This is a genomic window from Clostridia bacterium, assembly GCA_034926675.1.
Classification (GTDB): domain Bacteria; phylum Bacillota; class DTU025; order DTU025; family DTU025; genus JAYFQW01.
On sequence record JAYFQW010000070.1, the window covers coordinates 1 to 57,671 of the forward strand.

The following is a 57,671-nucleotide window of genomic DNA, read 5'->3' on the forward strand; positions in this document are numbered from 1 at the left end:
ACATGATCGACGTTTCAATGTCGATTTCATCGACATTGACCTCCACACTCCGGGGTTCAAGGGGTTGAAGCGATCTCGTGTCAATGCCGGAATCGCCGGCATAGCTTCCGTATACGATTTTGGGTCGCTCGAACAGATGAACAGACCCTCGCTTGCATCCCAGAGGGCACGTCTGTCCGAGCTTACGCCGATGTCCCACATGCGTCTGTGTCCCATATTCAGCACCCTGACGGCACAGGGTTGAAGGTTTTTGCAGCCGATCCGGCTAGCGAGCAAATAAGCCTTTAGCTGGTCATTTCCCAAATGCCTGCTTGCCATATGTTACATGCGGAACGTGAGCTGAATCCGTAGGCATTGTCGGTTCGGGATTCGGTCGCGTCTCATCAGGCGGCGTCAGTTGCAGCCGGGAGTTACATGTGAGGCGCCACGGTTGCGGCAGCCACGCCTCAGACAGACTCATATCCCTAGCCAGTCAGCGGCTTTCCTGCGATGCTCATCGGTGATGTAAGGAGCCAACGACCTTATCGCTGCCCAGACGGCAGATGCGTCATCGGCGAAACCGGCGCCGGGAATTGCGTCCGGAATGAGGTCCACCGGAAGGACGAAGTACGCGAGGGCGCTAAACGCCACAGCTCGAGCGTGTAGGGGTGTCGCTGGATCCATCGCGCAGTAGTGCATGGCCACGGCATCAGGAACGAACGGAACCTTTCCAGCGGTTTTCTTAACTTTGGACAGGAAGCCCTTCCTGACGAGCTGTTCCGGTTCTTCGGGCGGCATGTGATCAAGAGACACTCGACCTTCAGCTCCTCCGTCATATCAACTGCGTGAACGCCATGCTCCACGCGATTCTCCGTTCCACGGCGGGCATACTCAAGATGGAACTCTTGGTCAAAGCGGGCCAATGGGCTGGCCATGGCCTCGTAGGGAAAGGAGGCAGAGGAGTGCCCATTGACGATCAGCGAGACGAGCGGTTCCAAGGCAGCGAAATCAGTCGTGCAAGACGTGAGTTCAACCTGATAGCTCCAGTCTACGACATGATCCTGGGCAGGTCCATGACCCGCCTCTATCGGCTGGCAGTAGATGCCTTGCTGGAGACCCATCCGTTCTCCCCGATGGCCGCAGCCCTAGATGTCGGCACAGGCACTGGCCTTCTTGCAGGGGTTCTGGCGGAACGCGGATTTGAGGTCACTGGAATCGACGTGTCGGAGGGTATGCTCAGAGCGGCGCGGAGGCGACGGGGAGGGCTGGCCGCATTTCGCGTCGCTCCTGCCCATTCAGCCTCCGCTCAACCCGGAGCGCCGTACGACCTGGTCTGCTCGGCAATGCTACTACATGGTTTCCCCCGCGACTATCGCCAACTCGTTCTGAAGGACATGTGCCGCGCTTCTCGTCGCTTGGTGATGATAGTCGACTACGTGCCCCATCGGAGCCCATTCACATCAGTGGTAGAACGCCTTGAGGGGAGTCACTATCCGGGTTTTCTTCGTGAGTTCGCCGATGACCTGGCGGCATCCTTCGAGAGTATGTCCGTCCGACCCCTGAGCCCCACATGTGGGGTGTACATCTGTGATGGAACCCGAAACCGACAAGGTGGCATCTGATCCGCAACCGACCTCAAGCCCCCATCTGTCCATATCGTTCAACACCCGCGAATCTGCTCTTGCAGCAGTGAAACGGGCAAGCTCGAGAAGCTTGGACAGGCCCGAACAGCCGATAATCTGCCCGTGCGGAGAAGTCGCGCCGGCCTGAGGTCGCGCCGAGATCCCATGTAACCGAGAAGCCGGAATGGAAGCATGGCGCACAGCATGAGACGGGCAATGGCCCGAAGTTCCCGCCGAAGCCCGGGAAAGGAGAGCGTGACGATGACGACCAGGACTGACATGCAGATGAGCTCGCATTAGGATGAACAACGGATCGTCCACGTTTTGAGTGGTTATCCACTCTTTGAGGGCGTCGATGCGGATACCATGCACCAGCTTGGGCATGGGTCACGCCTGAAAGGTGTGACCCATGGGGATATCCTGTTCATTCAGGGGGACGTCAGCGCAGAGTTGTATGTTGTAGCCTCGGGCAGGGTGAGGCTCTACCGTGTGTCCCCCGAGGGTGGCGAGAAGACCCTCGCTGTTCTGGGGGAGGGGGATGTGTTCGGTGATCTTTCCGCCCTGTCCTGCGCCCTGGCCATTGCCCTGCCCGTTGTCGGGCCCGTCGGACTCTACGTGGTCCTTGCCTGAAGCGTTGCTGGTGTCGGGCTGTCCTCCCTGGCGCTGTGGATCGTGTCCGTAAGCATGCCTAAGGCCGGGCTCTGCCTTGAGAGCGTCATCGATATCCTTGTTCTTACCATTCCAGAGGAGCCCCTGCCTGCTCATGACCTCAGATATGGCCCGCCCAAGGTTTCCTGATTCGATTCCGATCGCTTGCGCCACTTCACCCCAGCCCATGCCGTCTGCGGCCATGGCTAGCACTTCTTCGAAGGGCACGCCGGAATCGGCGGATATCACTGTGCAGATGACTAGGTCTCCAATACCCCATCCCTGGTCAAAGGCGGCATTCAACTGATCAACCGTGAGAGCCAGGTCGGGGAAGGCAGATACAAGTCGCTCGAAGAACGCCGTCTTGTCCGATCCTATCTCGAGTTCCTCCCGAAGCTCTTCATCCAGCTCTTCATCCAGTTCCTCATCCGGCTCCTCATCCGGCTCCTCGTCCAGCTCTTCATCTAGTTCCTCCTCTGGATCCACTACGGTTCCAGGGTCGGTCTCGCCATCGACTGGATTTTCATCACCTGGCGCTATGGTCATTGCCCGTACTGGTGCAGTAGCTGATAGACTCAGCACAAGCAACAGAACTAGTGCAAGAGCGACAAACATCCTCCTGAACACCGTTGCTATCCCCCCTGATGTGGTATTGACATCGGGGTCACTGTTGAACGTACGTGACTCTAGTCCGATATCTCTCCCTCACATCGTAGCATGCGCTCATGTGGGAGGCAGTGACCTAGGTCACCGGGTGGTCTCGGCGCCAAGAAGAGCGGGTTCTTCCAGTGCCTCTTCGAGGATCCTTCCTGTTGCATTCGCTGGCGGACGAATGCCTAGCAGTCGCGACATGGTCGGAGCTGCATCGATGATCTCCACTGGCGCGTCGATTACGAGGCCGGGTTTGACGCCGCTTCCGCTCACCAGCATGAACACGTTATGCGATGATGCATCACGGGTATCGTGGTTGGCTGCCAGTCCAATTGAGATATCTTTGCGGCTGAAGTGATGTGGGGGCGCGGGCCACACAACGAGCTGCCCTGATACTGGATGGGCGCCTGCGGCCGCGAGCCCCTTCCGGTCGAGCAGGCCGCCCACGTAGGGTTGGGCCGATACTGCAGCGATGATCTCGTTCAGCTGCTCTTCGGTGATCGTCCGTCTGAAGTACACCTGCACGCTCTGTCCGGAGCCCACCATTACCACATCTGTATCATCTGCAGCCCGTCCGCTGTTGGGCAGGAATTCGCACTTGTAACCGAGCCCGTTGAACACCTGAATCAGTCCCGGGAGGCTGCTCTTTCCCCAGTAGGGAGTCATACCATGGTCGGCAGTAAGGAGTATCGCCGTCTTCTCGAACACGCCGAGTTCCCGAAGGGCTTCGATGAAAGTGCCCAGCGCCCGGTCCATCCTTATGAGCTCGGCGGTCATCTTCTTGGCCCACTGATCGTAGGTCAGTGATGGCACACTCCCGTATCCTGTGCCGTTGTGGCCTGCAGCGTCCAGATCGTCACCGTAGATCGCCAGGAACCTGGGTATCTCAGTCATCGACACGAGCTGGCCCTTGGTGTTGCGCACAGGCTCCCCGCGGAGCATCTTGATGGCCTCCAACACTCTCAGTTCAAACCTGCCTCCGGGCTGGATGTACAGGTGACGAGGATCGTCATCCGAAGTGCCTCTGTCTTGCAGCATGAACTGCTGTACTGAGGCTGTTGACAGTCCAGATGCGGAGGCGGCCTCTGCGATGGTTTCAGCCAGGTTGGTCCGTCCTGAACTGTCTACAGTGTTGCTGTCTTGATTGTAGTACTTGTACGCATTGCTGTGGGTAGCGGGCCATGATCCAGTTACAATGCTGGTCTGCATTGGATTTGTTATGCTGGGGAAGCCGTTTGTGGCATTGGGATAGTACACTCCCCTCGACATCAGGTAGTTGAGGTTTGGAGTGCCAGGCTGGCCCGGCTCGTTTGCCCAGTCGTAGTAGTCACGCCTGAAGGCATCCCAGTTTATGTAGACCACATATTCCGCCAGCGCCGTGTCTGATGTGATGATCTCCGGCTGCACATCCTGGGCAGGCACGGGTTCACTGCTGCCTGCTGCAGGTGTAATGGGCTCGCTGCTCATGCTGATCTCGCTCCCTCTTGCAGTTGCCGTGCGTCCATCTTGAAACATGCCAATAACTACTATACTCGCGATCAGTGCAATTAGTGTGAAAATGGCCAGTGGCCTTGTCATGCAGCTAACCTCCCCACAAGCTGTGCATAGTCTCTGCCTCAACTGCCAACCATCTCTCTCCTATGCCATGTCTGATCAGTGTTGCACTCCATACACATGACGAGCCAAATACCAGCTAGAATGCCATTACGATCATAATACTCTATATTCCGGCGGATGTCGCCCATTATTGACTGGCAAAGAGGTAACTGATATATTCATTATGAACATATCCTCTGCAAAGTGGAAGAGGTGGGGCGCAAAAAGTGATGCTACAAGTTTCTCCCAAATCAGGCGCCAAGTGCGCTATACGAGCGCTTCTGCAGTAAACCCCGGGGTATTACGCAAAGGGAGGCTGCCTCAATGCCAAGAAAGAACCTGCTCCAGTTGGTCCTCACTCTGATAGTCCTGGCCATCTCAGTATCTGTGGTTCCTGCCATGGCGGCTGAGCCGGCGAAGGTCAGCCCATGGGAGTACTCCACCCCAGGCGTTGACAGAATGCCATTCGTGTATGGGAACACCCTCTACTATGTTAGGGACTACGACATCTACTACTCAATCTGGGATGATGCGGCGAGAGCCTGGTCGGAGCCGAAGGCCATCCCCGGTGCGGTAAACACCGGCGCCAACGAGATCTGGCCGTGCCTGACCAGCGGAGGAAAGGTTCTGTATTTCGCCCGTTACGACCCAATCAGCGACTACGACTTCTACCGCAGCGAGTGGGATGAGGCCAATGCCAAGTGGGGCGAGCCCGTGCTCATCGAAGAGCTCTCTACCGACACCCAGGAGTGGGCGATATGGGTTAACGAGGATGAGACCATAGCCTACGTCACTACCAAGGGTGTCTACGGCGATGGCAAGTCGCTTGGAGGCCGCGACATCTGGAAATCGGCGCGTGGCGCCGATGGCGTGTGGGGCGTTCCGATGAACGTCGGCGAGCCAATCAACACCACTGGCAATGAATGGAGCGTGTTCGTTGGCGCAGACGGCAGGATGTACATCGACGGAACGCGTGAGGAGACCCTAGGCCTTTCCGACATCTACGTGGCGGAGAATGACAAGGCTCAGCCCGCAAACATCGGCGCTCCGATCAACAGCGCTGTTGACGAGCGCGAGGTGTGTGTAACCGACAAGTTCATCGTCTTTAGCGCAAACAAGCGTCAGGGTGGCGCAGGCGGGTATGACCTGTGGTATATCGTACTGGAGCCTGGCAAGTAACCAGGCTCCGTCGGCTCACGCTGCTTGGGCAGCGTGAGCCATCTGCTCTGAAGCTCTGAAGCTTTGAAACTCTGGGGCTCTGAAACCCCGAGACTCTGGGGCTCTGGAGTGTGAAAACGTGGAAACGTGGAAGCGGAGGCCTAGATAGCATGAAACCGCGGAACCGAATTGTCGGGGTCTTCACCATGCTACTGGTGCTGTTTGCACTGCTGATCGCAGGCGGGCTCGCGGTCACAGCCGCGTCAGGGCTGTCTTCGGCCGGGTCTGACCCCGCCATTACGAGCCTGTATCAAGTGAGGCAGGTGGATGCGCAGGGGGTCCCTTTACTGGTCGACACGGTTGTGACAGTAGAGGGCGTTGCTCTCCAATCCACTGGCAAGTGGCACAATGCCGCCAACTACTTCGCTGTCATCAGCCCGGCGGATGCTGCTGCTCCTCGTGCCGGCGCACTTGTGTACTTGCCTGGAACGGTAATCCCAGACGTGCAGGCTGGCGAGTACGTGCGCATCACAGGCCGTGTGTCAATCCGTGGCTACAGCACTGATTACGGCACAACGGTTATCATCCCGTCCCGATCTGAGGATATCGTCATCACCACGCACGGCTATGAATGCGTGGAGGGTTTGGCCGGGACTCCGCTTCCCACAGACCCCACATTCGCAGAGGCGGAACCGCTCGAAGGCCAGCTGGTGACCATCGAGGGCAGGCTATCGCGCTACGACAACGAGGGGATATCCAGAGGGTTCTGGGTCGATGGCAGCCGCGATGGCGATATCGAAGACGGCAAAGGCCGGATGCAGGTGAAGTTCTACGACTACTCCGGCATCGACATATCCCACCTAAGAGAAGGCTCCTACGCTATCGTTACGGGCGTTCTCGTGCAGGGCGATGACACTGCTCCGCATCACGACTCCTACTATGTCCGCCCAACTATGCAGAACTACATACTGAGTGATGAGGCAAGGGCGAGGGAACTGAGTCCAGAGGAACTCGCAGCTCAAGGTATGAGCCTTCAGACCGGGGAAACGCAGCATCTATCAGACCGGGGCGTGTATCAGCTCACGGCGGTGCGATCGGGGTCGGCCCGTGCATTCACTCCGAGGCTATATCCTGACTGGCGGCCGGACGGCAGCGGGCTTCTGTTTGTACTCGGCAAGGAGAAGAGCGCGCGCACGTCTGAGGAGAACGCTGAACCCAACCTGTTCTCAGTGGGTTTCACAGGGCTTTCCGAGTACAAGCAGCTCACGTTCGACCGCGGCATGAAAGCATATCCTCGTTGGTCGCCCGACGGCGCTGCTGTTGCATACGCGTGGATCGCTGAGCCCGACGCCGAGCAGGGCAACTGGAGCATATACACGTGGAATCCTGATCAGGGTTCATCTCCTGTCGCCATTACGCATGGCCTGTTCAACGAGACCTCGCCCAGCTGGTCACCTGATGGCGCGCGGCTCATCTACCAGTCGGATGCGGCCGGCAACTGGGATCTGTTCGCAGCAGCGTCGGACGGTTCCGGCATGGCGGTTCAACTGACCTCCTCACCGGCTCATGATGCATGCCCTGACTGGTCACCGAAGGGGCCGTTCATCGCCTACCAATCAGATGCAGGCGGCAGTAGCTTCGACATATGGGTGGCGCGAATCGATGAGGCAGGAGGCCGTCTTCTTGACGCCAGAGCCCTTACGGCTGCACTTGCAGGGGATTGCATCGCCCCACGTTGGTCCCCCGATGGCAAGAAGGTCGCATTCATGTCGAACCAGGCGGGCACGTGGGACATATGGACTGCTGACGTGGCGTCAGGCGCTCTGCTCCGTGTGACCGACTTGGAAACTGACGAGTTCAACCCTGCATGGTCTCGAGATGGGCGCCGGATCGCCTTCAGCGCAGATCTCGGCAACGGCGCCAATGTATACGCAGCCGACGTGAAACGGGCCACCCGCGCAGGGGTGTCCTTCATCGACAGGCCAGAGCCGGAACAGAGTCACGCATCAGCCGTGTACGCATCTGATGCTGCGCTTGCAGAGCCGGCTCAGGCTCGAATACTACAGCCGCGGATGATGCGGCCGTCTCTAGTGGCGCCAGGTTCTGAGTTGGATGTAGTTGTGGCTCTTCCGAATGATCTGCATGGGTCGTCCTTCGAGGAATTGGGAATTGAGGCATCGCTCATCTTCGTCACAGGGGTAAGGGACGCATCTGTTCCGCTATCGATCGTGAGCGCAGTTCGGGGTGATGATGGCCTTTACTACCTTCGATTCGCAGTGCCGAGCAGCGCAGAGCTGGGCCTGTACGACCTGCAAGTGGTCGTGGCATCTGGGGTCGCTCAAGCGTGGGAGACTCACTCAGTCGCAGTCAGCAGGGCTGGCGACGATTTCGTGTTCGCGGTTCTTGCGGACATTCATCTCAACAATGAACGTTCACGGGGCAGTGCAAGTGGGGAGCTCAATACGAACTTGATCAGGGCGATAGATGAGCTGAATGCCGTGGCCCCGGATTTCGTGATCCTCCCTGGCGACCTCGTTGAGAGCCGTGCCGACACATACGAGCGGGATTTCCGCATGATACGGGAGATCCTCGCGGAACGGGCCAAATTCCCAGTGTTCGGCGTGATGGGCAACCACGATGGTCAGCGAGTGGGCATGCTTGATGGGTTCGAGTTCTGGCAGAGTAACTTTGGTCCGCTGTATTACTCCTTCGATGTAGGACAGTGGCACTTTGCCATGGTTAACACGTATGATAAGCCCACGAACCCGTCTGACAACGGCACGATTCGCCCAGAGCAACTCAGATGGCTTGAGAACGACCTGCTCAGTGCATCTGCTGCAGGCAGGCAGATCGCGGTGGCGCTCCACCATAACCCGCTCGACGACAGGTGGGTGTTCGTTGACGATGGCCGGCGCGAACTTGCGCAGGTGCTCTCGCGTAGTGGAGCGAAGTACGTATTCGCAGGGCACCGCCACTCTGATCAGTTGGAGATTAGTGAGTGCGCTCTCATACTCACAACACGAACCGCACAGGCCGAGGATGAGGGCAAGGTAGGGTACAGACTTATCGAGGTGGTCGATGGAAGGGTAGTGTCGTTCCGATACGCGCCGCCCAAGTCGTCGCAACCACTGGGAATGGGTGTTCTCGACGCCGAGGCGCCGATCAGCAGATGAGCAACCAGGATCTAAATGGGAGGGGATTGCCAATGAAACGCACCGCAAGGAGGATGTTCTGCATCGTTGCAGCAGCACTCCTGCTGATATCGCTCGCAAGCGGCATCAGCATTGCCAAGAGGAAGACTGTGATCATCCACTGGCAGCATCACACCCCTGCGCGCCAGGAAATGGTCGAGGCGTTCGCGATCGAGTTCATGAAGCAGAATCCGGACATCGAGATCAAGATCGAGTCCATCCCTGAGGCCGACTACTTCCAGAAGCTCCTGCCTGCACTAGCTGCAGGATCCGGCCCAGACACTTTCCAGATTCCCGCGGGCCAAGTCCTGGCGTATGCTCGCACCGGGGTGCTCCAGCCTCTCGACACCTCTATTCCTGAAGCCAAGAGCATCGAGGCGGATTTCATGGCTTCGGCAGCGTCGAGGCTGAAGATCGATGGCAAGTACTACGGATTTCCCGTTGACACCGCGACGGTGGTGTTGTTCTATAATCCCAAGCTCTTCAAGGAAGCTGGCCTGGATCCCAACAAGCCCCCGCAGACATGGGATGAGCTGGTCAAGTATGCTAAGGCCATGACCAAGCGGGACGCCGCCGGAGTCACGACTCAGATGGGCGTCGCGACTGGCGGATACGGTCCAGTCATCATCTCGCTCATGCTGCAGAACGGCGCCACCCTCTGGGATGCCAAGAGTGATCTGCCTGATTTCAACTCGAAACAGGCGGCCGAAGCGCTGCAGTGGTCGACTGCTTTGGTGGCCGACTACAAGGTGGAAGATAGGGCGATGGGTTCCAGGTGGAACGCATTCCGCCAGGAGAAGCTCGCCATGGTGTTCGCTGGACCGGCAATGATCGGCAGCTTCAAGGCGACCGCTCCGAACCTGGATTTCCGCATTGCTGAGGTGCCTGCGCCCAAGGCAGGCGGTTCGAAGAGCACTCTTCTGACATCGTGGGCGTATGTGACGGCGAAGAAGGCGCAGAGCGATGCTGCCACCAAGTGGGTCGCCTACCTTACATCGGAGAGCGCGCAGAAGCAGTGGATCCTCAAGACAGGCGATCTGCCGACGCGAAAGGCTCTGCTGGATCTTGCCGATTACAAGAAGGATCCTCTTCTCGCTCCGTGCATGGAGTCGATGAAGAAAGCGACTAGCGCACCGTGGAGCGCTCGCTCACTTGATGACGCGCTCATCAGGAAAGCGTACGAACTCGTGCTTCTCAAGGGCAACAGCCCTGAGTCGGCGTTGAGCTATCTCACCACTGAGGCCGTCAAGGCGGAGAAGGAGCAGAAGGAACTGGCCATGCCGTAAGCAATCCTGCCTTCTCCAGATTGTCCGCTTGGATTTGAGTGCGGAGGGTGCGGGCCCCGGATGCCGGGGCCCGCTCTCAGAGCGCTTCAGGCGTGCATAGCATCTTAGTGGTTTCCGCAAGGAGGAGTTGCTGCTGTGAGCCGCCGTGAAGCCGGCAAATACCGGCTATACAAGTTTCAGAGAACGATCGCCCCATACGGGTTCATCCTTCCCGGCACCGTCTTTTATCTCATGGTCACGATTATTCCTATGTTCACTGGATTCTGGATGAGCTTTCGCAACTGGAACATCATCCGCCCCACGCATCCCTTTGTTGGCCTGGCCAACTACGATATGATCCTGCATGATCCCGTGTTCTGGCAGTCTCTCAAGAATACGCTTGTGTACACTGTCGGAGTTGTCCCTCTACAGATGGGCCTAGCTCTGCTCGTTGCACTGCTGCTCAACACCGAGATACGGGGGAAGGCGTTCTTTCGGCTTCTATATTACCTGCCAGTCGTCACTCCACTTTCGATCGCAGCTGTGATCTGGCAGTGGATCTACCACCCACAGGTGGGGCTGCTGAACGCGGCGTTGCGGACGTTCGGCGTTCCAGGCCAGAACTGGCTGGGAGATCCTAAACTTGCGATGCTTTCGGTAATCATAGTCGCCGTATGGGCCGGGCTTGGCTACCGAATGGTCATCTTTCTGGCGGCGCTCCAGGGCATACCCGATACGTACTATGAGGCTGCGATGATCGACGGGGCGAGCAGGTTTGCCCTGTTCAAGTACATCACTCTGCCGCTTCTGAAGCCTACAACGATGTATGTGTTGATCACGAGCATGATTGGCTCATTCCAAGTGTTCGGCTTGGTTAACGTGCTGACGGGCGGAGGTCCGCTCGATGCGACGAACGTGCTTGTCAAGTACATCCACAGGAGAGCCTTCGGGGATCTGCAGTTCGGGAAAGCGGCGGCGATGTCGTTCATCCTGTTCGGGATCATACTGATCTTCACCGTGCTGCAGTGGAAGTTCCTCGGAAGGGAGGTCTCGTACGATTGAGCAGAACAGGCAGTGTCGTAGGTTACCAGCGCTCCAAGTGGGCAAAGGTTCTTGGGCAGTTTCTGGCGTACGCTATTGTGATCCCTGGCGCGATCTTCATGGCCATGCCTTTCGTATGGCTGGTGTTGTCGTCATTCAAGACCCTGGAGGAGATAGTGCTCTTTCCGCCTACCTTCTGGCCACGAAGGCCTACTCTCGACAACTTCAGGCAAGTGATTGAGATGATCCCGTTTGGGCGCTATTACATGAACAGCATCATCACAGCAGTGGCGCCTACTATCGTGAGTGTTATCACCTGTTCCATGGCAGGGATGGGCTTCGCCAAATACAAGTTTCGGGGCAGGAACGTGATCTTTTGGGTCATTCTCGCCACAATGATGGTGCCGTTCCCTGCCACGATTGTGCCGCTGTATGTGATGGTGTCCAAGATGGGCCTTGTCAACACCAGGCTCGGCCTGATCATCGTGGGCTTGTCGAGCGCGTCAGGCATCTTCATGATGAGGCAGTTCGTCATGGGCATTCCGGATGAGCTCCTCGACGCAGCCCGAATCGACGGCGCAAGCGAGCTTCGCATCTTCAACCAGATCGTCGTTCCACTATGTAAGCCGGCCATAGCCACACAGACCCTGTTCAGCTTCACTGGCCACTGGGGCGCTTACATCTGGCCGTTGATTGTGATCAACTCGGATGAACTGAGAACACTTCCACTGGCGATTCCCTACTTCTCAGGCCAGTACTTGAGCTATCAGAACCTGATATCAGCGGCTTCACTCATGGCGATACTCCCGGTTTTGATACTCTTCCTATTCACGCAGCGGTACTTCGTAAAAGGCATAACGTTGACGGGCATGAAGAGCTGAGGGGGAGATGGGGGGCAATGAGAATGCTGCGCAATGATCACGCTGGTCGATGCCTGGCGGCTGTTGCTATCGCTCTAGTTCTGTCGGTTTGTGCAGGTCAGGTTGCATGCGGCGCCGCGGCGCCTTCGCCCGTTCAAGCTCGGCCAGGTGCGCGAAACGTGATACTGTTCATTGGGGATGGCATGGGCGAGAACCACGTGAAGGCCGGTAGGATCGCGTCCGCCGCAGCAGGACGAGCCTTCGCAATCGACTCGATGCCCGTGATTGCTCACGTTTCGACACTGTCGTACGGCGGCAACATCACTGATTCCGCTGCTGCAGCCACTGCTATGGCCACGGGCCACAAGACCGTCAACAGGTCGCTCGGGATCGATCCTGACGGTGTTCCTCTGAAGACCATACTCGAGGCTGTGCGCGATGCAGGCGGACGAACAGGCCTGGTGTCGACGTGCGCCTTGACTTCCGCAACCCCGGCTGGATTCGCGGTGCATGTTGAGGACAGAGGTTCAGGGCGTGAGATCGCCGCAGCCTTAGTGAGAACGGCGCCAGATCTCATGCTCGGAGGCGGCCTTGCGAACTTCATGCCAACCCTGTTCGAAAAGACCAAGCCGCCGATGGATTTGGCCCGCGAACACGGCTACAATATCGTTCGTGAACCGGGCGAGTTGGATGCCGCCAAGAGCCTTCCCTTGTTGGGCCTGTTTGCCGATATCGACATGGAATACGAAGCCGACCGCGATCCTGAGGTTCAGCTGAGCCTGGCGAGGATGGCTGAGCGTGCAATCGAACTGCTTTCGAACGCTGCCGGCGACCGAGGTTTCTTCCTCATGGTAGAGGGAGGGCGTATCGATCACACTGGCCACTCAAACGATGCTGAGAGGCTTCCCGTGGAGGTGCTCGCGTTCGATCGGGCGATCCAGGTTGGGCTCGAGTTCGCCAGGAAACGCGGGGATACCCTCGTGATAGTCACAGCTGATCACGAGACAGGCAGAGTCGAGATATCTGCAGACGGAGCTTTACGGTTCGGTTCAGACGGTCACACTGAGCTGAATGTGCCTCTGTACGCGGAAGGGCCGAACCAGGAGCTGTTCGCGCAGGAGGTTATCGACAATACCGATATCCCGGTGCTCATGGCAAGGGCGATTGGCGTATCCCTAGAGGGGCCTGTAGCAGAGGCGCCCGTCGTTATTTCGCAGCCGTCCGCGCCTGCACCGGCGACACAGGCTCTCGCCGTTGCGGCGCCGACCTCGTCTGCTGCGCCGACTTCTTCGGCTGAGCCGGCTTCATCGGTTGCGCCGGCTTCTTCAGCTGAACCGACTTCGACTGCTGCGATGGCCCCCGCAGCTGTGCCCGTGGCTTCCGAGGCTACGCACACTCCATCACGTCCGGTGTTGAGTGGGGCAGCACCCAAGCGCCTGGTGGTCATGACCTACAACATTCAGACTGGCACAGGCGCCGACCTGGTGTATGACATTGACCGCATAGCAGAGGTTATTCGCTCCCAGGGCGCTGACATCGTAGGCCTGAATGAAGTGGATAGCTACACGAAGAAGTCGGGGCCTGTGAACCAGGCGAAGTACATTGCCGACAAGCTTGGTTTCGATTGTGCCTTCGGCGCCATACTCTCCCACAAGGGAGGCCAATTTGGAAACGCCATCATAAGCAGGTACCCGATCGTATCGAACCGGAATCACATCCTGCCCAATCCTGAGATGAACGAGCCTAGGGGCGCTATTGAGTGTCAGGTGGATGTGGACGGCACGATAGTCAACGTATTCGCAACCCACCTTGAGGTTAGAGACTCCGAATCAAGGTTTGCTCAGGCCACATACCTGTTCAAGCTTGCATCGGCCGCGAAGGGGCCGACAATCATCACAGGCGACTTCAACGCAGTGCCGAAGCTTTCCCCCGAGACGGCGGTCATCATGAAGGGGTTCAACGACACCATGCAGGTGTACAGGATGCTGGTAGATAGCGCGGAGTTGGTTCGGGATGGGCCCTTCAACCGAGATTACCTCAAGGGCGGATATACCTGCGATCCATACGATCCGAACAGGCGCATCGACTACATCTTCGCGTCCTACGACCTGCGCGTTGTGGGCGAGGCAGGAGCGGCCAGAGTTCCTCGGACGCTGGGCTCGGACCACCTGCCCTATGTGGTTGCACTCGAGCTTCCGTGGGAGAAGTGCGATAAGAACACTGCTCCCCTTGTGGCTGTGATGTCGAGCCCTGACTCTGCACTGTGGTATGCCGACATGGGCTGGCAGTATGATGATGATATCGACGAGATCCTCAGGGTCGTAGGAGAGCTCGGATATGCCTGTGCCGAGGTGACGCCGGACTCCATGCCTATGCTGCCATACGTAGCTGGCAGAAGGCCCACGATCCTACTGCTCTCCAATATAAGAAGGATGTCGCTCCAGCAGCAGCAGGCCGTGAGGGAGTTCGTTGCAGCCGGTGGAAGAGTCCTGGCCACATGCCAGACGTCGCTGAAGACTCCTGACGAAGTCATGTCCGGGGCCTTTGGCTTTGGGCTTTCGGATCTGTTCGGTGTGAGCCTTGCTGGATGGCTTGGGGCCGAGCCATTGCATGACGCCATAATGCCAGTTACGGACGGGTCCGGGGTGGGGGCGGCGGCGGGAGCGACGGCAGGGTCGACGGTGACGGCTGCTGCAACGGCGATGGAGGCGAAGCTGTGGCGCGCAATCGATAAGCCCCTGGCGCTGGAGATCCCGGAGGGGACCATCGTGAAGGCCAGGCCGGGAGCTGTTGTTTTGGGCGTCTGGTCGAACGGCAAGGGCGCGCTCACACATCAGAGCGATCTCAATGCTGCCGCCGTCAAAAACGGACGTGTGATGTACGTCGGATGTGACTTGCTTTGCTGGGATATGCTGCAGAGCGCACAGGTGAGGGCGTTCGTGGCGAATGCGATTGGCCTGTTGCTTGAGGTAGAGTAGTGCTGTATGAATTCTGTAGAAGAGACCGAATTGAGCGGACTCTCTCCTTCCTTCAGGGTAACCTGTGCCGTGCGATAGTAGCGGCGCCGGCCTAGTTGACATCGAAATACGGGTTGCATGGGGGGTGTACGGAATCCGTACTGGGAACGTTGAGTACCTGTACGGATTTCGTACCGTGCCGAAGGCGAAAATGGCGGATGGCGTTCTAAACGCGGGCGATTCGACCCCAAAGAGCACCAAATGCCAGTGGCAGGATTGCGAAATTACAACTTTTGGAGCCAAACGTGCCTTCTTGGATCCTGCTGACAGGGGACTGGAGCGAGTGCAGTACGGAATCCGTACTGGTCGCATGGCAACCCAGTACGGATTCCGTACTGCACACACAGAACCAGCGCTGTGAAACGCAGAGAGTGAGCTCGAACGCCTAGTATCCTAGTATCCTAGCCGCTCAGTGTCGGCCAAAGCCTGCTTGTTGAAGGCGTCAGCTCCTGGCAAGTGGTTGCTGAGCCAGGCGTGGGGTTTGAGGCCCCGGGCCAACATGCGCTGGATGATCTCCGCCTCAAGCGTCCACATGATGATGGCTGCTGCAATGCCGGAGGTGGGGCAGACCTTCACATCGATGTTCTCAACGCTAAGCGCTGCATCGCCCACGACCCCGCAGTTGTCGAGGACGATGTCGGCCGCCTCGAAGAGCCGCTTGCCCGACGGATGCTCGCCAGCAAGTGATGAGGAGTAGGCAACTGATGTGAGCGCTATCACATGCACCCCTTGCTTGCGCGCCTCAAGGGCCAGTCCGACAGGGAGCGTGTTCTTGCCAGAAACCGATCCTATGATGAGAACGTCACCGGTGTAGATCTCGCTGCGGTCGAGGACGAACTGGGGAAGGCCTGGTATCTCGTCAAGGTATACGGAATGCTTGCTCCTGCCCAGGCGCTTAGGGCCGGGGTTGGTCACTTCCATAGTGATGTTCACAGGCCTGAACATCATGAGGCCGCCCACTCTGCCGAACAGCTCATGCATGAGCATGTGGCCCGTGTCCATAAGATGCACTGCTCCGCCGTTTGCGATCGACTCTGTGATCACGTCGGCAGCGCGTGCGATACTCTCACCCTGAGTATGTCGTATTCTCTCGGCGAGGGCCTCGATCTCATCGAGATACCTGTTTCCCAAACTCAGCATGGATTGCATGTCCTCCCTCACAGCGACTTGATGAGCTGCTTGTACTTGGCCAGATACGCAGCGTTGTGCTCTGCACCCCCTGGTATGTTCGAGCTTGCGAATATGGGAGGGTCGATCCCTCGCTCCATCAGTTTCTCCACTACCCTGACCACTATCGAGTTGATGATCACAACTCCCACTGCTGTTGACACCGGAGCGATCTTCTGGGCGAGTCCGTCGACGGCCACGGCTGCGTCACCGTAGGGCACATGTGTATCGATAACCACATCTGCAAGCTCATACAGGCGCTTGCCGAGGGAATTGCGTATAGGAATGTCCCTAGAACTCGCCACCGATGTGATGGCGATCACGCGAACGTGCATGTCCATGGCTGCGGCTGCCATCTCGACTGGCACAGGGTTTATGCCTGAATTCGAGGAGATGATCATCACATCGCCGGACCTCACCTCTGATTCGGCCAGGATGATCTGGGCAAGCCCTGGCAGCTGTTCCATCCTCGAGCTTTTGGACGCTCCATTGGCAACCATCAGTGCAGGCTCGAGAATCACGTTGACCGGCGCCAGCCCACCAGCCCTATAGAACAGCTCATCGCCTAGCATGTGTGAGTGACCGGCCGCGAAGTAATGCAGCACTCGTCCATCTGCGATGGAGGATGCGATAACGTCGGCCGCCTGCTCCATGCTCTCCCTTTCCGAAGACTGAACCTCGTCCAACAGGCCTTTTACGACATCGAAATATCTGAACATCAGGACTCGCCTCCACATACCTGCCCCGCTCGTCCGGGGCTCCACACACTGTCGGGGTCTGCTCCCATCGACTTCAGAAGCTCGTACCCCCACGTGACGTCTCCAATCCAGCTCTTGATGTGGGCATCGCTTCCCACCGTGAATCTCGCTCCCATGGCAAGCCCGAGCCTTACGATGTCAGGCGATGGGCTCTTCGTTGGGCAGTGGATCTCAACTGCTATGCCCCTGTCGCGCGCTGTGCGGAAAACACGCTCGTACCAATCGCGCACGAAGAAGCGGCTTGCCACTTCTCTTTCCATCTCTCGCCTCTCATCGAACGTAGAGCCTGGCTTGAGCATCGGCTCCATTGGAAGGTAGCCGGCGATATGGCCCATGACGTCAACCTGTGGCCCTTCGACTACCCTTATGACTTCATCCATGTACGCCTGCCAATAGGCATCGTTGAACAGCTCGCCGAGGCGAACGCAGATGGGTTCAGTGATATAGTGGACACTTGCGATGACCAGATCAGGAACGGCCCGCTCCAGCCGGACTGGGATCGGACCTCTCTCCAAGCCAATGAAGACCTGAATCGGCCTGGGGCCCAGGGTGCGTAGGCGAGCCTGCTCGAGTAGGCCGGCCTCATCGTTGAATCCAGCCTGGGCAATTTGGACGCCCCGAGCATCCTTGGCATCCATGGCATCCTTGGCATCCATGGCGCCCTTGGCGCCATGGCCCCGGCTTGCACTCGGGTCCAAATGGTCGGTTATGGCCACGGCCGTCATTCCTGCACTGGCCGCCAACTCCACAGCTTCATCGAAGGATGCCTGCCCATCGGAAGCAGTCGTATGTACGTGCAGGTCCATCATCTGCCACTCGTTCATGCTCATGCATGATCACCTCTGCTTGTTCATTGCCGCCCGGAGCCTACGCCTGAACTTCTGGCAGCAGAACTATGAACGACAGCTTCGATGAGGGGATCTCCAGGGTTGCCCGGGCGTCTCCGTCCAGTGCGATCTCACGATCATCGTGAATGCCGCCTAGCTGCTCCTGGAGTAGCTGCATCTTCATGCCAGGCCGCCAGCAGCCTGGGGCCAGACAGTTGATGCGGACATGCCTGCCTGCAAGCTCCACTGGGTTTGAGATCATCAGTAGCGCTCCGCCGCGTGGCAGTTCCCACCTGCTTGCGGTCATGCGGGTCAGGTCGCGATAGGGCAGGGAGTTCCAGTCGATGCCAGTATCTGATGCATCACCGGAAAGGCTCCAGCATGCTCTGGGCGCCAGGTCGGACCCATCGCCATCGACCAGCTCGATTCCATCGGTGTCGCGGTACACTCCGCTGGAGATGAACGAGGCAGCTTGCTGCCGTAGGCGGAGACCTATCCGGAAATACTCGAGAAGGTGCTGGTTCTCCGCGCCGAACCTGTCGCCGAGTTCGGCCCAGAAGACTGAGCCTAGCACAAAGGCCCTAGCCATGTCCCGGTAGAACCATGCAGATCTCTCCGTATCGTCGTCGATGCGCCTGGGGTTGACCATGTTGATCTGAATGAACTCAGGGAATGTGTACTTGTACATGTTGAAGAACTCGTCGTAGTCAGTGCCGTTCCACGTGAGGTTCGCGTATAGATACTGGCTGTATATGTCGCCGCAGTTCTCGATCATCAGGAACGCCGTAGGGTCGATCTCGGCGAGCCTGTCTCGTATCTCCCTTATCATCCTGAGATAGCCATGGTTGTAGAGGCCGTGGTGGTGCACGCCCTCGATCACGTGGTTGTGCTCACGGTCATAGCATGGGAATGGCTCAGCCGAGCCCAGCTGGTCCAGGTAGATGCCTCTGGCGCCGAAGGCCTTCGACATCCAGCTTGCGGTATCAACCGCCCATTTCCGCCACTGATCGTTTGAGGGGCACAGAACGGCGAATGTGCGGGGCCCGTACGATTCGCGGTATAGATCGCCGGTGTAGTCCTTCAGCGCCCAGTGCTGGCCGAGGCGTTCGAAGAAGTCGGATTCCAGGTCGAAGAGCCTCACGTTTATGTAGAAGCTTGCCTTCCCGCCTTGCTCCTTGATGTAGCGACAGCCCTGCGCGAGCTCCCACGAACTGCCTAGCTCCATATCCGGCACGTACTCCGGGTAGTCGGTGTCGAACCCAGATCTGTTCCATCCGGAGATGAATAGGTGATCCATGCCCTCAGCCGCGGCCTGGTCGTACATGGACGGAATCTCTTCGAACCTGTGGCGAACCACTGAGTCATTCTTGAAATCGTAACGCGGGCACAGAGCCGACTCGCTCAGCAGATCATTCTGGACGTCATGGAGAACGATGTGCTTCCTGATCCAGTTCCGATACTGCATCGCTCCCCAGTGCCAGTCGCCCTCGTGGAGGGCCACAACATATGGCGAGGAGTCCCATGTCGCTTTCGGGCCCACTGGAACGTGCTTTCTGAAGGAGAAGCCACACCATGGCTTCTCGGGGCCACCAGTTTCGCTCCTCACCCCAGTCAGCACGAAAGTAGGGTCGTAAGACGCCATATACAGGCCTCTGGATGCATTGGACTCATTGGTGTACAGATCCATCCAAGTCATCGATGCGAGTCCGCAGTAGTTGATCTCCCTAGAGTAGACCCCATCGGCTTCCACGATAGTGCGTGCACGCCAGAATTCCAGATAACGCCGGCTGGTCAGCTCTTCCACTGGGTTTGCGATCTTCTCGCCAGCATGGTGCGGGAACACAAGAACGCTTTTGCGATGATCGCTTCCCAGGACTATGCCGCGCACGAATGGAAATAGGACCTCCACGACCTGAAGGTCGGTTGTGCGGTTGTCCAAGCTCAGCCGCCAGATGGTGGCGGCTGACGGCTCAGAAGGCTCATCTATCGATTCAATGCTCCAGTTGGCGGCGATTGCGATCTCGTCGCTGCGCCCATCGATAGGACGAAACGCGAGATGTTGCACGCGCAACGAGGATTCAGATGCCTTCAGTGATGACACGGCCGACGGGACGAACTCACGTCGTGCACCGGCGGAATCTAGGCATACGACGCGAATGGGCGCGTACTCGATTGCCTCAGAGTGCTTGATAAGCTCATCACCGTGGACCAGATCAGCCATGCTTCGCAGGGCGCCGCTGGTCTCGTCGATTTCGATACGGAAAAACTTGTTGACAATGGATGGCACTAACGGTCCTCCTCTCCGCAGCACGAAGACGTCCCCAGATGAACGGCGCGCCTGCCGCATACGGTCAATTCAGGTGAACTGGTTACGAACGCCTCATAGACACGTATAGCTTGTATCTGTCACCCCTGTATACGGATGTGGTATACTCCACGGGTCTGTGGATGGAGTCAAACGAAAGACGTTCGACCCGCAGAACCGGAGCGCCCCTCTTGATGCCAAGCATCGGCGCTTCGTGGGCCGTTGCCAGTGATGACTCGAAGCTCTGCTCCGCCCAGGCCAGGTCCACCTGATACTTCTTGCTCAGCAGATCGTAGAGGGATGTGCCGTCCAGTCTGTCGTTGACAAGCCCCGGGCACAGGGCTGAGGACATTCTGAAGATCTCAATGGCTATGGGGTCATCCTCAGCAGTGCGCAAACGCTCAATGCGCACCACTGTGCTGCCCTCCGGCATTTTCAGTTTCTCTGCCACAAGCGCATCTGCCTCCTCCTCCGCGACCGACACCAGATGGCCGCCGGGGATGAGTCCCCGGGATCGCATGTCTTCGGAGAAACTCGTCAGCTGCATAAGCTGCTGGCTGAACTTGCGCTGGGCAACGTGGGTTCCAGTGCGAGGACGCCTGACCAGGAGGCCGTCTTTGACAAGCATCTGGATGGCCTGCCTCACGGTAATCTGGCTCACACCGTATGCCTCACAGAGCTCACGCTCGGTGGGAATTCTGTCGCCTGGCTTGAATTCCGCGCTCTCGATTCGCTGTCTCCAAATACTGTAGATTTGCTGATAGAGGGAAACCGAAGAGTCTCTATCAAGCTGCAAAACTAGCCACCACCTGACAACTGCAACTGGATCGCTCCATTGAACTCATACATGCCAATGCATCTATTCTTTATAATCATTATGATTCCTTCCTCGTGGAGAAGTTTGTTGAAGCTGTTCCTCCGCTGCCAGGTTGCCTGGCTACGTGTCATCTCACACTTCCTGCCGGAATGCACGGCAATTCCACCTCAACACGGGTTCCCTCGCCGAGCACGCTCGAGATGCGGATGAATCCGCGGTGGCGCTCCACTTCGCGGTAGCAAATGGCGAGCCCCAGCCCTGTGCCTTGTCCTGGTTCCTTTGTCGTGAAGAACGGGTCGAACACACGAGGGATGTACTCTTGCGGTATTCCCGACCCAGTATCGGCGACAACGACTCGGACGGTTTGCGCAGGAGCTTTCTCCACTGACACTGAGAGATGGCCTCCATTGGGCATCGCCTGCGCAGCATTGTGGACGATATTGAGGAAGACCTGCCTGAGGCCATCGGGGCTTCCCATCACATCTGGAACAGGAGGCAATCTGATCTCCACTTCTATGTGGCGCCTCTTGAGGAGATCGTCCGCAAGAGAGAGAACTTGCCTGATGATATCCGGGAGACTGGATGGACGCATGGACCAGTCGCCCTTTCTGCCGAATTCCAGGAGGTTCGCAATGATTCGCGTGGCCCGTTCTACGTTGCTCTCGATCGTGGTCAATGCCCTATGCACTTCCGGGTCATCGCTATTGACGCGCGACTTGATGGCGTACTCTGCTGCGAGAATTGTCCCGAGTGGGTTCCGCAGCTCGTGCGCCACTCCCGCAGCCAGCTGGCCCAGGCTTGCCATCTTTTCCGCCTGCTGCAGCCGCTCCTCAGTAGCGAGTTCTTTGGTCATGATCTTGCCATAGCAGAATGCCTGGCTGGGGGCTGACTGAATCAGGCCCTGGTCTGCGTGGTCTTCGCGAATTGGGTACGCCCACACGTGGACCCGCTCATCTCGGAACGTGCGGGTGGCGAATGCAGTATCACCAGCCTCGAATACCCGTGCTGCAGGGCATCCAGTGCATGGCCTATCACTGCCAGCCAACACTCTGTAGCATTTCCTGCCTACCAGATCGCGGCGTCGGCAGTGGAAGAAGGAGGCAGAGAATCTGTTGGCTCGAACTACCTTGAGGTTCCGGTCGACCACAAACATGAAGTCCGACACAGCGTCGAACATCATCTCTAGTTCATGTCGTGACTCCTCCAGCTCGCGCGTACGGGCGCTCACGAGGCTGGCGAGGTGGTCGTTGTAGGAACGCATATCCCGCTCGAGCTCTTTGTAGGTGTGAATATCCTTCGTGACGCCTACGATGGCCGAGACTCTGCCATCGGCGCCACGAATCATCGAGACTGACAGCAGCACAGGTATTGCTGCGCCGTCTTTTGTGATATTGACCGCTTCGCCTGTCCACAGGTCGTCGACATCTCCAGGCGACAGGATCGTCTCCTGTAGGCGACGGATCTCATCTGGGTTGCAGAAGATGTCAATCGTCTTTCCCACCAGCTCGTCCACGCGATACTGGTGCATAGCAGCCTGCGCCTGGTTCACGTAGATGATGCGCAGGTTAGGATCGATTATGGTGATCCCGCCGGCTGCCTTGTCGAGGGCGGTGGCGAGGAAGCTGAGTCTCCCTTCTTGGATTGCCTGCTCAGTGATGTCGCGCAGTGATATGATCACCTGACCGGTTGGGCTCCCGCTTCCGTCGCATATGTGCGTCTGCGTCGCTTCCAGATGAACCGCGCCCACACCTTCGGCCGTGCCTGCGCCGGCCCGGGTGAACTGCACAACAGGCAGGATCTCGGCGGCGGCCAGCTCAGGGCAAAGGTCAGTGAGGAGGGAACCGGCAGGAAGCTGTACGCCTAGCATTGCCTCGGCGCTCGGATTGACATCGACTACCGTGCCGAGCTGATCGAGTACGATCAGTCCGATGCAGTTGATGGCATGCAGTATGGAACCGGATCCGGAAGCCATGAGGTTACCCTCCTTGCAGGGCGCGGACAATTCCCCGGGATTGGGTGGCTCTGGGGACATTATACCAGACGGAAAGAGATGAAGCGGCACATGGGGAATGAGGGAGAGACATTCCCACTGCTGCGTGGCGCGCCCATATGGAAGGTGGCAGCCTGCCAATGGCGAAATCATGAGTCCGGATGCTTGCGTCGCAAGCATCTTGAGGAGGAGCGCAATTAATGTCGCGGCCGCTGGTTCCAGTAACAGGCGAAATGTCTGATCGATGCGTCTTGCAGAGTCAGGATCTTTTCGAAATGAGGGACACGATACAGCAGATTGTTGACGCTGTGGCTGCGGCCATGAGCGTCGATGTCACGGTGGCTGATTCGTCGCTTCTCCGAGTGGCTGGGACTGGCCCGTTTGCGGATTGTCTTAGCGCGAGAGTGCCGCGGGGATCAGCTTTCCAGAAGGCGCTAACATGCGGAGAGACTGTGCTCGTGGATAACCCCAGGGACATCGAGGCGTGCGTATCCTGTGAGGGCCGCGCGGATTGCCGTGAGACTTTCCAGATCTGCACCCCCATAAGACTGGGCGGGTTATGCATCGGAGTCCTCGCGATCGTGGCTTTCACAACAGAGCAGCGAGATCGCCTCATGGAGAGGCAGCCATCATATGTATCATTCCTGGAGAGGATGGCTGAGCTCGTCGCCAGCAAGGCGGCTGAGGCAGCGCTAATACGCAGCATAGAGGCTCGAACCAGCGAACTCGAGGCCGTTATCGACAGCATTCAGCAGGGTGTGGTATGCGTGGACCAGGACTGCCGCATCAGGCACATAAACACGCGCGCATCCAGCATGCTTGAGATTCCTCCCGGAACCCGGCTTATCAACATGGATATGCGGCTCATCTGGCCTTCGGCGCTTCTGTGTTCCTGCATGACACAGGGCAGCAATAAGCTGAATGCGGAAGAGACGTATCGAACTCCAGGCGGGAGGCTGGTGAGATTCCTATCTTCGGTTCAGGTCCTGCGGTACGGCGACCTGATCACCGGTGGAGTATGCACTTTCAGTGATCTGGAGAGCACACATAAGAGCGCCTTTAGGGCCATGGAGAAGGGCACAGACTTCACCTTCAGCGACATCATCGGCGGCAGCAATGCGCTTGCCGATGTGAAGAGGATGGCTGAAGAGGCAGCTAGGTACGATTCGAGCATCCTTCTCATAGGTGAGACTGGGACCGGAAAGGAGCTCTTCGCGAGGGCCATCCACAACGCAAGCCACCGGCGCGAGTCACCATTCGTGGGTGTGAACTGCGCAGCGATACCAGAATCCCTCCTGGAAAGCGAACTGTTCGGTTACGAACCCGGCGCGTTCACCGGGGCCAGCAAGAACGGCAAGCCCGGCAAGTTCGAGCTTGCCGACCACGGTACGCTGTTTCTCGACGAGATAGGGGATATGCCCCTCTTTCTGCAGGCGAAACTGCTCAGGGTGATCCAGAACATGGAGATAACCCGAGTGGGAGGCGTGTACTCAAAGAGAGTCGACGTTAGAATAGTGTCAGCAACCAATCAAGACCTCAACGCATTCATCGCACAGGGCAGGTTCCGGCCTGATCTGTACTATCGGCTCAATGTAGTTCCAATCCGCCTGCCGGCGCTCCGGGAGCGCCGCGAGGACATCTCTGTTCTCACCCAGTACTTCGCTGTGCACTACGCAGGGCTGTTCAACAAGGACGTTCGTGGCCTTACGGATGAGGCGTTGGAGGCCCTGCTTGAGTACTCCTGGCCCGGGAATGTGCGCGAGCTGGAGAATGTGATCGAGTTCGCCGTGAATTTCGCTAAGGGGGACAGGATCACAATCGACGATGTGCGCCCTCGACTGCCCGAGATGCGGGAAAGATGCAGCGCTGGGCTTGATCTCAAGACTGCACTCGATCAGTGCGCTCTGAAGCTCGTTGAAGAGCGGCTTGCGGTGTATGGGAGAGACGCAGCGGGCAAGGAAAGGGCAGCTGGTGAACTCGGCATAAGCCGGGCGACTCTATATCGGATCTTGTCGCAAAGATGAGACTGGCGTCTCAAATGTGATACCGCGTGCCCTCGTTATGGGGCTTAGTGCGAACCGGGGCGGGGTTGCCAGAACGGAAAAACCCGATATGAGCTGGGCGTTGCCCGAGGCAAGCCATGCACGAGTGATGTGTGCCCATGTGGCACGGTTCTTGCGAGAGCTATTGGCAAATGGATCTTGCAAGGACTGATCGCATGAATCTCGAGAAAGTCGTTTCGCTGCTCCAGAGGGAGTTCGTGCCGGCTGTGGGCTGCACCGAGCCGGTTGCCATAGCGCTCACCTGCGCGAATGCCTATCACGCTGTTGGAGGTCGCCTCGTCAGGCTTGAACTCGAACTAAGCTCCAACGTATTCAAGAACGCCAGGGCAGTTGGGATTCCGGGCACGGAAGACACTGGCATTGAGATATCTGCTCTTCTCGGAGTAGTGCTCGACGCTCCCGACGATGGCCTTGAGATCTTCTCTTCCATGACTCCAGCTGCCGCTGCTGCTGCACGCAAGCTTCGGGAGGCCGCCGTCGTCCGCGTGGTGGTGGACTCAGAGCGGCGTGGCCTGTACGTGCGGGCGCGCGTCACAACCGACTGCGGATCTGCTGCCGCAGTCGCCATCGATCGGCACACCTGCATTCGCATTGTGGAGATGAACGGAGAGGCAGTTCCTGAAGGCGAATCCGCCAGTGGGGCGGAAAGCGCCAACGTGCGCCTGAGGAGCATGGGCACATTCGATGAGCTGGTGGAGTGCGTCATGCAGGCGCCAACAGGCGTGTTCGATTTCCTTGTCGACCGCGCCAAGGCCAACCTCGACATGGCCGAGATAGGCCTGGATTCCCATCATGGCTACGGGGAGCGCGTCCTTCCTGCGCCAGGGCCGAACCTGCCAGCCGACTACGCAGCAGCGGCTTGCCTTGCCCGAATGGAAGGCGCACAGCAGCCAGTTTGCACTTGCGCTGGAAGCGGCAATGTGGGAATATCCGCGACCGTTCCACTGCTGGTCGATGGACGCACAATCGGGGCGAGCCGCGATATGATGGCTCGAGGCTTGGCCCTCAGCCTGGCCATCACTGTTTATATCAAGGAACACCTGGGGCTTCTCTCGCCTGTGTGTGGATGCGCGGTGGCGGCCGGGGCTGGCGCCGCAGCTGGAATGGCCTACATGCGGGGAGGCAATGCGCATACCGTGGCTGACTCGGCCTCTAGTGTGCTTGCGACACTCGCTGGCATGCTGTGCGACGGGGGCAAGGCAGGATGCGCGCTGAAGGTCTGGACGAGCGCGAGCACTGCGGGCGAGGCCGCGACGCTGGCCCTATTGGGCAGCACCGTGCCTGCAGGAAACGGGATCGTGGGCAGCTCTGTGGATGAGACCATCCTCGCCCTGGCCGAGGTGGCCAATCAAGGAATGGCGGAACTAGACCGAGTGCTTGTCGACATGATGCGGGCAAAGTACGGCTGCGCGTAGGGCGGCAGTACTACTCATATCTCACAAGGAGGATGAAGCACCAATGAAGCGTAACATCACAAGACTGATCGCCTGTTGTATGCTGATCGCGATGTTGGCGGGAAGCCCGGTATCGGCGGCCATGAGATTCGTGACCATATCCACAGGCCCCGTGGGCGGCGAGTGGTATGTACTCGGGGGCATTCTCTCAGAGCTGCTTAAGGAGCCACTTGCGGGCATCAAGGTGACAGCCACCACCGGCGGGTCGGTTGCGAACCTCAGCACAGTCGCGAGCGGCAAGTCCGACATCGCCACCACCCAGGACCAGTTGCTGTTCGAAGCGCGCAACGGGACTGGTGATTTTGCGGGCCAGGGTTCATATGACAACGTAATGGGCCTCGCCTACCTGGGCGACATCTACATGAGTGTGTTTCTCGTGAGGGAGGACATGCAGATCAACTCCCTAGATGATATCAAGACCAAGAAACTGCCCATCAAGATTCTCACTGCTCCGACAGGGTCGTCGCCATCAAAGGCTGCAGAACGGATGCTTGCCGAGTACGGAGTTACGCCCGAGTCCCTGAAGTCGTGGGGCGGAAGCATAAACTATGTCTCATACTCCGATGCTAGCTCGCTAATAAGCGACGGCCACGCGGACGCATACTGCGGACCGATCATGCCTGCCATAGTGGAGCTTAGTGTGTCGCGGAAGGTGAAGATGCTTCCCGTTAAGCTACAAGTGCTGGATCAGATGACAGGCAAGTACAAGTATGGCCGATCTGTGATCCCCAAGAACGCCTACTACTTCGTCAAGGCTGACACTCCGGTGATGACCGAGTCTCCCATCCTGATCGTTCGGGCTGACCTTCCAGAAGATATCGTGTATACGATAACCAAGGCTATCTGCACTAACCCCGAACGTATTCGGGAGTCTGGGAAGACTTACGCTGGCTTCGCTCCCAGAATCACGGCAAACATCGCTGGCGGACCAATTCACCCTGGGGCACTTCGCTATTACAAGGAGCAGGGCTGGATGAAGTAGTGGAATGGCGCGGGCGCGAGGCTGGGGTGGGGAAGCGGCAAGCGTGAGCCCGCTTTTCCGCCCCGCCGAGTGCGGAGAGGAGGGACCAGATCGTGGATGACAATAGGGCGCTAAAGTACACAGTTATAGCACTGTCGGTTGCATTCGCCGCATTCCACCTATATACTGCAGCTTTCGGATCGTACGCTGCTCATCTTCAGCGCAGTGTGCACCTGGCATTTGCAGTGGTCCTCGGATTCCTGGTTTATCCTGCGTCGAAAGACGGCAAGGTTAGGTGGTACGACATCATCCTCGCGGCCCTTGCCGCGGTCTCTTTTGGGTACATCGCCTTCAAGTACGAGGAGATTGCGCTCAGGCAGAGCCTGGTTACGCCCTTGTCAAGTCTAGATATCGTCATGGGCATACTCGTCATTGTACTTTTGCTGGAGATCACAAGACGATCAGTAGGGCTGGTGCTGAGCATCGTAGCTGTCGTATTCGCAGCGTACGTGCTGGCTGGTCCGTACCTTCCGGACCTCATTGCACACAGAGGATTCTCTCTGGTCGACCTCATCGATTACCAGGTGTTCGGTTTGGATGGCATATACTCCATACCCATGAGCACATCAGCTACGTACATCGTTCTGTTTATCATCCTTGGCACTCTGATGGAGTTCAACAAGACCGGCGATGTCATGATGGATATCGGGAAGGCTCTTGCCGGACGGTACAGAGGCGGCTCGGCAAAGGTCGCATGCGTGTCGTCAGCCCTGTTTGGATCGATATCCGGAAGCGCTGCGGCGAACGTGTACGCCACAGGCACTTTCACGATCCCAATGATGAAGAAGATCGGGTATTCGCCTGCGTTCGCTGGGGCAGTGGAGGCAGTGGCATCCACCGGAGGCCAGTTGATGCCGCCAGTGATGGGAGCATCGGCGTTCCTCATGGCGGAGCTGCTTGGAGTACCGTACATTCAAATCTGCAAGATCGCGCTAATTCCGGCGCTCTTGTACTACAGTGCGCTCTTCTTCGTGCTCGACTTCGAGGCCGCCAAGCTAGGAATAAAAGGTATGGATAAGGACGAGCTTCCCACATGGCGTTGCATACTCCCGAGAGCGTACCTGCTTCTCCCGCTGGTGTTCCTGATTGTGGTGCTGATGAACGGGTTCACACCGTTCCGGGCTGCATTTCTCGGCATCATCGCCACTATCGTGCTTAGCTTCTTCAGTAAGGAGACTCGGTTCACTCTCAGCTCATTTACGCAGGCTCTAGCGGTTTCAGCCAAGCGGACGGTGATGATCGCTGCAGCGTGCGGAGCGGCGGGTATTGTGATAGGAGCGATAACCCTCACAGGATTCGGGCTTTCCCTATCGAGCATCATCATCTCTCTGTCGCGTGGCAGCCAGATACTGGCTCTTCTTCTCGTCATGCTCTCAGCCATTGTGATGGGAATGGGAACTCCGACGACAGTCGCATACATCGTCGTATCAACCATGGCGGTGCCAGTGATGAAGAACCTGGGCTACCCGACCATGGCTTCCCACATGTTCGTGTTCTACTACGCAGTTCTCTCTATGATTACCCCGCCGGTGGCTCTTGCCGCATACGCTGCGGCTGACATTGCAAAGGAAGACTCCATGAAGATCGGGTTCACAGCCATGAAGATAGGGCTCATCACGTTCACAATCCCATTCGCGTTTCTTTTCGACCCTCCGCTGCTGATGCAGGGAGTATGGTGGGAGATTGCCCTGAGGTTTGCTACGACGCTGGTGGGAGCAGTGGCGTTCGCCGGCGCCGCCACCGGATGGTTTGGGAAGAAGCTGGGATGGTTGCACCGGGCGCTATTCTTCGTGGCATTTGGCCTCGTAATAGCTCCAGGATGGACGACGACGATCATTGGACTTGCGCTCACAGCTGCGCTTTGGCTCGTTCAGCACTACTTGAACTTGCGCGGCGTTGGTGAGAGTCCAACTGCATAAGGAGGATATACCAGTGACTAAGTGCAAGGACAAACTAGTAAGGCCCGTGGGTTCGTGGGTCGCGGTGATAACGCCATTCACAGCTGATGACCGCGTTGACATGGAGGGATTCCGCAAGTTAGTCGACTTCCACGTTGGCAACGGAAGTGATGGACTGATCTTCCTAGGCTCCACAGGCGAAGCCACCTCGCTATCCATTGACGAGAAGCGCGAAATAGTGGCCTCCATGGCTCCTTACTGCCAGGGCAAGATACCTGCATTCTTCGGTGTCACGTGCCCCACGACGCGCGACACCGTGAAGCTGGCTGAGTACGCCGAGGACAATGGCGCAGACGGCGTCATGATGGTGGTTCCGCCTTATATCTCGCCTCCGCAGGAAGCAATCTATGAGTACTTTGCTACAGTAGCCAGATCCGTATCAATCGGCGTTGCGCTTTACAACAACCCGAGCAGGGTCATTGTCAACATCGATCCAGAGACGGTTGTGCGTCTGTCTGAGATGCCCAACATCGTGGCCGACAAGGAGGCCATGGGCAACGTCAGTCAGCTCGCTGAGGTGATGAACGGGACCAAGGGCAGGATGAATCTTCTCTGTTGTGATTTTCCCAAGTACTCTATCATCATACCTACCCTGGCATTGGGAGGGCACGGGACTGCGAACGTATCTGGGAATATCATTCCCCGAGAGATGGCAGAGATGTCGCGTCCTTGGAGCTCATGGGATGACATAGGACGCACACGCAGGTTGTTCACTCAGTATACGCCTATCATGAAGGCCTGCTACTCGGTTACGAATCCAGTGTCCGTGAAGGCCGCCATGGAGATACTAGGTCTCCCCGCTGGCAAGCCGCGGCTTCCCCTCCTTCCCATGCATGGAGAGAAGCTCGAGGCTCTGAGGCAGCTTCTTGACGGATTCCAGCTCCGTGAGGAATACGGACTATAGTGCCAATAGGCTGCAACAAGGAGGCGTAGTGATGTCGGAACAGAGATCACTTCACGGCCCAGAGCTGATGGTTCTGAGGCTTAACGCTGGTGAGGATCTATTCTCTGAGCTGAGGTCGTTCGTAATCGACGGAGACTGGAAAGAGGTAGTGATCATGGGCGCCGCGGGCTCCTTCGACAAGGCCGTGGTGTGCTACCCCAAGGGGGCCACCCTGCCTCCGGTAGTAGAGCGGAAAGAGCTAGATGGCGTGTTCGAGATATCATCGCTTTCGGGGAACGCACGTCGTCTTAATGACGGGAGTGTCCATGTCCATATTCACGGCTCGTTCGCGGAGAATGGCGTCAGGGTGTATGGAGGCGCCATTGGAGAAGGCGCCAGGATATTCAAAATGGCGGATCTGTTCCTACTGGGAACGCGATAGCACCGGTCAATTCGGGAGGTCGCACTGTGAAGGCTGAGATCAGGAATGTTGATGGCCTTACGATGATGGGGAGAGCCGACAGCAACCACTGGGTGGTCATGGACGCCAGTGAAGATCACAATGGCGCAGGGGCTGGCGCAACTCCGATGGAGTTTGTCCTGATGGCGCTCGGAGGGTGCCTTGCCATGACAGTCAAGTCACTGCTCAGCAAGAAGAGGCTCGACGTCGGACAGATGACCGTGGAACTCGACGCACAGACCGCGGGTGAGAATCCGCATGTGTTCACAAGCGTGGATGTGCTGCTCCGCTTTCGCGGCGGGCAACTCACTGGCGACGATGTGGCTTGGGCAGTGGATCTTGCACGCAAGAAGTACTGCCCGGTAGACGCCATGATCGAGCGGACTGCCCAGGTGAACTGCTCTTGGGATGTGGAGGTCTAGCAGGGTCAACCAGTGGCCCGCGACGGGCACAACGCACGTAGCTGGACATAAAGGAAAGGGCGGCGCGGTGGCGCCGCCCTTCGCCTTGTTCCTGTGGTTGTTCGGGCGAGCGGTCGCGGGCGGCGGGGCAGGATTCTCATTTTTGAGCGAAAGAGCGGGTGGAGATTCTCATCCGTGAGGATTTTCCGGCGGCTTGCGCTCAAAAATGGGAAACTCCGCCTGGCCCGAGGGCGCGCGCGATCGGGATGCCATTGAGGCGCGACTGAATGCAGCCATGGATCGCCAGCGCAAGGATGCCCGCGGCGGGCACAACGCGCGTAGCTGGGCGTAAAGGAAAGGCGGCACGGCGGCGCCGCCTACCTCGTATGGTCTCGTGGTTGTCCGGGCGAGCGGTCGCGGGCGGCGAGGCAGGATTCTCATTTTTGAGCGAAAGGACAGGTGGAGATTCTCATCCGTGAGGATTTTCCGGCGGTTCGCGCTCAAAAATGGGAAACTCCGCCTCGCCCGAGGGCGCGCGCGATCGGGATGCCATCGAGGCAGGACTGAATGCAGCCATGGATCGCCAGTGCAAGGATGCCCGCGGCGGGCACGACGCGCGTAGCTGGGCGTAAAGGAAAGGGCGGCGCGGTGGCGCCGCCTACCTCGTATGGTCTCGTGGTTGTCCGGGCGAGCGGTCGCGGGCGGCGGGGCAGGATTCTCATTTTTGGGTGAAACGGCGGGTGCAGATTCTCATTCGTGAGGATTTTCCGGCGGTTCGCGCTCAAAAATGGGAAACTCCGCCTCGCCCGAGGGCGCGCGCGATCGGGATGCCATTGAGGCGCGACTGAATGCAGCCATGGATCGCCAGTGCAAGGATGCCTGCGGCGGGCACGACGCGCGTAGCTGGATGTGGAGGATACCCTTCGAGGATCGCGGGAATCAACGACGCAAGGTGCGCATTGGCGGCCGCAAATCGGAGTATGGGGCCCCATCCGGCAGTTAGGGTCACGGATGCGACGGAAATCTCCACGCTGCGTCTGATAGCTATCTGTAAGACCATTTGCATAAACATGCACAGTCAAAGTATAATCATTGATATTGCCCCAGATGATCTGAGGAGGCTATTCATATGTTGTCTTCCGCTGGCAAAGTCAAGAAAGTGGTGCTGGCCTATTCTGGAGGATTGGATACATCGGTAGCTATCAAGTGGTTGCAGGAAAGCTACGGAGCTGAAGTTTTGGCGCTGGCCGTGGATGTTGGAGCCAAGAAGGACTTGGATGTGATACAGAAGAAGGCATTGGCTGTAGGAGCAGTCAAATCCCTCGTGGCCGATGCTCGGAAGTCCTTTGTGCTGGACTATGTATACCCGTGCTTGAAGGCAAACGCCATGTACGAAGGGAAGTACCCCCTGACTGCCGCGATTTCCCGCCCTCTGATCTCCAAACTTCTCGTGGAGATGGCTCATCAGGAGTGCGCCGACGCTGTCGCCCATGGGTGCACTGGCAAGGGCAATGACCAGGTCAGGTTCGACGTGTCGATCCAGGCGCTCGATCCGTCGCTCGCCATCATTGCGCCGGTGCGCGAGTGGCCTATGTCGCGCGAGAAGGAGATCGAGTACGCAGAGGCCAACAACATCCCGGTTCCAGTCACAGTGAAGAGCCCCTACAGTGTGGACGAGAATCTCTGGGGACGCAGTGCAGAGTGCGGCGTTCTCGAAGACCCGTGGGTTGAACCGCCGGCCGACGCATACGCCATGACCACCGATCCCAGCCAGGCGCCTGATGAGCCCGAATACCTGGACATCGATTTCGAACATGGCGTTCCCGTGCGCATAGATGGCGAGGCCATGGACCCGGTGGACATGATCGAGGCTCTGAACGTCACTGCAGGCAGGCATGGCGTTGGCCGCCTTGACATGGTCGAGAACCGGCTGGTTGGGATAAAGTCGAGAGAGATCTACGAAGCGCCTGCGGCCACAGTGCTGATCGCGGCGCACCAGGATCTCGAGACCCTCACCATGCCCAGGGAGACACTCCACTTCAAGAAACTCGTCGAGCAGAAATACTCGGAGGTTGTGTATTTCGGCCTATGGTATTCGCCGCTCCGCGATTCGCTGGATGCTTTCATTGATAGCACACAGAAATCCGTCAGCGGGACTGTCAAGGTGAAGCTATACAGGGGAACATGTACTGTGGTCGGGCGCCGCTCTCCTCATTCCTTATATGATTATTCATTGGCCACCTACGACAAGGGCGACCGATTCGACCATTCCGCAGCGGTAGGATTCATCAATGTCTGGGGTCTCCCCACGAAGGTGGCACGCCAGGCCGAGAGAAGAACGGCCTCGGGGACGTGCACTACGAACAACGGCGTCGGGGGGAGCGCCGAATGAAGCTCTGGCAGGGCAGAACGGATGGACGCGTTGACGAGTTGGTCAACACGCTGACCACATCCCTGCCGTTCGATGTTCGTCTGTTTCGAGAGGATATCGAGGGCAGCATCGCGCATGCCCGGATGCTTGGGTTCACTGAGATAATCCGCCCCGAGGAATCATCGGAAATCATCGCTGGCCTAGAGTGCATCCTTGCCCAGATGGAGAATGGGTCGTTTGAGTTTGAGCAAGACGATGAGGACATCCATACGGCCGTGGAGCGGGCGCTGATTGCCGCCATCGGCGAGGCTGGCAAGAAACTACACACCGGCCGAAGCCGGAACGACCAGGTTGCGCTGGACATGCGCCTATGGTGTTTGCGCCGGATTGCCGCGATCCAGGATTCCATAAAGAAACTTCAGACCGTGCTTGTGGATCTCTCCGGGCAGCACGTGACTACGATTATGCCAGGCTACACTCACCTGCAGCACGCACAACCTGTAACGCTGGGGCATCATCTCATGGCTTACTTTTGGATGCTCCAGCGAGACTGGACGCGTTTGGCTGACTGCCGATTCCGCACCGACGTAATGCCGCTCGGCGTCGGCGCGCTGGCCGGCACTGCCTACCCACTTGACAGAGAGTTCGTCAAACGGGAACTAGGCTTCTTCCGCATCAGCGAGAACAGCCTCGATACCGTGGCGGACCGGGATTTCGTCATCGAGCTAGTGTCTGCATGCACTCTCATCATGACCCATCTCTCGCGCCTCTGTGAGGAACTCGTGCTGTGGTCGACATGGGAGTTCAGATTCGTCGAGCTAGAGGATGAGTACACGACAGGTTCCAGTATGATGCCTCAGAAGAAGAACCCCGATGCGGCCGAGTTGATCCGGGGGAAAACCGGCCGAGTCACGGGCGACCTCATGTCGCTTCTTATGACTATGAAAGCATTGCCGCTCGCATACAACCGAGACATGCAGGAGGACAAGGAAAGGCTATTCGACGCCTCCGATACTGTGCTAGCTTCACTCGGAGTCATGTCCTCAATGCTTGCCACCGCCCACTTCAGAGGTGAAAGAATGGCAAGAGCGGCGTCTGCCGGTTACACTCTGGCCACCGATGTCGCGGATTTTCTAGTGGGGAAGGGCATGCCATTCCGCGATGCTCATCACCTGGTCGGGCAGATCGTCCGCGATTGTGCTGCACAGGGCATTGAGCTGGAGGAGCTCACCGTCGAAGAGTGGTCCGGCTACTCCCCGCTTCTCGACTCGGCCATCACCGGAGTGCTGAACGCAGATCACGCCGTTGCTCGCAGATGTGTGCCTGGCGGTCCTGCGCCCGAGGAAGTGATGGATCAGATTGCCTGCGCAAGGGCCATCCTGTCGGCCCGCCCCTGCTTTCTTGTCTCCAAAGGGATATCCTCGATGATTGCCTCGAGGGTCACGTGGCCCCGCCCATAAGTTAGCGGCGTTCCATCGCCATTCTCCTGGATATCAGCTCGTCCGGGCGTTCGCCCTGGAACTATCCCTCATAATACGCGATGAGCCAGTATCGGCTCTCGATGTGTCAGTCCAGGCGCAGGCACTCAAGGCATTTGAGGATCTGCGCCTGGACTGACATATCTCTTCATCTGCATAAGTCGGAGCCAACCATGCCCTCCTCGGGCTTCACCCATGAGATCGGATACGCGCTTTTCGAGTACAAATAGTCTCTTCCGAAGAAGGAGTCTGCATGGGAGCGTAGAATATCCAGTGGCCGGCACAATTGTGCCGCACAAACGTGCAAATGCTAGCATAGGCTTGCTGTGGGAGTGTGCCTTATGGGTTTCGACAAGCGCCTGCTCTATGAAGTGGCCCGTCGCTATTACGAACTGGCCATAACCCAAGAAGAGATAGCTCTCAGCCTTGGCATATCTCGTAGCCAGGTGTCGAGAGCCATCAAGCAGGCGCGCGACGAGGGAATGGTGATCATAAAGGTTATCGGGCCTGGCCTCGATTTCACCGACATCCAGGCAGAGATGTGCGCACGGTTTGGACTCCGCGAGGCCGTTGTTGTATCTGGCGAGGGTGGGCCATCTCAGCTGCTCACGCAGAACCTGGGCGTGGCGGGCGCAAGATATGTGGTCGAGTCTTTGGAGCCTGGAACCGTCATAGGTGTGTCATGGGGCGCGACTCTGCGGGAGTTGGCGGTGGCGCTTGTCGATGCCAGGGGCGCCGCCCGGGATGTCGTCGTCATTCCGCTGCTTGGAGGGCTTGGTCAGGCGAGTGCGGACCTCCAGGTGAACGATATCGCCTCCCGAGTAGCAAGCGCGCTCGGAGGGACGCATCACTACCTTCACGCACCATCCTTCGTCGATACGCCCGAGGCCCGGGCTACGATCATGGCTGACAGCAATATCAAAACAGTAGCCGACATGTGGGCCACCGTGGACATGGCGGTGGTTGGAATCGGATGCCTCATCCGTCCATCCACCCTCATTGAAGAAGGCGGATTCCCCGAAAGCGACCTAGAGCTGCTCGAGCGCAAGGGAACAGTGGGAGACATGTGCATGAGGTTCTTCAACAGCAAAGGGGAACCTGTCGATACATCGCTGGATGAGCGGATCATCGGAGTCGGTCTCGAGCAACTCAGGCGGATCAAGTGCGTGGTGGCAGTATCAGGAGGTGTTAATAAGGCGCGTGCGATCCTCGGAGCACTAAGAACAGGTGTAGTGGATGTGCTCGTAACTGATGACATCACCGCTCGTAAGGTGTTGGATGCAGCGCAGCAGGGGCAGTAGGCTCAGCAGGGACAAGTAGGCTCAGTGGCCGCAGCAGGCGCCGGACACAGGTCCCGGCGAACTATCATCTCCATAAGGTCATCTCTACAAGAGGAGGAACGAAATATGCCGCTCGGACAGGGCGCCTTAGGATTAGGCGTATCGTATGCACTAGCCCTTGGTTACTTGGTGCTCATGTGGTTTTTCGGGAGCATTCTCACGAAGCAGTATCCTACTGAGCAGAAAGTTGCCTGGGACACGCGGACAATCGCCCGCGTGACTATTCTAGCTGCTGTATCAGGCGCAGGGGCAATGATCAAGATCCCGGGTCCCGCCACCACAATTGCGTTGGATGCAGCTGCAGGCTATTTCGCGGCTGCGTTTTTCGGATGGCCCGTTGGAGCTACTGTGGCCGCCATTGGATGCTTCCTTGCCAACGCCCTAGGAGGCTTTGCAAGCTGGCTTCCAATGGTAGTTGTGTACATTTCCGGAATGGCGCTCACAGTCACCCTGGCAGTGTTTGTTGCGAAGAAGGTCAATATCGTAGCTGCCATCGTGGTGGGCACTATAGTGAACACCCTGACATGCCTCGGCCCATGGGCCATTATGGTCGGGCCGACACTCATGATTGCCCTCTTGCCTTCACAGATAATTGGATCTGCCGTGAACGCAATAGTGGGGTTGACTGTGGCTGTGGCGCTCAAGGGCGCCCAGAACCGTAAGAGGCCCGAGTCGGTCGACTGACAAGCCCCTAGAAGAACCCAGCGAAGATCAAGGCGAGAGGTGTTCCATTTGGCCGCTACGATCATCTCACTCAAGGATGTCGCGTTCAACTACAAAGGATTCAAACGCCATGCTCTCGACGGCGTCTCAATCGATGTGAAACAGGGTGAATGCGTGGCTATCCTCGGTCCTACCGGCGCCGGGAAGAGCACGCTTGCATGTGTTCTGAACGGTACGGCGCCCTTGTTCGCGGAGGGCAACCTCACCGGCGAAGTGAGCGTCGACGGCATGGTTCCGTCACAGGTGGGCACCGCCAGAATGGCCTCAAGGGTCGGGCTGGTCTTTGGCGACCCCGATGCTCAGCTCTTTGGGATGACTGTTGAGGAGGATGTGGCTTTCGGGCCGTCCAACCTCGGCCTGGACTATGAAAGCATAATGGACAGAGTGAGCGCGTCCGTATCTGAGATGCGCCTCACCGGCCTGGAGAAGCGTGCTCCGCACAGGCTATCGGGCGGGCAGAAACAGGCAACGGCGATCGCTGGAGTATACGCGATGCTTCCGAAGATCATGGTCCTTGATGAACCCACGTCGATGCTCGATCCGGAGGGAAAGGCCAGAGTATTCGGGATTGTACAGAAGCTCAAGGAAGCACTCGGCGTAACTGTAGTTCTGATAGAGCAGGAGGTCGACGACATCCTGCAGTTGGCGGACAGGGTATTCGTTATGAGATCGGGCAAGTTCGCACTGTCGGGAAGCCCGCGCGAGGTTTTCAGCAGAGTCGACGAACTGAGGGCGGCTGGAGTCCGTGTTCCTCAGATGGTCGAGTTCGGCGGCCTGATTGGCGCCAAGGAGACGCCCTTCACTCTGGATGAGGCCGTGTCTACGGTGAGAAGGGGCGCCTGGACCGGCAGGGCCGTCGGCGCGCATGGCGTGAGACCACACGAGTCTGCCGCGCCACACGAGTCTGCTGCGCCTTCCGAGTCTGCTGCGCCTTCCGAGTCTGCCGCGCGTGCGGAGCCGTCCGGGCCCGCGGCGCCTGCCGCGCGTGGCGCGTCTGCCAAACCAGACAAGTCGGATGCCTTGGAAACCCCTGCCGTCCAGGCGATCGACGTTCAGTATAAGTATCCCATGGGCGCTGTTGCTCTCACTGGCGTTAATCTTGTAATTAGCCAGGGCGACTTCGTGGCCATTGTGGGGCAAAACGGAGCCGGAAAAACCACCCTCACCCGGCACTTCAACGGACTGCTCAAGCCCACCGCGGGTGATGTGCGCGTCTTCGGCAGGTCGTCGCGGGAGATGCACACGACTGAGCTGTGCCGAGTCGTGGGATACGTGTTCCAGAACCCAGATGAGCAGCTCTTCTGTACCAGCGTGGAAGAGGAGCTGAGATTCGGCCCTGGCAACATCGGGCTGGACCAGAAGGATACTGATCAATCGGTTGAGGAGATTCTGGCTGACATCGGCCTCGCGAAGTACAGGGATGTATGGCCAAAATACCTCACCAAGGGCGAAAGGCAGAGGCTTGCGCTTGCGTCGGTCGTGGCCATGAATCCGAAAGTCCTGATAGTAGATGAGCCCACAACCGGCCTCGACTGGGTTGAGTCTATTCAGATACTCGATTATCTCAGCAGACTGCGCACGGAACGCGGAAAGACGGTAATCATCATCACCCATGACATGAACGTGGTGAGCCTCTACGCGAGGAGAGTCGTCGTGATGGCCAACGGAAAGGTCGTCGGGGATGGCAGCCCCAGGGAAGTGTTCTCTCAGCCAGATCTGATGACACTCGCGTGCCTGAGGCGTCCGCCCATTGCGGATCTTTCGGATGCCCTATGGGGCCAGGTCTTGCTCACGCCTGAGGAGGCCGCGGACAGACTGCTAAGCTCATCGAAAGCGACCGAGAGGTGTGCAGAAAGTGATTGTTGAGTATGAGAGCAAGTCCACGCCGATGCACCGGCTTGACCCCAGGGCCAAGTTCGCATGGATGCTCGCCGCCATTGTCATCAGCGTGATCTGGACTAACCCCATCTACCTGGTTGGGTTGTGCGTGGCGATAATCGGGTTCGGCTTCCTCGCGGAATTCCCGTGGGCCAAGGTGAAAGGAGTGCTCTCCTTCATCCTTGTGATTACCGCAATCATCACCCTTGTTCAGGGCGCCACCTACGTTCCGAAAACCGTGACTATTGCGGACCCGACCAGGGTGCTGTTTCACATCATTCCAGGCTGGATTCCCGGCATCGGCCCTGCGGGCGCAGTTCGAATCGGCGGATTCCTATACGGTATCGGAATGGCGCTCAAAGTGTCTGTAGTCCTCGTAGTAGTGGCCATTTTCGGGTATCTCACGTCGCCATCGGAGATAGTCCAGATAATTGCGCGCGTCCCGTTCGTGCCGTACCAGGTCGGGTTCGTCATGTCCACTGCATGGAAATTCATACCTGTGGTCCAGACTCAGATGCGAACCTTAATGGACGCGCATAGGTCCAGAGGAGTCGATTTCGAACAGGGGACCCTGACTCAGAAGGTCAGGAAGACCTCCAACGTCGTGTTTCCGCTGTTCGCCAATGCCCTATCGATGGCGGACACCATGGCTCTGGCCATGGAATCGAGGGCGTTCGGCTGCAGCAAGAAGTTCACTTTCATCAGACCATACAGAATGACGCTGGCTGACCGGCTTGCACTGTGGGGCTCGATCTTTGCCATGATTGCGAGCATCGTGTGCCTTGCCGTGTGGAAGATGGGGGCGCTGTAGGGTGAAGGGATCCGTGGTTTGCCTTGGCGCCGCAGCAATGGACCTCATATTCCAAGTTGATCGATTTCCGCTGGCAGATGAGATGGTCTTCGCATCGGGCGAACCAGGGCTCTTTCCCGGAGGATCGACTGCGAACATTGCCGCAGGTCTTGCTCGCCTGGGCGTTCGCGCTCGGTTTGTGGGGAAGGTGGGGCCAGATGCGAACGGGGATGCGCTTCGAGCTGCCTTTGAACACGACGGCGTCGACACCAAATGGCTCATGACAGAGGCAGATGGAAGGACGGCGCAGACCATCATAGTGGTCGACCACAGTGGCAACAGGATCATCTACTCGCTGGGCGGCACGGCTTTGCTGGAAACCCCCGACGAGCTGGATAGCGCGATCATGGACGGGGTTGGCCTGCTATATGTGGGCGAAGCCTTTCCCGCTGTGGCCCAGAGGGCGATCTCACAGGCGCGTTCCTGCGGGGCGATAGTGGCATATGGGCCAGGGGGCGCCACGTCGTGGATTGAGCCGGACGTACTGCTCGACCTGCTGGGGAAGGCAGACTATGTGCTTGTCTCCCGTGGTGAACTCAGGGCGATCACCTCCTTCGAAAAGCCCCGCGATGGCGCGATTTGTCTGCTGAATCAGGGCGCAAGGAATGTGGTGGTCACCCTGGGCAGTGCGGGATCAGAGTGCTATGGTGGGGAAGCTCCCCATGATCCCTGGCGCGTGGACGCCTTCCGAGTTCAGCCTGTCGATACTACGGGAGCGGGAGACTCGTTTGCAGCTGGGTTCGCGGCCGGGCTGATCGAAGGTCGTCTGGTGCAGGAATGCCTCGTTCGAGGCAATGCCATGGCTGCCATCGCCATTTCCCGAGTCGGCGCGCGAGAGGCGCTGCCAACCCGCAAGGAGTTGGATGCGTTCCTCGGAACACATCTGGTTGAAGGCGGTGATGGCGTGTGACAGGCGATGCTTGTAAACGCACCCACGGCGTTCGGCCCATCCTCGACCCGGACCGGGTTGCGGGCTGTGTGGCAGGAGTGGCGATCGGCGATGCGATGGGCATGCCAGTGGAGTTCATGACGCGCCAGGAGATACGGGCGATATACGGCAGGCTTGATCGTTTCGTCGCTCCGCGCCCCGACCACATCCACGCTGGGATGGGGGCGGCCAGGATTACCGACGACACAGAGCAGACCCTTGCCATCATCGATGCCCTCGATGAACACGGAACGATAACCCCGGAAATCGCGGCAGGGGCATATCTGAAATGGGCGGACGAATGCGACGCCTTCAGCTCATCAGTGCTCGGTCCAAGCTCCAGGCGAGCCTTGGAGAGGCTCCAGGCCGGGGAGGATCCACGCACTACGGGTTCGTCAGGGGATACCGTGGGCGCCGCCATGCGAGTCGCCCCGATTGGCATCGTGAATGCCGGAGATTTGGAGTCGGCGGCGCAGGAATGCGTCATGTCCTGCCTTCCCACCCACGGCGTGAGCATAGCCATCGGCGGGGCCTGCGCGGTTGCCTGCGCGGTCGCTGCCGCGGTAGTGGCCGGCTCAGTTGATGAGATCATCAGCGCAGCCCTATTCGGTGCGGAATACGGCGAGAGCCGCGGGGTGAAATGGGCCGGGGCAACGGTAGCCGCCCGCATCAGGCTCGCGCTGCGGATTGTGGAGGAGAGCGGCGGGGAAACGGAGGCTCTGGATGGCCTCTACAGCATCGTTGGCGTTGGGATGCTTCCCACCGAACTTGTCGCTACTGCCATCGGGATTGTAAGGCTGCACCAGGCCGACTGCTGCAAAGCAACGATCTCGGCCGTGAACATGGGCGGGGATGCCGACACTCTGGCTTCGATAGTCGCAGCGATAACCGGGGGCTTCTCGGGCATTGGGCGGTTCCCCGCAGAGTGGACGACAGCTGTTGAGAGGGTCAACCGTCTGGATTTCCAGCGGCTCGCCGATGTTCTTGTTGCTGTAAGAGAAAGGAGACCCCAACATGACGGGTGTGGATGTTAGGTTACGAAGGATTTTCAGAGATGGCAAGGCAGTCATCTGTCCGCTGGATTATGGCGGGTTCATGGGACCTGTAGCAGGAATAGAGGATCCCGCTTCAGCAGTCGGCAAGGTAGTGGCGGGAGGCGCAGATGCAATTCTTGTGAATCCCGGCCTTGCGAAAAGCGAGTGGAACGCCTACGCGGGGAAGACAGGATTGATCGTCAGGGTGACCGGCGGCGCAACGAAATACAGCCCAAATCCTGGTTTCCACACACTTGTGTGCAGTGTCAGCGAGGCCTGTGCGATCGGCGCCGACGCCGTCTGCGTCATGGTGCTTGTTGGATCAGAACAGGAGCAAGAGATGTTCGAGATAATGGGAGATGTGGTGTCTGATGCCCATGCCCTGGGGATTCCAGTTCTTGCAGAGGTGATACCTTGCGATCCTGACCACAACTTCGACCCAGAGTGGATATCTGTATGCGCGAGAGTTGGGTACGAGCTTGGGGCGGACGTGATAAAGACCTACTTTACGCCCGAGGGTTTTGCGGACATAATCCGGGCTTGTCGAGTGCCGCTCGTGATTGCCGGCGGCCCGAAGGTGGAGGATCCGGATATTGTGGTGGCTCGAGCGATGGCCTGCGGAGCGGCTGGAATAGCGTTCGGCCGTAACGTGTTCCAGGCGCCGAATCCCGAGGCCAAGGTGCGCGAGCTGCGACAGATTGTACACGGGAATCCCGCCGGGGAGGTGCGCTGAGCTTGAAAGCGGCAGTGTACCACGGACCGCGGGACCTGAGGGTCGAGAGCATTGACGATCCTGTACTGCAGCCAGGAGATGCCCTCCTTAAGGTGGGTTTCTGCGGTGTGTGCGGAACAGACGTGAAGACATATCTGCGCGGTCATCACATGTTCCCCCCTCCCTGCGTTCTTGGACACGAGGTTGTGGGCAAGATCGTGGAGATGAAGGAGCCACTTTCGACCACCGACATCAGGGTCGGTGATGTCGTGGCGGTGGCGCCCTATGTGCCATGCTACAGCTGCACCCTGTGCAGTCATGATCGGCACGAGCTGTGCAGACACAAGGATTGGATAGACGGCGCATTCGCAGAGTACGTCAGGGCGCCGGCAGGCGTGCTTCAAAAGGGAACGTGCAAAGTGCCGCCGGGTATGGATCCACGGGTCGCATGCCTCAGCGAACCACTGGCATGTTGTGTGAATGCTGTCACAGATTCGCGAGTTAGCCTGGGCGACACGGTGCTCATCATAGGATCCGGGCCCATGGGCCTGCTCATGCTGGAGCTGTGTAAAGCCGTGGGGGCATCGCGGGTGCTTGTTAGCGAGCCGAACGAGTGGCGGAGATCCGAGGCGGAACAGCGCGGGGCCATTGTCGCCAGTCCCTTGGATTCGGATGTGCCTGCATGGATCCGGGATCACACCGACGGGGAAGGCGCCGACATCGTGTTCATATGCGTAGGCACTGCCGATGCGGTGAAGGTGGGAATGGACTCGGTGAGGCAGGGAGGCCTAGTCAACATCTTCGGAGGGCTTCCCAGCGGCTCGGAACTGGCCATCGACTCAAAGCGTCTGCACTATGACGAGGTAACCCTCACTGGCAGTTTCGGTTTCACACCGTACCACTTCAGAACGGCGCTGGCCATGTTGGCTTCCGGAGGCGTTCATTCCAGCGGCCTGATAACACACGAGTACGCTATAAATGACGCCCGAACGGCCCTGGAGACAGCTGGTTCTGGTGAGGGCCTGAAGATCCTTCTGAAGGTGGACGGCGATGAGTGATGCCGCCTTCGTGGGCATAGACATCGGGACATCCACAGTGAAGGCCGGGATCTGGCGCAACGACGGGGGCTTTCGGGCCGCCTATGGCCCGGCCGAGGTCCTCCGACTCCCCGGCGGTGGCGCCGAGCAGGATCCGCATGTTCTGTGGAATGCGGCGACGGCCTGCCTGAGGCAGGTTTTGTACGGCCAGGACCCGCAGAGCATCAAGGGCATAGGGCTTTCGGGGCATGGGCCGTCTCTTCTCGCAGTCGATAGCAACGGGAAGCCGCTGTGCAACGTGATCACGTGGATGGATGAGAGGCCAGGTCGGGACGTGGCAGCGAGCGATTCCCTTGCCGCTGCCGCCTGTGGCTCGCAGGGCGCTCCATCCGAGAACCATGGGCCGTCGTTCGAAGGGACTGCGCTGTGGATTCTGTCGCACCTAGCTTGCGAGGCAAGTGCGGCGCCCTGCGCACCTGCACCAGCGACCTTTCTGCAGCCCAAGGATTTCATCGGGCTTCGACTAACAGGGGAGGCATGCATCGACTCATCTGCCGCCTCGTGCATGGCGTGGTTTTCGCGTTGCGCCGATGGGTTTCCAAGAGTCGTGGAATCGTGGCAGCCCATAGGGAGAGTGAGCGGCAGGTTTGCTCAAGAGGCAGGCTTGCCCGAAGGGATTCCGGCTGCGGCAGGCGGGATTGACGCGTTTGTGGAGGCTTTAGGCGTAGGCGCCATCGAGCCCGGAATCGCCTGCGAATCCACTGGAACGTCCACATGCATATCCGCGGTGGCGCCGGATTGCGCAGACCTGCCCACAGTGGAGCATGTGATCCCCGGAGTCCGGCTCAGCGTCACGCCGATCTCGTTCACTGGCGGAGCACTGTCGTGGGCCATGTCGGTGTTGTTCCCAGAGGCGTTCAAGGATTCAAGGGACTGGAGTCACACTGTGGCTGAGGCCCTCCAGCGCTCAGCGCCAGGGGCGGCAGGGCTCACATTCATACCTCACCTGATAGGCGAGCGTAGCCCGAGGAGTAGCCCTGGCGCTGCGGGGGCGTTCGTTGGGCTGCGTCCGGGGCACAATCGGTTCGATATGCTCCGGGCGGTGCTGGAAGGCTGCGCATACGCGGCTCGAGAAAGCTTGCAGGTGTGCGCGCCGTCTCTTGGTGTTGCAGAGTTCAGGGCAGTGGGGTCTGGCGCCAAGCACGAGGGTTGGCTTCAGATGAAAGCTGACGTAATGGAGGCTCCAGTCGCAAGGATGGCTGTCCGAGACGGAGCGCTCCTCGGCGCCATTATGCTAGCGGGTATTGCCGCGGGGGAGTTCACCGACGCCAGGGAGGCCGTTCGGGCGTTGGTGCGCCAGGACGAGAGGTTCGAGCCGCGTGATTCGGCGATTGGGGATTATCGCAGGGGCTATGCGGCCTACTGCAGGACCGAAAAGGGACTTGAAGAGATGTGGCGCGAGAATTGTGACCTCTCGCGAGTGTGATGGGGGTTCGATGGGTGAAATTGCGAACTGCGCGCATACCCCGTGGAATACGGCTCATAGCTCTGGGCATGTTCCTCTGGGGATTCGGGTACGGCCTGCATGCCTACGTGCTGCCGGTTCACTTGCGCTCCATAGGGTGTAGCCCGGCGCAGGTTGGATTCGTTTTCTCAGTATCAATGGCAGCGATGGCGGCCTCGTGTATACCCGGGGGCATTCTTGCGGATAGGTGCGACCGGCGAAAGGTGATATTCCTGTCGTGGCTTGCAGGGGCGCCTTCGGTCATTCTCTACTACGTTGCAAAGGACTACCGAATGGCTGCACTAGGCATCGCCATCTACTCTGGCTCCATGATGGGGTATCCGGCTCTAAACGCATATTCCCAGTCATGCGCCCGCGATGGGGAGTCAGGCATGACGTTCGGAGTGATAAACGCGGCGTTTGCCGCAGGGATGATAGCGAGCCCTGCAGTGGGCGGATACCTGTCTTCTGTATGGGGCGTTCGCGGCGTCTTCCTGTTGTCGTGTGCATTCTTCCTAATTGCATCGGGCGTTGTGAGCCTCCTGCCGCCAGAGCCCGAGCGCGGCGCCTTGAGCAAAGCCAGCGGCCGAGGCGACTTCTTCGGCTCGCTTAGGAACAGGAGATTCGTGGCATTTCTAGTGTGCTATTCCGTGTGTGCTTTCGCCTACTACATGGTGCAGCCGCTTGTGCCTCAGTATCTCACGGATGCGCGCAGGAACAGTGTCGGGATTGTTGGCGCGTTAGGATCGATAATGTCATTGGGGCAGACGCTGATCACAGTGGGTGTGGGCAGAGCGGCGGATCGCCGCGGCGCCCTCGTGGCTGTGGGTGGAAACCTGCTGGTGTTCGTCGTGGCCCTTCTATGCTTCGTCGCATTCTCGGCGAGCGCCGCCACTGTGGCCTCCCTGTTCCTACTCGGGGGCTTCATGGCTGGGCAGGGAGTCGTACTGGCCGGAGTTGGAGAGGTGCTCGGAGACCGCGCTGATGGCAAGGCTTTCGCCCTCTTCAATCTGGCGATGTCTGGAGTGTCGGTGGCAGGTCCGTACCTTGGAGGGCTGATGTACTCGGTTTCCCAGGGCGGTCCGTTCTACGCCGCCGCGGGGATCACCGCAGTTGGCGGGTTGCTCCTGCTCCAGCAGGGGCTTTCGGCACGTGGTGCAAGGGGAGGTGGTTGTCCTCGGGAGGAGCTTGGCAAGAACCTGGAATCGGCGAAGATCTAGTTGAAAACGACAATTAGGAGGAGGAACAGAAATGCGCAGATTAGCAATGGCAATTGGGCTGTGTGCACTCTTGATGCTCGTGGGATCCATGTGTCTCGCTGCTCCTGCAGCTCCTACAGGCAAGGTCGTACTCACGGTGATAGGCCCTATCGATGAGAAGAACTGCGAAAAGGGATTCGAGTTCGACATGGCGATGCTTGAGAAGGTCGGGATCCAGATCTGCGAAACTCGCGACCCGTGGCTTGGCAACAAGAAATACGGCGGAGTGCTCATCTCTGAAATACTCAAGTACGTCGGCGCCTCCAAGAGCGCTTCCGAGATTCTTGCCATCGCAAAGGATGGTAAGAAGGTCACGATAAAGGCTGAAGACTTGGCGAAGTACCCGATCATGCTTGCGACCCAGGATGGCGGGAAGGCAATTGGATCAGGCTTGGGCGGCCCCATTAAGCTTGTATTTCCATATGCCGGCTTCCCGGAGCTTGAGGCAGCCTACAATAAGGAGCAGTGGAACTGGTTCGTCGTCACCCTTGAAGTGAAGGTGAAGTAGTATCCATGATCAGGCATAGAGGAGCAAAACTGCTCATCGCTGCGCTGATAGCGCTTGTGGCGGCGGCGCCGGTGTGTGGCGCCGCCCGCGGCGCGGGGCAGCATCCACCAACTATCGTGCTGATCGTGATAGATGGATGCCCCGCCCGCTCGTTCGATGACCTTCCGAAATCTTCGTTCCTAACGACCATGCGAGAACAGGCGGAGTGCGGATTCAGCGTCATCGACACAGTGTTCCCATCATCGACCGCAGCTGGACACGGTGCAATCTTCACCGGCAGCTATCCTCAGGAGAACGGGGTGACGGGAAAGGAGTACGTGCGCGATGATGGCGAGCTCGGACGGTTTGACTCTCCATCGCTCATAACCGGACGTACGCTTTTCGAGGTCGCCCACGCAGTGGGCCTCAGGACTGCGATGATCTCTGCCAAAGGAAATGTTCGCCTGATGCTCTCTAAGGACGTCGATGCCTCAGTGGGCCCAGATGCTGTGCCGGAATGGGTTCTCGACACCGTCGGGCCTCCTCCTGACAAGGCGACGCAGTACCAGGATTTCTCGGGCTGGCATCGTGGACTCGACCAATGGGTCTTGAATGCTGCTGAGGCTTACCTGAGGCAAGACAGTGCTCCGGCGTTCGTTGGCATTAACCTCGGAAGCCTCGATAAGCTCGGGCACAGGTACGGCCCCACTCCTGCAGAGGAAACCCTTCAGACCCTCATCTCCATAGATGAGGGGATCAGCGGACTTGTGCGCACTCTCGATGAGACATGTCCGGGAGACTGGAGCCTGCTCGTCACTGCTGATCACGGGATGACAAGGGTTGTGAATCCGATCCTGGCCAACGATATAGTCGACGCGGCCGTCGGCGGGCAGGCCCTTGTGACCCTGGATGGGGGAGTCCTGTATGTTTGGGCCGAAGAGGGCATCGACGGGCTCGTCCAGACGCTTTCGGGCGCCGAAGGTGTGGCCGAGGTCATTGGCCCGAAAGATAAGGAAAGGCGGGTCGCGCTCCACATAGATAACCCGCGCACCCCGCCGCTCATTGCAGTGGCCCAGAGAGGCCACATGTTCATAGAGTCGGAAGCGTTCATGGAATACACTCTGGGAAGCCACGGAACCACAATCGATAGCGACGTTCGTGTGCCCATCATGCTCTGTGGACCGAGGGCCGCTGGAGTCAGCCTGAAGGGCGTGAACTCGGTAACTCAGATAGCAGGGATAGTGGAGAGTATGCTCGGCATCGAACGATAGGGGCGATGCCGTTCTTGGCGCCGACACCGAGTTCTCCAAGCATACATCGAACACTGGATGGACATAGCAGGTGGCGACCCAAGAGACGGCGACCCAGCAGGCGCCTACCCAGCGTACGCGGACCGCCAGGGATGATCCCTGGCGGTCCGCGTGCTATCCGCTCACCTTGATGGCCATACCTGCCAATGTCCACTGGCGCTTCGTCTGTGCACTAGTGGCACTGGGCGCAGAAGTCCTCATCAACCGAGTGGCCGTGGTGGCACACGTTGCAGTCGAGGTCCTCGTAGTGCGACGTATGCGGATTGCGGGGGTTGCTCTCGGTCTTCTTGGCAAGCTCCTCGTATGGGCCGTGGCAACTCAGACAGGTCTCCATCGGGACCTCGCCACGTTTGGCAGGGCTCTTGCCATGGCATGCACTGCAGCCCACTCCGGCGGCCATGTGCTTGTCTGCAGTGGTAATCGGGGCATGGCAGACGGCGCAGAAGTCCTCGTTGTCGGTGTGCCCGTGATGGCACAGGCTGCACTCGAGATCGATATAGTGCGAGTCATGAGGGTTCATGCCTGTTCCCGAGGTTGCCTTCGCAAGCTCCTCGTACGAGCCGTGGCACTCGAGGCATACATCCATGCTGACATCGCCTGGCTTGCCTGTTCCATGACACGCTGCGCACTCCAGCCCCATTTGCCCGTGCACATCGGCAGTGCTGGGGAGCCCGTTCTTCGCCAGGGCGACTGCTCCCATTGCAAGGACAAACGCGGTTACTAGTAGCACCATGAGCAGATGTGGCTTCTTGGTCAAAGCGTGTACCTCCGTTCTGGCCGTGCCACTGCTATTTGCTCTCAAGCCCTGCGTTCTTTCCTGCTACGCGACCGAACACAGTGATATCGAGAATGGCGTTGCCTCCGATTCTGTTGGTGCCGTGTATTCCACCAGTGACCTCACCGGCTGCGTAGAGCCCAGGGATCACCTTTCCGTGGATATCTAGGACCTGAGCGTCGGTGTTTATCCTGAGGCCGCCCATGGTGTGGTGCACCCTCGGCTCGCCAAGTCCGGCGTAGAACGGAGGATGGGAGATGGTCTGCCCGAGGACCTTCTTGCCGAAGTCCTCATCTTCCTTCTTCTCAACGAGCTTGTTGTACCTATCCATGGTGGCAGTGAGTTTGGCGACATCGAGGGAGCACTTCTTGGCAAGTTCCTCGATGGAGTCGGCCTTCACGATCTCTCCGCGCTTGACCATGGCGTCGACATCATAGGCCTTCTGCGACATCTCGTCGGTGATGACCCAGCACTTCTTGCCTGGCTGCCGCAGAACAGCTTCGGTAAGGACATCGCGGCGGGCGCCTTCATCGGCAAATCTGTCGCCGTTGGTGTTCACGTAGACCATTGCGCCGACGTCGAGTGTGGTGAGGCCGCCTGCAACGGCGATGCACTGGATGTAGTCCATGCCCACCACGTCAGCTCCGATTTCCTGTGCGATGATAATGCCATCGCCTGTTGCGCCTGGATGGTTGGTGGTTCCCACGGAGGCATCGAACCTGGGGTCGTACTTCGACCTCATCTCGACATTGGCAGAGAATCCGCCGGTGGCAATGACTACTGTCTTCGAGAGGAACATCCGCTCATTTCCGGATTTGTCGACTGCAGCCACGCCGTACACTCGTCCATCCTTGCCGTCGCGAATCAGGCCGGTCGCACGGGTGTTGAGATAGATGGGGATATTGCGGCTCTTGGCTGCGTTGTTCAGAACTCGAATATAGCCGCGACCCTGCTCGTTCGGGACTGTGGGATGGCTGCGCGGGTATAGTGCTCCATACCCCTGGAACACCTGATCCGCGAACTTCATACCCAGTGACTCATACCAATGAAGACCGTCGAGAGCATTTTCACATAGCACTTTGACTAGCGCTGGGTTGGCGCGGTTATCGCCTGCGGCGAGAGTTTGCTGCATGTGAAGCTCAGGCGAATCCTTGATCCCCTGCTTGTCCTGGCGCTCGGGATCCGCGCTGTTGTAGAAGCCGCCCAGAAGAATGGTGTTCCCACCGATGACGGGCATCTTCTCAAGCACGATAACCTTCGCTCCGTTGTCGGCGGCTGTCACGGCCGCGTTCAGGCCTGCTCCTCCGGCGCCGATCACTACTACGTCGGCCATCTCGATTCGCGGGGTTGCCAGCACACCTGCGCTGACCACTGGCAGAAGCATGATGGCTGCTGCGATCACTGCGATGATCCTCTTGGTCATCTCGGCTGCACCTCCTGTTATATTATCTGGTCGCTTGCTCTTGGGCCACGACAAGCCGCGGATGTGGCGCACCAACACTCGAACGAGTCCGCGGCACGGTGGAATATGTAGGCAAGTAACCAGCATTACAAATTTCGACATCGACCGGTGGCTTCCTGCAAAGTTCGCGAAGGATTTCACATTCTTTTAGCCTGAGGAGAATCCCGAATTCGACCCGAGTTGAGGGCATACGGATATATACAGAAGCGATGACATACGCAGGAGGCTGGCTCTAACGCTTGCCATCGCGAGCCTCCTGAATACTATGAGATGCCATGCCCAAACGTAGCGGCCGGTTTGAGCCTTGGGTGGGCCTTTCCTGGAAGCCTGGGGAGAGCGAGCCTGCGCAATTCTCGGCGACGTAGTTCTTCACAGGCGCCGACTGATAGGTCTGCACGAGATCTACAAGAGCGGAATCCTTCTCCCTGCCTGCCTTGACAGCCAGAGCACCACCGCATTGGAGCACCACCGCATTGGAGCACCACCGCGCCACGGGTGGGGTTCACGGGGCGGGCTGGCTACTAGTGTTCTTGCACTGGCGATCCACTGACGGCATTCAGTCGCGCCTCGATGGTGCGCGCCCTGGGGCCGAGCGGAGTTTCCCATTTTTGAGCGCGAGCCGCCGGAAAATCCTCACGGATGAGAATCTACACCCGCCGTTCCACTCAAAAATGAGAATCCCGGCGCCGCCGCAAGCGACTGCTAGCCCGTACAAGCACAAGAGCAAAGGCGGTGGGCGGCGCCGCCGCGCCGCCAGTCCTTTATCTCAAGTACATCGACCCGTTCATGGTCTTCCCCATGGCAATATCCATGAAGATCGTGCTCCTCACGGTACTCGGCGGTCTGGGTTCACTATGGGGTCCAGTGCTCGGGGCGGCAATCCTCATCCCTCTCTCCGAGTATACTCGTATCGTCTTCGGCGGGACTGGGCGCGGTGTGGATCTGATCATCTTCGGCGCGCTCATCGCAATCGTGGCGTGTTTCCAGCCGCAGGGCATAATCGGCCTGATCAAGCTGGTATCGCGGAAGACCGACGCGGCCAGGGGAGGTGCAAGCCCTGATGGGAGAGTCTCTGCTTGAGGTCAATGGCCTCACGATGGCGTTCGGCTCACTGTACGCGAACCAGGATGTGACTTTCGATGTGCCCACCGGCCAGATCGTGGCCTTGATCGGGCCGAACGGCGCTGGAAAGACAACCTGCTTCAACTGCGTGACAGGTTTCCCGCGCCCAACTGGAGAGTCAATCAGGTTCGCGGGAACCGATATCACCCATGCGGCGCCATACGATGTGTGCAGGCTTGGGCTGGCGCGAACGTTTCAGATAGTGCACACGTTCCACGACATGACCGTGATGGAGAACATCCTCACGGCGGCCTTCCTCAGAGAATCGAGCACACGGGAGGCAGCAACCGCAGCGCAACAAGCGCTGGAGCTCACGGGGCTCGGGCATCTCCAAGACAAGCTCGGGAGGAGCCTTACGATCGCCGGCAAGAAAAGGATCGAGATAGCACGGGCGTTGGCCACAAAGCCGCGCTTGATCATGCTCGACGAGACGATGGCAGGCCTGAATCAAACTGAGATCAGAGAAGCCATGGACCTGTGCGTGCGTCTGAAGAAGGAGGGACTCACGCTAGTAATCGTTGAGCACATCATGGAGGCCATCATGCCAATATCCGACAAGGTGGTCGTCCTCGACTCCGGGCGGAAGATAATGGAGGGCACTCCGCAGGAAGTGACCAGCGACGAACGGGTCATAAAGGCATATCTGGGGGACACTGGGGGACAGCTACAATGTTGCGAGTTAGATCTCTGAGGGCAGGATACGACGGGGCGCCGGTGTTGTTCGGCGTGGATCTGGAAGTGAAAGAAGGCGAGATCGTCGCCGTAGTGGGATCGAGCGGGGCAGGGAAGACGACTATCCTGCGGACCATCTCAGGGCTTGTGAGGCCTATGAGCGGGGCTGTAGAGTTTATGGGCAGGCCAATCAGCGGCATGCGTGCGCACGACATCACTGCGCCGGGGATTGCACATGTTCCCGAAGGGCGGCACGTGTTCTCCAAGATGAGCGTGGAAGACAACCTTCTCCTCGGGGCACATGCGGTGAAGGACGAGTCTTTCGTGGCTGACACACTCGAACAGGTGTACGACGCCTTCCCGGTGCTGCGTGAACGAAGAGCCCAGAAGGCAGAGACCCTTTCCGGCGGGGAACAGCAGATGCTGGTGGTGGGCAGGGGGCTCATGTCCCGGCCCAAGCTCATAATGGCGGACGAGACTTCCCTCGGCCTGATGCCGACAATGGTCGACCGGATGCTCTCAGTGCTCAAGGAGATACGAGACCGGGGCGTTACGGTGCTGATGGTAGAGCAGAAGATCGAGAAGGCGCTTTCCATGGCGGACCGTGCGTACGTACTGCAGACAGGCAGAATCGCGATGAGCGGCACAGGCCGTGAACTGCTTGAGAATCCAGAGATACGGAAGGCGTATCTGGGGCTGTGGGAATCGGCAGTGTGGAAGAGGGCTCCATCCACGGGCGCATTCCGTTGGTGGAGCCCTGGCTCTGCCATGTGGGCTGAGGATCAAGGAGTGGGACCACTACTGTGTGCTCACTGACACGTTCGGGGCGGCGTTCACCGTCCGTTGAGGATCGCCGGCGATATCTGCAGTTTGCAGAGGAATTCTCACACAAAGGACGAACTTCCCAGATTAGTGTGCCGACAGGAGAGCCCGCAGTGCGGGGGCTTGATATGCGCTACGGGCTGTAGGTCCACAGACTATGCACGAATGGAGGCTCTATCTATGCTTCTCAGAAGAAACCGATCTTGCGCTGTGGTTCCGATCCTCGCTGCTATCATCATAGGCCTGTTATCGTGGTCTACCCTGGCATGCACAACCATCATGGTATCCCAGGGGGCATCGTCTGATGGATTCACGTCCTGCTCACATGCAAACGACTGTGGCAGCTGTTCGTTCCAGATCGAGAAGATCCCTGCCAAGGACTGGGCGCCTGGCACGATGATGGAAATCCTACATATGCCTCAGTATACTGATGGTTATCAGAGGATGGAAGTGCACGGAGAGCCCACCGGGCGCCAGATTCCTCAGGTTCCTCACACCTACGGATATGTGCTTGGGCACTTCGGATACATCAACGAAGAGGCCGTGGGCATAGGCGAGACCACATTCGGTGGCCGGGGCGGGTCAAGTAATGCCAATGGGTGGTTCGAGGCCACAAACCTCACCTTCCTCGCCATGGAGCGGGCCAAGACCGCCCGCGAGGCGATCCAGGTCATGGGCGATCTCGCGGTGAAGTACGGATACTTCGATTCGGGCGAGCAGCTTTCGGTTGCAGATCCAGATGAAGTGTGGATGTTCGAAGTCGTTGGCCCCGGCCCCCTGTGGGAGCAGGGCGACAAGGAACCGGGCGCTTACTGGGTCGCCCAACGTGTCCCTGAGGGCCACATCGCTGTAGCTGCGAACTGCTCGGTGATTGACCAGATAGACTGGAACGACCATGACAACTTCATATATAGCTCCGGAATCGTAGATTTCGCAACAGAGAAGGGCTGGTACGATCCGAGCAGCAATAAGCCATTTAGCTGGAGGAATGACTTCTGCAACGCCGCTCCGAGCTACCAGACATGCCAGCGACGCATATGGCGAGTGTTCACCCGCGTGGCCCCGTCCCTTGCGGCTACGTTTGATGAAAGGAACCTGCCGTTCTCTGTCCCAGTAGACAAGCAGGTATCGATGTCAGATATCTTCGCTCTCAACAGGGATCATTACGAGGGAACCGAGTTCTACATGGGCGACAGCATCACTGCTGGCCCATGGAATAACCCACGCCGGTACCGGGGCACTCTCAAGTTCGAAGGAAAGAGCTACGATTGGCAGCGGACTATCTCCGTAATAAACTGTGAGCACGTGTGCATAACGCAGATCCGATCTGGGCTGCCAAAGGAGATTGCTCCGGTGCTATGGTACGGCGCTGGCTCCGCTTCAACGACCTGCTTTGTGCCGTTCTATGCGAGCGTATCGAACATAGCTCCTACCATGAATACCAAATCTGGGTCACATTGGGACTTCACCCGCGATTCCTATTGGTGGGCGGTGCAGTCGGTGAATGTCATAGCGGACCTCCGGTGGTCGCTCATGATCAAAGACATCGAGAAGATGCAGGATGGGTATGAGGGCTACGCTGTGAGAACTCAGCCTGCAATTGATGCTGCCGCACTGGAGTTATACAAGACCGATCCCAAGCTTGCCGTGGAGTTCCTGACGAACTACTGCAACAGGAACGTGGAAACTGTGCGTGATGCGTGGTGGTCCCTCCTCGACCAGCTGATTGCCAAGTACCATATGGGGTACATCTACGATGGCGGCAAGGTGAAGAAGCCGGTGTATTCAGAGGAGTGGGTCAAACTCATAAGGAATGGGCAGGACGTCCGCGCCAAGTAGCTGAGTAGAACGAGTGCTGATCAGCCGGGCAATACATGGCGGTCCCACAGGGGCGGGACCGCCATGTTCATCTACATCGACCCGTTCATGGTATTCCCAACGACAATATCCATGAAGATCGTGCTCCTCACGGTCCTCGGTGGGTTGGGCTCCATCCGCGGGCGGATCCCGCGGGTGGAGCCATGATCCTGCCCTGCCGCCACGACCCACAGAAGCCACTATGCCTTGCAGACGATCATCGATTCCTCACGGAGCACTATCCCTACATCCTGGCCGGGCTCGAATATTCCGTGGGTCGCAGGATCGTAAGAGGTCACCTTTATGACCGAGCCCTCCAGGCCCACATCATACTCCATTTTCTCCCCCATGTAGGTGATGCCCTCGATGCGCCCGTGCAGCCGCGGGCTCCGATCATCCGATGGCGAGTCGCCGCCTGCTGCCAGGCTGATGGATTCAGGCCGCACCATCAAAAACACCGTATCGCCTTGATTGAGTTCAATGCTGGGCCGACTGGTCGTGAAGGATTGCCCAGCGAAGGCTGAAGTGGCAGTCTCGGCGTCGAGTCGCTCGATTACTGCAGGAAGGCTGTTCACCTTTCCGATGAACCCTGCCACGAAGTTGGACGCAGGGTGAGTGTAGATCTCCTGAGGAGAACCCGCCTGCGCTACTTCTCCTTGGTTCATCACTATCACCCTATCCGATATGCTCAAGGCCTCTTCCTGGTCATGTGTGACGTAGAGGCTCGTAATATTCAGAGACTGCTGCAGGCGGCGTATCTCCGAGCGCATCTGCACACGCCGCTTGGCATCGAGGTTCGATAGAGGTTCATCCAAGAGCAGGACCTCTGGATGGGTGACGATCACCCGGGCCAGAGCTACTCGTTGCTGCTCACCCCCTGATAGCTGACTGGGTTGGCGCCTTTCCATGCCCTCGAGTCCAACAAGTTGAAGTACGTCTGCAACTTCCTTATGTCTCTGCGATATGGGCATGCCCTTGACAGCGAGTCCGTAGGAGACATTCTCGAAGATGTTCATGTGGGGGAACAGTGCATAGTTCTGGAATACGAATCCGATGCTCCGCTTGTTTGGCATTATCCCAGTCACATCCCGCTCTCCGATGAAGATGCGTCCTGCAGTAGGGTTTTCGAATCCAGCTATCATGCGAAGAGCGGTGGTCTTTCCGCATCCTGAGGGGCCCAGGAGCGTCACCAACTCTCCGGGTTTAACCACGAGGTCCAGGCTTCTCACTGCGTGAACTGCTCCCCGTTCTGCGTGGAAGAAGGTTTTGCTTATGCCCTCAAGCCGTATACCACTAGCCATTGCTGACCCTCCTTGACCTAGCGGATCTGGGTGACGCCCACTGATTCATGCATGCCGGCACGGCGCATCACCCACCGGATAACGCTCATCGTGATGAAGACGATTGCGATGACGAGTATCGAGAATCCAGCAGCATGCCCTAGCTCCAGCTCTGTGGCGCCTTCCAGAATCCTCACAGTGATCAGTGTCCAGTTCACTGAGATTAGGAATATGGTGGCGCTGATTGCTGTCATTGCCCTGATGAACATGATCTCAAGCCCGGCGAAGAAAGCAGGTGCAACCAGCGGTATCGTGATCTTCCTGAATGTCGTAGCCGTGCTGGCTCCGAGGCTTGCTGAGGCTTCCTCTATGGCGGGATCTATCTGATGGAGAGTAGCTATTGTTGCCCGTATTCCAGTTGCACTGTATCTGAACACATAGGCTGCTATGAGTATCCAGGCCGTGCCGGCTATGGCGAACGGGGGGTTGTTGAACGACAGAAGGTATCCGATACCCACGATGATGCCTGGCAGGCTGTAGTTGATCATCGACACGAACTCCATCAAGCCCTTGCCTGGGAGCGATTTCTTCGACACAAGGTAGCCAACAAGCACGCCATACAGGCCCCCAAGGGGCATCGATGCGAAGGCTATCATAAGTGTGTCGCGAATCGCCTTCCGCCCGAATGTGAAAATGTACCGATAGTTCTCAAGAGTGAATGTGTGATTGGCGCCCCACGCTCTGACGAGTGATCCGAATAGGATGGATCCGTAAAGGAAGAAGATGAAAATGGAAATACACAGACAAATGCCCAGCAACACCCAGCGAGCTCCTGCACTCACTATCCTGCTTCCACTTTGGGCTCCCGATTTTCCAGACACCGTGATGTAGCTTCGCCGGCCCACCCAGTAGCGCTGGAGGCTGAATATGACCAGCGAAGGCACGAGCAGTAGGAAGCAGAGTGCGGCCCCGCCCTTCATATCGTACAGCCCAGTGATCTGAAGATACGCCTGAGTGGGCAGAACTGGGAAGCGTGCGCCTGAGAGAATTAGCGGACTTGCGAAGTCAGCCAGTGAGCTTGCAAACAGGACAAGAAGCGAATTGGCCAGGCCAGGTATGGTAAGGGGAAGCGAGACGGTGAGGAACACCCTCAAACGAGAGCCGCCAAGGCTGAATGCTGCGTCTTCCATGCTCAGGTCCACATTCGCGAGGACTCCCCTCATGGTCAGGTATGCGATGGGAAAGTAAGTGAGCACTTCAGCGAGAAGTGCACCCTGCAGACCGTATATGTTGGAGTGCCCAATGCCGAGTATGTTGTAGGTGATCAATCCACGCGGTCCCAACGCAAATAGAATAGCCAACGCGGACGTAAAGGGCGGCGAGATCATGGGGAGAAGGCAGGCTGCATCGATGATCCACTGCCAGGACTTTGCCACACCGATTCTGGCGTAGGTGAAGGCAAACAGGTAGCCCAACGCTGTTCCGATTACGGCCACGAGAGTGCCAAGGAAGATACTGTTTCTCAGAGCTAGCCTGTTGTTTGGGCGCGACAGTATCTGTATGAGCGGCTTGACCGTGACTTGCCCCTTGTTGAGGAACGCTGCGCCAATGAGCTTAGACAAGGGATACAGCACGAAC

General features: G+C 58.3%; 47 protein-coding genes (1 of these 47 running past the window's edge). 34 read left to right on the forward strand and 13 right to left on the reverse strand.

From position 1 onward, the window contains the following. Positions 1-244, forward strand: a 244-nt coding sequence (locus VB144_13785; GenBank protein ID MEA4884697.1) for a hypothetical protein, incomplete at its 5' end; no start/stop codon positions are given. 212 nt (positions 245-456) lie between these two features. Here VB144_13785 and VB144_13790 read toward each other — a convergent pair. Beyond that, positions 457-792: a YkvA family protein gene (locus VB144_13790; protein MEA4884698.1), complete on the reverse strand. Its 336-nt coding sequence runs from the start codon at positions 790-792 to the stop codon at positions 457-459. Between the two features lie 149 nt (positions 793-941). Between VB144_13790 and VB144_13795 the strand changes: the two genes are divergently transcribed. Next, entirely contained in the window at positions 942-1,601 is a 660-nt protein-coding gene (locus VB144_13795) for a class I SAM-dependent methyltransferase (GenBank protein ID MEA4884699.1), read from the forward strand. A 387-nt stretch (positions 1,602-1,988) separates the two neighbouring features. Here VB144_13795 and VB144_13800 read toward each other — a convergent pair whose 3' ends face one another. Together VB144_13800 and VB144_13805 are read right to left on the reverse strand one after the other, a co-directional pair. After that, positions 1,989-2,876 (reverse strand): hypothetical protein, encoded by an 888-nt coding sequence (locus VB144_13800; protein ID MEA4884700.1) that lies wholly within the window; start codon positions 2,874-2,876, stop codon positions 1,989-1,991. 120 nt (positions 2,877-2,996) lie between these two features. Continuing rightward, entirely contained in the window at positions 2,997-4,478 is a 1,482-nt protein-coding gene (locus tag VB144_13805) for an alkaline phosphatase family protein (protein MEA4884701.1), read from the reverse strand. A gap of 342 nt (positions 4,479-4,820) precedes the next feature. Here VB144_13805 and VB144_13810 point away from each other — a divergent pair, with 342 nt between their 5' ends. The 6 genes from VB144_13810 (at position 4,821) to VB144_13835 (ending at position 14,989) form a co-directional block, all read left to right on the forward strand. Continuing rightward, a complete protein-coding gene (locus tag VB144_13810) occupies positions 4,821-5,675 on the forward strand; it encodes a hypothetical protein (GenBank protein ID MEA4884702.1) in 855 nt (284 codons plus the stop codon). Positions 5,676-5,824: 149 nt separating this feature from the next. Then, positions 5,825-8,827 (forward strand): metallophosphoesterase, encoded by a 3,003-nt coding sequence (locus VB144_13815; protein ID MEA4884703.1) that lies wholly within the window; start codon positions 5,825-5,827, stop codon positions 8,825-8,827. Positions 8,828-8,859: 32 nt separating this feature from the next. Further along, positions 8,860-10,131 carry an ABC transporter substrate-binding protein gene (locus tag VB144_13820; protein MEA4884704.1) on the forward strand — a complete coding sequence of 424 codons (1,272 nt, stop codon included), beginning with the start codon at positions 8,860-8,862 and terminating at the stop codon, positions 10,129-10,131. Positions 10,132-10,266: 135 nt separating this feature from the next. Further along, entirely contained in the window at positions 10,267-11,172 is a 906-nt protein-coding gene (locus VB144_13825) for a sugar ABC transporter permease (GenBank protein MEA4884705.1), read from the forward strand. After that, positions 11,169-12,032 (forward strand): carbohydrate ABC transporter permease, encoded by an 864-nt coding sequence (locus VB144_13830; protein MEA4884706.1) that lies wholly within the window; start codon positions 11,169-11,171, stop codon positions 12,030-12,032. Before VB144_13825 ends, VB144_13830 begins: the two co-directional genes overlap by 4 nt. 23 nt (positions 12,033-12,055) lie before the next feature. After that, positions 12,056-14,989, forward strand: a complete 2,934-nt coding sequence (locus VB144_13835; protein MEA4884707.1) for an alkaline phosphatase — start codon at positions 12,056-12,058, stop codon at positions 14,987-14,989. Positions 14,990-15,421: 432 nt separating this feature from the next. Here VB144_13835 and VB144_13840 read toward each other — a convergent pair whose 3' ends face one another. The 6 genes from VB144_13840 to VB144_13865 all read right to left on the reverse strand — a co-directional run bounded on the left by VB144_13840 (position 15,422) and on the right by VB144_13865 (position 22,874). Continuing rightward, positions 15,422-16,168, reverse strand: a complete 747-nt coding sequence (locus VB144_13840; GenBank protein ID MEA4884708.1) for a sugar isomerase domain-containing protein — start codon at positions 16,166-16,168, stop codon at positions 15,422-15,424. A gap of 17 nt (positions 16,169-16,185) precedes the next feature. Further along, positions 16,186-16,914, reverse strand: coding sequence for an SIS domain-containing protein (locus tag VB144_13845; protein MEA4884709.1), 729 nt, complete (start codon positions 16,912-16,914; stop codon positions 16,186-16,188). After that, entirely contained in the window at positions 16,914-17,783 is an 870-nt protein-coding gene (locus VB144_13850) for a PHP domain-containing protein (protein MEA4884710.1), read from the reverse strand. Before VB144_13850 ends, VB144_13845 begins: the two co-directional genes overlap by 1 nt. 37 nt (positions 17,784-17,820) lie before the next feature. Beyond that, positions 17,821-20,067: a DUF6259 domain-containing protein gene (locus tag VB144_13855; protein MEA4884711.1), complete on the reverse strand. Its 2,247-nt coding sequence runs from the start codon at positions 20,065-20,067 to the stop codon at positions 17,821-17,823. A gap of 82 nt (positions 20,068-20,149) precedes the next feature. After that, positions 20,150-20,881 carry a GntR family transcriptional regulator gene (locus tag VB144_13860; protein MEA4884712.1) on the reverse strand — a complete coding sequence of 244 codons (732 nt, stop codon included), beginning with the start codon at positions 20,879-20,881 and terminating at the stop codon, positions 20,150-20,152. A 148-nt stretch (positions 20,882-21,029) separates the two neighbouring features. After that, a complete protein-coding gene (locus VB144_13865) occupies positions 21,030-22,874 on the reverse strand; it encodes a PAS domain S-box protein (GenBank protein ID MEA4884713.1) in 1,845 nt (614 codons plus the stop codon). Between the two features lie 218 nt (positions 22,875-23,092). Between VB144_13865 and VB144_13870 the strand changes: the two genes are divergently transcribed. From VB144_13870 to VB144_13970, 21 genes are all read left to right on the forward strand, one after another. After that, a complete protein-coding gene (locus VB144_13870) occupies positions 23,093-24,916 on the forward strand; it encodes a sigma 54-interacting transcriptional regulator (GenBank protein MEA4884714.1) in 1,824 nt (607 codons plus the stop codon). A 170-nt stretch (positions 24,917-25,086) separates the two neighbouring features. Continuing rightward, the gene (locus VB144_13875) at positions 25,087-26,370 is read left to right on the forward strand and encodes an L-serine ammonia-lyase, iron-sulfur-dependent, subunit alpha (GenBank protein MEA4884715.1); all 1,284 of its coding nucleotides are present in this window, start codon (positions 25,087-25,089) and stop codon (positions 26,368-26,370) included. Between the two features lie 43 nt (positions 26,371-26,413). Next, positions 26,414-27,391, forward strand: coding sequence for a TAXI family TRAP transporter solute-binding subunit (locus tag VB144_13880; GenBank protein MEA4884716.1), 978 nt, complete (start codon positions 26,414-26,416; stop codon positions 27,389-27,391). Between the two features lie 92 nt (positions 27,392-27,483). After that, the gene (locus VB144_13885; GenBank protein MEA4884717.1) at positions 27,484-29,349 is read left to right on the forward strand and encodes a TRAP transporter fused permease subunit; all 1,866 of its coding nucleotides are present in this window, start codon (positions 27,484-27,486) and stop codon (positions 29,347-29,349) included. Between the two features lie 13 nt (positions 29,350-29,362). After that, positions 29,363-30,292, forward strand: coding sequence for a 4-hydroxy-tetrahydrodipicolinate synthase (dapA, locus tag VB144_13890; protein MEA4884718.1), 930 nt, complete (start codon positions 29,363-29,365; stop codon positions 30,290-30,292). A gap of 31 nt (positions 30,293-30,323) precedes the next feature. After that, positions 30,324-30,713 carry a PPC domain-containing DNA-binding protein gene (locus VB144_13895; protein ID MEA4884719.1) on the forward strand — a complete coding sequence of 130 codons (390 nt, stop codon included), beginning with the start codon at positions 30,324-30,326 and terminating at the stop codon, positions 30,711-30,713. Positions 30,714-30,739: 26 nt separating this feature from the next. After that, positions 30,740-31,153 carry an OsmC family protein gene (locus VB144_13900; GenBank protein ID MEA4884720.1) on the forward strand — a complete coding sequence of 138 codons (414 nt, stop codon included), beginning with the start codon at positions 30,740-30,742 and terminating at the stop codon, positions 31,151-31,153. Positions 31,154-32,261: 1,108 nt separating this feature from the next. After that, complete coding sequence (locus VB144_13905) at positions 32,262-33,524, forward strand: argininosuccinate synthase (protein MEA4884721.1); 1,263 nt, start codon at positions 32,262-32,264, stop codon at positions 33,522-33,524. Next, positions 33,521-34,963, forward strand: a complete 1,443-nt coding sequence (argH, locus tag VB144_13910) for an argininosuccinate lyase (protein ID MEA4884722.1) — start codon at positions 33,521-33,523, stop codon at positions 34,961-34,963. The genes VB144_13905 and argH overlap by 4 nt, the downstream gene beginning before the upstream one ends. Positions 34,964-35,322: 359 nt before the next feature. Next, positions 35,323-36,282, forward strand: a complete 960-nt coding sequence (locus tag VB144_13915; protein ID MEA4884723.1) for a sugar-binding transcriptional regulator — start codon at positions 35,323-35,325, stop codon at positions 36,280-36,282. A gap of 105 nt (positions 36,283-36,387) precedes the next feature. Next, positions 36,388-37,005, forward strand: a complete 618-nt coding sequence (locus tag VB144_13920; protein MEA4884724.1) for an ECF transporter S component — start codon at positions 36,388-36,390, stop codon at positions 37,003-37,005. A gap of 48 nt (positions 37,006-37,053) precedes the next feature. Beyond that, complete coding sequence (locus VB144_13925; protein ID MEA4884725.1) at positions 37,054-38,910, forward strand: energy-coupling factor transporter ATPase; 1,857 nt, start codon at positions 37,054-37,056, stop codon at positions 38,908-38,910. Continuing rightward, positions 38,900-39,733 carry an energy-coupling factor transporter transmembrane component T gene (locus tag VB144_13930; GenBank protein MEA4884726.1) on the forward strand — a complete coding sequence of 278 codons (834 nt, stop codon included), beginning with the start codon at positions 38,900-38,902 and terminating at the stop codon, positions 39,731-39,733. Before VB144_13925 ends, VB144_13930 begins: the two co-directional genes overlap by 11 nt. Before the next feature lies 1 nt (position 39,734). Further along, on the forward strand, positions 39,735-40,682 hold the full coding sequence (locus VB144_13935) for a carbohydrate kinase family protein (protein MEA4884727.1): 948 nt from the start codon (positions 39,735-39,737) through the stop codon (positions 40,680-40,682). Continuing rightward, a complete protein-coding gene (locus tag VB144_13940) occupies positions 40,679-41,734 on the forward strand; it encodes an ADP-ribosylglycohydrolase family protein (protein MEA4884728.1) in 1,056 nt (351 codons plus the stop codon). The genes VB144_13935 and VB144_13940 overlap by 4 nt, the downstream gene beginning before the upstream one ends. Next, positions 41,715-42,467 carry a fructose-bisphosphate aldolase gene (locus VB144_13945; GenBank protein ID MEA4884729.1) on the forward strand — a complete coding sequence of 251 codons (753 nt, stop codon included), beginning with the start codon at positions 41,715-41,717 and terminating at the stop codon, positions 42,465-42,467. The genes VB144_13940 and VB144_13945 overlap by 20 nt, the downstream gene beginning before the upstream one ends. A gap of 2 nt (positions 42,468-42,469) precedes the next feature. Further along, complete coding sequence (locus VB144_13950; protein MEA4884730.1) at positions 42,470-43,504, forward strand: alcohol dehydrogenase catalytic domain-containing protein; 1,035 nt, start codon at positions 42,470-42,472, stop codon at positions 43,502-43,504. Then, positions 43,497-44,969, forward strand: coding sequence for an FGGY-family carbohydrate kinase (locus VB144_13955; GenBank protein MEA4884731.1), 1,473 nt, complete (start codon positions 43,497-43,499; stop codon positions 44,967-44,969). The genes VB144_13950 and VB144_13955 overlap by 8 nt, the downstream gene beginning before the upstream one ends. A 14-nt stretch (positions 44,970-44,983) precedes the next feature. Beyond that, complete coding sequence (locus tag VB144_13960) at positions 44,984-46,207, forward strand: MFS transporter (protein ID MEA4884732.1); 1,224 nt, start codon at positions 44,984-44,986, stop codon at positions 46,205-46,207. A 31-nt stretch (positions 46,208-46,238) separates the two neighbouring features. After that, positions 46,239-46,754, forward strand: a complete 516-nt coding sequence (locus tag VB144_13965) for a hypothetical protein (protein ID MEA4884733.1) — start codon at positions 46,239-46,241, stop codon at positions 46,752-46,754. 5 nt (positions 46,755-46,759) lie between these two features. Further along, positions 46,760-48,004 carry an alkaline phosphatase family protein gene (locus VB144_13970; protein ID MEA4884734.1) on the forward strand — a complete coding sequence of 415 codons (1,245 nt, stop codon included), beginning with the start codon at positions 46,760-46,762 and terminating at the stop codon, positions 48,002-48,004. A gap of 211 nt (positions 48,005-48,215) precedes the next feature. Here the strand turns inward: VB144_13970 and VB144_13975 are convergent, their stop codons facing one another. After that, a complete protein-coding gene (locus tag VB144_13975; protein ID MEA4884735.1) occupies positions 48,216-48,800 on the reverse strand; it encodes a cytochrome c3 family protein in 585 nt (194 codons plus the stop codon). Between the two features lie 31 nt (positions 48,801-48,831). Next, positions 48,832-50,241 carry a flavocytochrome c gene (locus VB144_13980; GenBank protein MEA4884736.1) on the reverse strand — a complete coding sequence of 470 codons (1,410 nt, stop codon included), beginning with the start codon at positions 50,239-50,241 and terminating at the stop codon, positions 48,832-48,834. A gap of 771 nt (positions 50,242-51,012) precedes the next feature. On the opposite strand from VB144_13980, the gene VB144_13985 reads away from it, so the two are divergent. The 5 genes from VB144_13985 to VB144_14005 all read left to right on the forward strand — a co-directional run bounded on the left by VB144_13985 (position 51,013) and on the right by VB144_14005 (position 54,921). After that, positions 51,013-51,360, forward strand: a complete 348-nt coding sequence (locus VB144_13985) for a hypothetical protein (protein ID MEA4884737.1) — start codon at positions 51,013-51,015, stop codon at positions 51,358-51,360. Continuing rightward, complete coding sequence (locus tag VB144_13990) at positions 51,341-52,093, forward strand: ABC transporter ATP-binding protein (GenBank protein MEA4884738.1); 753 nt, start codon at positions 51,341-51,343, stop codon at positions 52,091-52,093. Before VB144_13985 ends, VB144_13990 begins: the two co-directional genes overlap by 20 nt. Continuing rightward, a complete protein-coding gene (locus VB144_13995) occupies positions 52,072-52,890 on the forward strand; it encodes an ABC transporter ATP-binding protein (protein MEA4884739.1) in 819 nt (272 codons plus the stop codon). The genes VB144_13990 and VB144_13995 overlap by 22 nt, the downstream gene beginning before the upstream one ends. A 186-nt stretch (positions 52,891-53,076) precedes the next feature. Beyond that, the gene (locus VB144_14000) at positions 53,077-54,735 is read left to right on the forward strand and encodes a C69 family dipeptidase (GenBank protein ID MEA4884740.1); all 1,659 of its coding nucleotides are present in this window, start codon (positions 53,077-53,079) and stop codon (positions 54,733-54,735) included. 63 nt (positions 54,736-54,798) lie between these two features. Beyond that, on the forward strand, positions 54,799-54,921 hold the full coding sequence (locus tag VB144_14005; protein MEA4884741.1) for a hypothetical protein: 123 nt from the start codon (positions 54,799-54,801) through the stop codon (positions 54,919-54,921). A gap of 32 nt (positions 54,922-54,953) precedes the next feature. On the opposite strand, the gene VB144_14010 is transcribed toward VB144_14005, so the two are convergent. After that, positions 54,954-56,054, reverse strand: a complete 1,101-nt coding sequence (locus VB144_14010; GenBank protein MEA4884742.1) for an ABC transporter ATP-binding protein — start codon at positions 56,052-56,054, stop codon at positions 54,954-54,956. 17 nt (positions 56,055-56,071) lie between these two features. Beyond that, a protein-coding gene (locus VB144_14015) for an iron ABC transporter permease (GenBank protein MEA4884743.1) crosses the window boundary here: on the reverse strand, positions 56,072-57,671 show its 3' portion. It continues 140 nt past the right edge of the window; only the last 1,600 of its 1,740 coding nucleotides appear in the window; the start codon falls outside the window, past its right edge; it ends in the stop codon at positions 56,072-56,074.

Coding starts and splice junctions, on each gene's coding strand:
- VB144_13805 (MEA4884701.1), bottom strand. CDS start 4,478: ATGACAAGGCCACTGGCCATTTTCACACTAATTGCACTGATCGCGAGT.
- VB144_13810 (MEA4884702.1), top strand. CDS start 4,821: ATGCCAAGAAAGAACCTGCTCCAGTTGGTCCTCACTCTGATAGTCCTG.
- VB144_13815 (MEA4884703.1), top strand. CDS start 5,825: ATGAAACCGCGGAACCGAATTGTCGGGGTCTTCACCATGCTACTGGTG.
- VB144_13820 (MEA4884704.1), top strand. CDS start 8,860: ATGAAACGCACCGCAAGGAGGATGTTCTGCATCGTTGCAGCAGCACTC.
- VB144_13835 (MEA4884707.1), top strand. CDS start 12,056: ATGCTGCGCAATGATCACGCTGGTCGATGCCTGGCGGCTGTTGCTATC.
- VB144_13840 (MEA4884708.1), bottom strand. CDS start 16,168: ATGCTGAGTTTGGGAAACAGGTATCTCGATGAGATCGAGGCCCTCGCC.
- VB144_13845 (MEA4884709.1), bottom strand. CDS start 16,914: ATGTTCAGATATTTCGATGTCGTAAAAGGCCTGTTGGACGAGGTTCAG.
- VB144_13850 (MEA4884710.1), bottom strand. CDS start 17,783: ATGAGCATGAACGAGTGGCAGATGATGGACCTGCACGTACATACGACT.
- VB144_13865 (MEA4884713.1), bottom strand. CDS start 22,874: ATGGCTTCCGGATCCGGTTCCATACTGCATGCCATCAACTGCATCGGA.
- VB144_13870 (MEA4884714.1), top strand. CDS start 23,093: ATGTCGCGGCCGCTGGTTCCAGTAACAGGCGAAATGTCTGATCGATGC.
- VB144_13875 (MEA4884715.1), top strand. CDS start 25,087: ATGGATCTTGCAAGGACTGATCGCATGAATCTCGAGAAAGTCGTTTCG.
- VB144_13880 (MEA4884716.1), top strand. CDS start 26,414: ATGAAGCGTAACATCACAAGACTGATCGCCTGTTGTATGCTGATCGCG.
- VB144_13895 (MEA4884719.1), top strand. CDS start 30,324: ATGTCGGAACAGAGATCACTTCACGGCCCAGAGCTGATGGTTCTGAGG.
- VB144_13905 (MEA4884721.1), top strand. CDS start 32,262: ATGTTGTCTTCCGCTGGCAAAGTCAAGAAAGTGGTGCTGGCCTATTCT.
- argH (MEA4884722.1), top strand. CDS start 33,521: ATGAAGCTCTGGCAGGGCAGAACGGATGGACGCGTTGACGAGTTGGTC.
- VB144_13915 (MEA4884723.1), top strand. CDS start 35,323: ATGGGTTTCGACAAGCGCCTGCTCTATGAAGTGGCCCGTCGCTATTAC.
- VB144_13920 (MEA4884724.1), top strand. CDS start 36,388: ATGCCGCTCGGACAGGGCGCCTTAGGATTAGGCGTATCGTATGCACTA.
- VB144_13945 (MEA4884729.1), top strand. CDS start 41,715: ATGACGGGTGTGGATGTTAGGTTACGAAGGATTTTCAGAGATGGCAAG.
- VB144_13955 (MEA4884731.1), top strand. CDS start 43,497: ATGAGTGATGCCGCCTTCGTGGGCATAGACATCGGGACATCCACAGTG.
- VB144_13965 (MEA4884733.1), top strand. CDS start 46,239: ATGCGCAGATTAGCAATGGCAATTGGGCTGTGTGCACTCTTGATGCTC.
- VB144_13970 (MEA4884734.1), top strand. CDS start 46,760: ATGATCAGGCATAGAGGAGCAAAACTGCTCATCGCTGCGCTGATAGCG.
- VB144_13980 (MEA4884736.1), bottom strand. CDS start 50,241: ATGACCAAGAGGATCATCGCAGTGATCGCAGCAGCCATCATGCTTCTG.
- VB144_13990 (MEA4884738.1), top strand. CDS start 51,341: ATGGGAGAGTCTCTGCTTGAGGTCAATGGCCTCACGATGGCGTTCGGC.
- VB144_13995 (MEA4884739.1), top strand. CDS start 52,072: ATGTTGCGAGTTAGATCTCTGAGGGCAGGATACGACGGGGCGCCGGTG.
- VB144_14000 (MEA4884740.1), top strand. CDS start 53,077: ATGCTTCTCAGAAGAAACCGATCTTGCGCTGTGGTTCCGATCCTCGCT.
- VB144_14005 (MEA4884741.1), top strand. CDS start 54,799: ATGTTCATCTACATCGACCCGTTCATGGTATTCCCAACGACAATATCC.
- VB144_14010 (MEA4884742.1), bottom strand. CDS start 56,054: ATGGCTAGTGGTATACGGCTTGAGGGCATAAGCAAAACCTTCTTCCAC.